38 protein-coding genes and 1 tRNA gene (2 of these 39 cut by a window edge) are annotated in these 57,671 nt (G+C 49.7%); 26 read left to right on the top strand and 13 right to left on the bottom strand.

Annotation, left to right across the window (positions count from 1 at the left end):
• On the bottom strand, nucleotides 1-2,862 hold the 5' portion of the coding sequence (dnaE, locus tag GWG06_RS22150) for a DNA polymerase III subunit alpha (RefSeq protein WP_160716056.1). It extends 780 nt beyond the left edge of the window; only the first 2,862 of its 3,642 coding nucleotides appear in the window; the start codon lies at nucleotides 2,860-2,862; the stop codon falls past the left edge of the window.
• A 346-nt stretch (nucleotides 2,863-3,208) separates the two neighbouring features.
• On the opposite strand from dnaE, the gene GWG06_RS22145 reads away from it, so the two are divergent.
• Entirely contained in the window at nucleotides 3,209-3,799 is a 591-nt protein-coding gene (locus GWG06_RS22145; protein WP_160716054.1) for a C40 family peptidase, read from the top strand.
• 3 nt (nucleotides 3,800-3,802) lie between these two features.
• On the opposite strand, the gene GWG06_RS22140 is transcribed toward GWG06_RS22145, so the two are convergent.
• Nucleotides 3,803-5,320 (bottom strand): lipopolysaccharide biosynthesis protein, encoded by a 1,518-nt coding sequence (locus GWG06_RS22140; protein ID WP_160716052.1) that lies wholly within the window; start codon nucleotides 5,318-5,320, stop codon nucleotides 3,803-3,805.
• Nucleotides 5,321-5,568: 248 nt separating this feature from the next.
• On the opposite strand from GWG06_RS22140, the gene GWG06_RS22135 reads away from it, so the two are divergent.
• The 6 genes from GWG06_RS22135 to GWG06_RS22110 are packed head-to-tail and all read left to right on the top strand — an operon-like array spanning nucleotide 5,569 to nucleotide 10,396.
• Nucleotides 5,569-6,477, top strand: a complete 909-nt coding sequence (locus GWG06_RS22135) for a glycosyltransferase (protein WP_127036282.1) — start codon at nucleotides 5,569-5,571, stop codon at nucleotides 6,475-6,477.
• Nucleotides 6,478-6,495: 18 nt separating this feature from the next.
• Nucleotides 6,496-7,140, top strand: coding sequence for a methionine biosynthesis protein MetW (locus GWG06_RS22130; RefSeq protein WP_127036280.1), 645 nt, complete (start codon nucleotides 6,496-6,498; stop codon nucleotides 7,138-7,140).
• 16 nt (nucleotides 7,141-7,156) lie between these two features.
• Complete coding sequence (locus GWG06_RS22125; RefSeq protein ID WP_127036278.1) at nucleotides 7,157-8,164, top strand: glycosyl transferase; 1,008 nt, start codon at nucleotides 7,157-7,159, stop codon at nucleotides 8,162-8,164.
• A 2-nt stretch (nucleotides 8,165-8,166) separates the two neighbouring features.
• Entirely contained in the window at nucleotides 8,167-8,535 is a 369-nt protein-coding gene (locus tag GWG06_RS22120) for a sugar 3,4-ketoisomerase (RefSeq protein ID WP_127036276.1), read from the top strand.
• Between the two features lie 6 nt (nucleotides 8,536-8,541).
• The gene (locus tag GWG06_RS22115; protein WP_160716050.1) at nucleotides 8,542-9,627 is read left to right on the top strand and encodes a DegT/DnrJ/EryC1/StrS family aminotransferase; all 1,086 of its coding nucleotides are present in this window, start codon (nucleotides 8,542-8,544) and stop codon (nucleotides 9,625-9,627) included.
• Between the two features lie 10 nt (nucleotides 9,628-9,637).
• Nucleotides 9,638-10,396, top strand: a complete 759-nt coding sequence (locus tag GWG06_RS22110; protein ID WP_160716048.1) for a glycosyltransferase family 2 protein — start codon at nucleotides 9,638-9,640, stop codon at nucleotides 10,394-10,396.
• A gap of 233 nt (nucleotides 10,397-10,629) precedes the next feature.
• Here the strand turns inward: GWG06_RS22110 and GWG06_RS22105 are convergent, their stop codons facing one another.
• Nucleotides 10,630-13,125 carry a YfhO family protein gene (locus GWG06_RS22105; protein WP_160716046.1) on the bottom strand — a complete coding sequence of 832 codons (2,496 nt, stop codon included), beginning with the start codon at nucleotides 13,123-13,125 and terminating at the stop codon, nucleotides 10,630-10,632.
• 343 nt (nucleotides 13,126-13,468) lie between these two features.
• Between GWG06_RS22105 and GWG06_RS22100 the strand changes: the two genes are divergently transcribed.
• Nucleotides 13,469-14,248, top strand: a complete 780-nt coding sequence (locus GWG06_RS22100) for a queuosine precursor transporter (RefSeq protein WP_127036268.1) — start codon at nucleotides 13,469-13,471, stop codon at nucleotides 14,246-14,248.
• A gap of 148 nt (nucleotides 14,249-14,396) precedes the next feature.
• Here GWG06_RS22100 and GWG06_RS22095 read toward each other — a convergent pair whose 3' ends face one another.
• From GWG06_RS22095 to GWG06_RS22075, 5 genes are all read right to left on the bottom strand, one after another.
• Complete coding sequence (locus GWG06_RS22095) at nucleotides 14,397-14,849, bottom strand: NUDIX domain-containing protein (protein WP_127036266.1); 453 nt, start codon at nucleotides 14,847-14,849, stop codon at nucleotides 14,397-14,399.
• Between the two features lie 4 nt (nucleotides 14,850-14,853).
• A complete protein-coding gene (locus GWG06_RS22090) occupies nucleotides 14,854-15,498 on the bottom strand; it encodes a class I SAM-dependent methyltransferase (RefSeq protein ID WP_202183090.1) in 645 nt (214 codons plus the stop codon).
• Nucleotides 15,499-15,537: 39 nt separating this feature from the next.
• The gene (locus GWG06_RS22085) at nucleotides 15,538-16,476 is read right to left on the bottom strand and encodes a magnesium transporter CorA family protein (RefSeq protein ID WP_127036264.1); all 939 of its coding nucleotides are present in this window, start codon (nucleotides 16,474-16,476) and stop codon (nucleotides 15,538-15,540) included.
• A gap of 23 nt (nucleotides 16,477-16,499) precedes the next feature.
• Nucleotides 16,500-17,285, bottom strand: a complete 786-nt coding sequence (dapF, locus tag GWG06_RS22080) for a diaminopimelate epimerase (RefSeq protein ID WP_127036262.1) — start codon at nucleotides 17,283-17,285, stop codon at nucleotides 16,500-16,502.
• Nucleotides 17,286-17,431: 146 nt separating this feature from the next.
• On the bottom strand, nucleotides 17,432-18,310 hold the full coding sequence (locus GWG06_RS22075; protein WP_160716044.1) for a nucleoside phosphorylase: 879 nt from the start codon (nucleotides 18,308-18,310) through the stop codon (nucleotides 17,432-17,434).
• A 207-nt stretch (nucleotides 18,311-18,517) separates the two neighbouring features.
• Here GWG06_RS22075 and GWG06_RS22070 point away from each other — a divergent pair.
• Nucleotides 18,518-18,588 (top strand) — tRNA-Cys (locus GWG06_RS22070).
• Between the two features lie 50 nt (nucleotides 18,589-18,638).
• Here the strand turns inward: GWG06_RS22070 and GWG06_RS22065 are convergent.
• Together GWG06_RS22065 and GWG06_RS22060 are read right to left on the bottom strand one after the other, a co-directional pair.
• On the bottom strand, nucleotides 18,639-19,991 hold the full coding sequence (locus GWG06_RS22065; RefSeq protein WP_160716042.1) for an HlyD family efflux transporter periplasmic adaptor subunit: 1,353 nt from the start codon (nucleotides 19,989-19,991) through the stop codon (nucleotides 18,639-18,641).
• 54 nt (nucleotides 19,992-20,045) lie between these two features.
• Nucleotides 20,046-22,256, bottom strand: a complete 2,211-nt coding sequence (locus GWG06_RS22060) for a peptidase domain-containing ABC transporter (protein WP_127036256.1) — start codon at nucleotides 22,254-22,256, stop codon at nucleotides 20,046-20,048.
• 213 nt (nucleotides 22,257-22,469) lie between these two features.
• Between GWG06_RS22060 and GWG06_RS22055 the strand changes: the two genes are divergently transcribed.
• The 9 genes from GWG06_RS22055 (at nucleotide 22,470) to GWG06_RS22015 (ending at nucleotide 31,936) form a co-directional block, all read left to right on the top strand.
• Complete coding sequence (locus GWG06_RS22055; protein ID WP_160716040.1) at nucleotides 22,470-22,784, top strand: winged helix-turn-helix transcriptional regulator; 315 nt, start codon at nucleotides 22,470-22,472, stop codon at nucleotides 22,782-22,784.
• An 83-nt stretch (nucleotides 22,785-22,867) separates the two neighbouring features.
• Complete coding sequence (locus GWG06_RS22050; RefSeq protein WP_160716038.1) at nucleotides 22,868-24,502, top strand: vitamin K epoxide reductase family protein; 1,635 nt, start codon at nucleotides 22,868-22,870, stop codon at nucleotides 24,500-24,502.
• Between the two features lie 118 nt (nucleotides 24,503-24,620).
• Complete coding sequence (locus GWG06_RS22045; RefSeq protein WP_127036250.1) at nucleotides 24,621-24,914, top strand: hypothetical protein; 294 nt, start codon at nucleotides 24,621-24,623, stop codon at nucleotides 24,912-24,914.
• 95 nt (nucleotides 24,915-25,009) lie between these two features.
• Complete coding sequence (locus tag GWG06_RS22040) at nucleotides 25,010-26,152, top strand: TlpA disulfide reductase family protein (RefSeq protein WP_160716036.1); 1,143 nt, start codon at nucleotides 25,010-25,012, stop codon at nucleotides 26,150-26,152.
• Nucleotides 26,153-26,182: 30 nt separating this feature from the next.
• Nucleotides 26,183-27,529: a glycosyltransferase family 25 protein gene (locus tag GWG06_RS30625; RefSeq protein WP_235938484.1), complete on the top strand. Its 1,347-nt coding sequence runs from the start codon at nucleotides 26,183-26,185 to the stop codon at nucleotides 27,527-27,529.
• A 5-nt stretch (nucleotides 27,530-27,534) separates the two neighbouring features.
• On the top strand, nucleotides 27,535-29,181 hold the full coding sequence (locus GWG06_RS22030; protein ID WP_160716034.1) for a glycosyltransferase family 32 protein: 1,647 nt from the start codon (nucleotides 27,535-27,537) through the stop codon (nucleotides 29,179-29,181).
• 10 nt (nucleotides 29,182-29,191) lie between these two features.
• Nucleotides 29,192-30,319: an alpha-mannosyltransferase gene (locus GWG06_RS22025; protein WP_160716032.1), complete on the top strand. Its 1,128-nt coding sequence runs from the start codon at nucleotides 29,192-29,194 to the stop codon at nucleotides 30,317-30,319.
• A gap of 15 nt (nucleotides 30,320-30,334) precedes the next feature.
• Entirely contained in the window at nucleotides 30,335-31,279 is a 945-nt protein-coding gene (locus tag GWG06_RS22020) for an FkbM family methyltransferase (RefSeq protein WP_160716030.1), read from the top strand.
• 174 nt (nucleotides 31,280-31,453) lie between these two features.
• On the top strand, nucleotides 31,454-31,936 hold the full coding sequence (locus GWG06_RS22015) for a GNAT family N-acetyltransferase (protein ID WP_127036240.1): 483 nt from the start codon (nucleotides 31,454-31,456) through the stop codon (nucleotides 31,934-31,936).
• Nucleotides 31,937-32,033: 97 nt separating this feature from the next.
• Here GWG06_RS22015 and GWG06_RS22010 read toward each other — a convergent pair whose 3' ends face one another.
• Nucleotides 32,034-33,548, bottom strand: coding sequence for a sigma 54-interacting transcriptional regulator (locus GWG06_RS22010; protein WP_127036238.1), 1,515 nt, complete (start codon nucleotides 33,546-33,548; stop codon nucleotides 32,034-32,036).
• Nucleotides 33,549-33,569: 21 nt separating this feature from the next.
• On the bottom strand, nucleotides 33,570-34,664 hold the full coding sequence (locus tag GWG06_RS22005) for a vWA domain-containing protein (RefSeq protein WP_127036236.1): 1,095 nt from the start codon (nucleotides 34,662-34,664) through the stop codon (nucleotides 33,570-33,572).
• Between the two features lie 166 nt (nucleotides 34,665-34,830).
• On the opposite strand from GWG06_RS22005, the gene GWG06_RS22000 reads away from it, so the two are divergent.
• The 8 genes from GWG06_RS22000 (at nucleotide 34,831) to GWG06_RS21965 (ending at nucleotide 55,084) form a co-directional block, all read left to right on the top strand.
• Nucleotides 34,831-35,676: a sugar phosphate isomerase/epimerase family protein gene (locus GWG06_RS22000; protein ID WP_127036234.1), complete on the top strand. Its 846-nt coding sequence runs from the start codon at nucleotides 34,831-34,833 to the stop codon at nucleotides 35,674-35,676.
• Nucleotides 35,677-36,076: 400 nt separating this feature from the next.
• On the top strand, nucleotides 36,077-40,225 hold the full coding sequence (locus tag GWG06_RS21995; protein WP_160716028.1) for a SprB repeat-containing protein: 4,149 nt from the start codon (nucleotides 36,077-36,079) through the stop codon (nucleotides 40,223-40,225).
• A gap of 8 nt (nucleotides 40,226-40,233) precedes the next feature.
• The gene (locus GWG06_RS21990) at nucleotides 40,234-41,982 is read left to right on the top strand and encodes a hypothetical protein (RefSeq protein WP_160716026.1); all 1,749 of its coding nucleotides are present in this window, start codon (nucleotides 40,234-40,236) and stop codon (nucleotides 41,980-41,982) included.
• 11 nt (nucleotides 41,983-41,993) lie between these two features.
• The gene (locus tag GWG06_RS21985; RefSeq protein ID WP_160716024.1) at nucleotides 41,994-44,291 is read left to right on the top strand and encodes a fibronectin type III domain-containing protein; all 2,298 of its coding nucleotides are present in this window, start codon (nucleotides 41,994-41,996) and stop codon (nucleotides 44,289-44,291) included.
• On the top strand, nucleotides 44,291-47,557 hold the full coding sequence (locus GWG06_RS21980; protein ID WP_160716022.1) for a hypothetical protein: 3,267 nt from the start codon (nucleotides 44,291-44,293) through the stop codon (nucleotides 47,555-47,557). Before GWG06_RS21985 ends, GWG06_RS21980 begins: the two co-directional genes overlap by 1 nt.
• Nucleotides 47,558-47,567: 10 nt before the next feature.
• Complete coding sequence (locus GWG06_RS21975) at nucleotides 47,568-48,515, top strand: PQQ-binding-like beta-propeller repeat protein (protein ID WP_160716020.1); 948 nt, start codon at nucleotides 47,568-47,570, stop codon at nucleotides 48,513-48,515.
• 78 nt (nucleotides 48,516-48,593) lie between these two features.
• Complete coding sequence (locus GWG06_RS21970) at nucleotides 48,594-53,000, top strand: hypothetical protein (RefSeq protein ID WP_160716018.1); 4,407 nt, start codon at nucleotides 48,594-48,596, stop codon at nucleotides 52,998-53,000.
• A gap of 17 nt (nucleotides 53,001-53,017) precedes the next feature.
• On the top strand, nucleotides 53,018-55,084 hold the full coding sequence (locus tag GWG06_RS21965) for a hypothetical protein (RefSeq protein ID WP_235938482.1): 2,067 nt from the start codon (nucleotides 53,018-53,020) through the stop codon (nucleotides 55,082-55,084).
• 175 nt (nucleotides 55,085-55,259) lie between these two features.
• Here GWG06_RS21965 and GWG06_RS21960 read toward each other — a convergent pair whose 3' ends face one another.
• On the bottom strand, nucleotides 55,260-57,671 hold the 3' portion of the coding sequence (locus GWG06_RS21960) for a glycosyltransferase family 117 protein (RefSeq protein WP_160716014.1). It continues 816 nt past the right edge of the window; only the last 2,412 of its 3,228 coding nucleotides appear in the window; its start codon lies beyond the right edge, outside the window — the gene reads right to left on this strand; the stop codon is at nucleotides 55,260-55,262.

Below are 57,671 nucleotides of genomic sequence, written 5' to 3'. Positions count from 1 at the left end.
GCTCACCTGCTGACCGAATTTCACGATCTTATCGAGGCCGGTCAGCTGTTCGCCTTCCGGTTTATGGAAATACTGGGCGCGGTGGAATTCCGGGAAACCGTCGAACGCACCGGACATCACCAGGGCTTCCAGTGATTTTTTATTGACTGCGCGCTGATTTACGCGTTTGATAAAGTCGAAAACATTTTTGAAGGCCCCTTCCTTCTTTCTTTCTTCCAGCAGGTTCTCAATAGCTGCTTCGCCAACGCCTTTCAGTCCGCCGAGGCCGAAACGTACGTGGCCCTGTTTGTTTACGGCAAAACCTTTCAGCGACTCGTTCACATCCGGCGGCAATACTTCGATGCCCATACGCTTGGATTCCTCCATGAAGAAGGTGATCTTTTCAATATTGCTGGCGCAGTTGAGTACGGCAGCCATATATTCTGACGGGTAGTGGGCTTTGAGATAGGCAGTCTGGTAGGCTACGAAGGCATAGCAGGTAGAGTGCGACTTGTTGAACGCATAGGAGGCGAATGCTTCCCAGTCTGTCCACACCTTATCGCAGACTTTCGGATCATGGCCGTTGGCAGCGCAACCTTCCATGAACTGGGCCTTCATCTTGTTCAGTACGGCAATCTGTTTCTTACCCATGGCTTTACGGAGGATATCCGCATCTCCGCGGGAGAAGTTAGCCAGCTTCTGGCTGAGCAACATCACCTGCTCCTGGTATACGGTAATACCGTAGGTATCCTTGAGGTATTCCTCCATTTCCGGAATATCGTAGGTAACAGGCTCCAGCCCATGTTTACGGCGGATAAAGGAAGGTATGTACTCGAGCGGACCGGGACGATACAAGGCGTTCATGGCGATGAGATCGTCGAATCTGTCCGGCTTCAGTTCACGGAGATATTTCTGCATACCGGGCGACTCGAACTGGAACGTTGCGTTGGTTTCGCCTTTCTGGTAGAGTTCATATGTTTTGGCATCATCCAGGGGGATGTTGTCTATTTCAATTTCCACGCCGTGGTTCATGCGGATCAGTTCCAGCGCGCCTTTGATGATGGTGAGGGTCTTCAGCCCCAGGAAGTCCATCTTGATTACGCCGGCAGATTCGATGATGCTTCCTTCAAACTGGGTGACCAGCAGGTCGGAGTCTTTGGCGGTAGAAACGGGAATGAGGTCGTAGAGGTCCTGTGGTGCGATGATGATACCGGCGGCATGTATACCGGTGTTACGTACGGAACCTTCCAGTACGCAGGCTTCGCGGAGTACTTCTCCCTGCAGGTCTTCTCCCTTGATGAGTTCGCGTAGTTTCTTTACATTCTCGATATCTTCACCGGCGAGGCCTTCTTTGTCTGACAGGCCTTTCTCGCCATCCAGCGGCGCATTAAAGATGCGGTCCAGCTGAATACCGGGTTTATCGGGTACCAGTTTGGCCAGTGCGTTGGAGTCCTGCAGGGGCAGGTCCATTACGCGGGCAACGTCCTTGATACTCATTTTGGCGGCCATGGTACCGTAGGTGATGATCTGTGCCACCTGGTTGCGGCCGTATTTCTGTACCACGTAGTCAATTACCTTCTGACGGCCTTCATCATCGAAGTCCGTATCAATATCGGGCATGCTCTTACGGTCCGGGTTGAGGAAACGCTCAAACAGCAGGTTGTATTTGATCGGGTCGATATTGGTGATGCCGATACAGTACGCCACTGCAGATCCGGCGGCGGAACCACGGCCGGGGCCGATGAATACGCCCAGATCGCGGCCCGCCTTGATGAAGTCGGCTACAATCAGGAAGTACCCGGCAAATCCCATATTTTCGATTACCTGCAGTTCAAAATTGATACGTTCTTCCACATCGGCGGTCATCTCGGTATAGCGGGTGCGGGCGCCTTCGTAGGTGATGTGGCGCAGGTACTGGTCCTGCGTGATAAATTCTTTCGGGATGGGGAAGTTAGGCAGCAGGATATCGCGTTTGAGATCCAGCAGCTGTACCTTGTCAACAATCTCGTTGGTATTGTCGATGGCCTGTGGCAGGTCGTGGAACAGCGCGCTCATTTCTTCCGTGGTCTTGAAATAGAACTGATCGTTATAAAAAGCGAAACGTCTGTTCTTCATCGACACGTCATCGTCCGAAAACTCTTTATTGGTGGGAGTTGATTTTTTTTCTCCCGTATTTATACAGAGCAGGATATCGTGTGCGTTGGCATCTGCCTGATCTACATAGTGAGAATCGTTGGATGCGATAATCTTTACGTTGTATTTGGCAGCGAATTTCAGCAGTACTGCATTTACCTGGTCCTGTTCAGGGATGCCATGGCGCTGCATTTCCACGTAGAAGTCATCGCCGAAAATATCCAGCCACCATTTGAATTCCTGTTCACCGGCATCTTCCCCGTGGCGCAGAATCGTTTTGGGGACAGAAGCGCCAAGGCAGCAGGTCGTGGCAATAAGTCCCTTGTGGTACTGCAGAATTAATTCCTTATCAATACGCGGATATTTACCATACAGCCCTTCCATATATCCCAGCGAGCACAGCTTAATAAGGTTCCGGTAGCCTTCCTCATCTTTTGCCAGCAGCACCTGGTGATAGCGTATATCTTTTTCTTCGCGTGTAAACGCACGTTTGAAGCGGTTTTCCACGAGATAGAACTCACAGCCGACAATCGGTTTTACTTTCAGCCGTTTATCTTTCGGGTCAGCCGGATTCAGTTTATTATTATAAGCTTCCGCCACAAACTGAAACGCACCAAACATATTACCATGGTCAGTAATTGCCAGCGCCGGCTGATTGGAAGCCATCGCCTTTTTGTACAGTGACTTGATATCCGCTGCACCATCCAGTAATGAAAATTGTGTATGTACGTGTAAATGGGAAAAGACCATAATTGATAAGCTGTTTCGTCGTCAAGGGCCAAAATTAGGATTTTAATTACGAATTGCGAATTACGAATTACGAATGTGGAGGCGAAGATCTGTACGAAGATGAAAGAATATATTATATAGTTATCTCCCTTCATCTTCGTACAGATCTTCGCCTCCACATTCGTAATTCGTAATTCGCAATTCGTAATTATATTGTCGTCAACCTCAATTTCAATGGGTTCATTCCACATAACTTTGTATTTTAGCGAAAATTTAACCGGTAACTATGATGAGAAGAAAGGAACATTTGTATGTAGGATTTTGTATTTGTGTAATGGCATTCAGTTCCTGTTCGACATCTAGGAAAGTGACGGTTAAGCGTCCGGAACCTGCGCCGGTACAGCAAAGCAGGAAGACGACCTTCATTGAGGGAATTACTACTCCGCGTTATAATCATCATACTGCTGCAGATGTTGGCAGCAGGAATGTGAACATCTCCCGTAATATTACCCGCAGCAGTGCCAATCTGGAAAATGCACAGAGCTGGCAGTTCAAGTATGCCCAGTTACTGGATGTGCCGGTAGAGGATGTGCTGAATCACAAGCTGTATAATTTTATAGAAGAATGGTGGGGTACTCCCTACCGGATGGGAGGCAAAACCCGTGATGGTATTGATTGTTCCGGTTTTGTGAATATGCTGGTGAATACCGTTTTCCAGCTGAGTCTTGCCGGTAATTCCGTACAGTTGTACAATGCGGTACAGAAAAGAGTGAGTGCCCGTGATCTGCATGAAGGCGACCTGGTCTTCTTTAAAATACACCACAGGCGTATATCCCACGTGGGCATCTACCTGGAGAATGACAAATTTGTTCATGCTTCCACCAGTGCAGGCGTTATGATCAGTGATCTGAAAGAGCCTTACTGGAAAAGATATTTCGCCGGCGGCGGCAGGCTGTAAGGCTTACGGCTTCCACACTTTGGCTTTCATCATCCGCCACATATTGTTTACATCTTCAGACAGGCGCGTCAGAATAACGGCAGCGCCGAAAAGTGTTATGTACAGCATGGTACGTATGATGGTGTCTGCATAAATATTCCAGATAAACGGCAGCTGCTGTACCAGCAGGATGCCCGCAATGCCCAGCAGCAGCGCCCCTGCGGTTTTGAGGTTAAGTGGTTGTATTTTGAACCGTATCAGTATAAAGAGATATCTGATCAGGTTGAACAGTGCAACGGTGATAAGATCCGCATACGCCGCGCCTATGGTGCCGATGCGCTTCTGCATGATATAGTTCAGCACCACCGAGATGATGACTACGAGTATAGAGCAGACGAAGTCAAACCGCCAGAAGTTGGAGGTTTGAATAATCTGGTTATTCACGCCGGTGATAAGATCGATCATTTTGGCGATACCAAGGATCAGGATGATATTGGAGATCGAGGTCCATTCCGGGCCGAGGAATGTCACCAGGTTGTTATGCGAAAGCCAGATAGCGCCGAAGATACCCATGCCTGCGATAGACAGGGTGATGGAGCTTTTGGTGTACAGCTCCTGTATTTTGGCCATATCCCGGTTGCGCCAGGCAGTAGCCAGAATGGGCGTGGTAATGGCGTACATACTGCGTTGCGGTACTTCCATGAAGCTGATGACAAAGGTGGCGTAGGAGAACAGGCCGGCCTGTTCCAGCCCCTGGAGACTGGAAATAATGAGTATATCATTGGTTTTGCGCAGCAGCGAAAATACATTCGAAGAAAAAACGTAGGAGCTGAAAACGAACATCCGCCGGCCCAGCCGCCGGGTAACGTTGCTGATACCACCTGTCAGCCGCAGTTCACCGGTACGGCGTACTATCAGGAACAGGGCTATGGCGGCAATGGCATATGGGAGCCAGAAGAAATTGATATACTGGGTGAAGCTGATACCTGAAAAGGCAAACAGCAGCAGGATAATCGTAGAGGCAATGCGGATACCTGTTTCCTTCAGGAAATTGGAAGCGATGGTTTTATGCAGCCCCCATGCAAAGGCCTCCAGCATATTATAGGCCAGTATAAAGAAGGTGAGGGGATAGATCGCATAAAAATATTCAATAAACAGGGGGGAGTTACCGCTGAATTTGCGGACAATCAGGTCCTTAAAGATAACGGTGAAGAGAAAAAACAGGATATACCCCACCAGGGATACCAGCAGCGTAAGTTTGGGGAGGTCGTTGTGGTCCGGCTTCAGGTAATAGTTATAGAAGGTAAAGAACTTGTTGATCACCGGCACGGCCCCCAGGGATGCTACCGTAGCCAGCAGCGTACATACATCTATCAATACCCTTGTTAAACCAATCTGTTCCTGTGAAAAGATTTTGGGCATTAACAACATGAGGTTCAATGCACCGAAGGCAAACCCGATATAGATAGATATAGATGAATAAAGACTCTGCTTCCTGACGATACCCATGTGTAATAGCTGCTGAACCAGCAAATATAGCAAGAATTGCGAATTACGAATTGCGAATTACGAATGTAGAAGCGAAGAGCTAATCGTAGATTAAAGGTGATATTTAATACTTATCCCTAATAATCTACGATTAGCTCTTCGCTTCTACATTCGTAATTCGTAATTCGTAATTCGCAATTCGTAATTAAAACCCAATTCTTTTCTCCTGTTGATTTTTTATCATATTTTTTGCACATACGCTAATTATAGAGTTAATTTGCGGTATTTAAAAAGGACCAAGGATGGGAACACTGGCGCCAATCATATTTATGGCCTATAAACGGCCGGAAGTGGCGAGGCAGGCATTGGAAAGCCTGGCTGCCAATCCGGAAGCTGCAGAGAGCGAGCTGTATGTATTTGCAGATGGTCCGAAAGCGGACGCCACTGAAGCCGATCTGGAGAATATTGCCGCTACCCGCGCGGTAATCCGCAGCCGCAACTGGTGCGGAAAGGTGCATATCGCCGAAAGGGTGCAGAATATGGGACTGGCCAATTCAGTCATTGCAGCGGTGACAGACGTGGTCGCAAAACATGGAAAAGTTATCGTGATGGAAGACGACCTGGTACTGGCGCCTTTCTTCCTGAAATATATGAACGAAGCACTGGATATGTACGAAGATGAACCGCTGGTAGCCAGCATTCACGGGTACATCTATCCGGTAAAGGAAAAACTGCCGGATACCTTCTTCATCCGGGGGGCAGACTGCTGGGGATGGGCTACGTGGAGCCGCGCCTGGAAACAGTTTGAGCCTGATGGTAAAAAACTGTACGACAGCATCCGCCTGAAAGGGGAAAGCAGCGCTTTCAATTTCGGGGATACCTTCGATTATATGAAGATGCTCCGTAAACAGATTGCCGGGAAAAACGACTCCTGGGCTATCCGCTGGAATGCCTCCGCTTTCCTGAAAAATATGGTGACCCTCTACCCGGGAACATCCCTGGTACAGAACATCGGCGCCGTGAGCGATGCCACCCATATGGATGTAGCTGACGGAGAACTGTATGAAGTGAAAGTGGCCACCACGCCGGTGAAGCTCGTGAAACAGCCCCCGGTAGCCAGTCAGCAGGGAACGGAAGCCTTTGCCGCCTATTTCCGTACCATCAGGAAAGGCTTCTTTGAGAAACTGATAAAAGTTATCAAAAGAAAATAACAGCAACACCACTAACCTATGGCAAACGACAACAGAAGTTACAAGTACAACAGCACCTCGGAAAGCAAGCGGGAAGAATTTACCAAAATTATGGCCATGATAGACCCTGGCAGTAAAGTGGTAGACCTGGGCTGCGGAGACGGCACCCTGCTGCGCATGCTGAAAGAGGATAAACAATGCAGCTGTAAAGGAATGGAACTGGTGGCCAGTGGGGTGGAAGTGTGCCGGGAAAGAGGCCTCGATGTGGTGCAGGGCCGTATTGATGAACGGTTGCCGTATGCTGATAATGAATTTGATGTGGCCATATGCAACGTAACCATCCAGATGGTGATGTACCCGGAAGTGCTGTTATCTGAAATGAAACGCATTTCCAAAAGGCAGATCATCACCTTCCCTAATTTTGCGTACTTTCGGAACCGCCTGGAGATGCTGTTCTCCGGCCGTATGCCCAAAAAAATGCTGTTTGGTTACTACTGGTACAGCACCGGGCATATTCATCAGCTGTCACTCAGGGATTTTAAAGAGCTGGTGACCAATGTAGGCGGACTGAAAATAAACAGGATGCGGTTTATGAAAGTTAGGGTGAAGGTCATCGATAAACTGGGATTCTTATTCCCTAACCTGTTCCGCAAACTCGTGATTTTTGAAACGGAACGTGTTTAAGCGTCTTTATTGAATTATGAAGGAAAGAGATACTACATTATATTATTGTACACTGTTTGACAGTAACTATTTATCAAGGGGCTTAGCCATGTATCAGTCGCTGGCCGCGGTTTGCCAGACGTTTCACCTGTACGTGTTTGCCTTTGATGAAAAATGTCTGCAGGTGTTGAAGAAAATGCAATTGCCCGGTATGACGGTGATATCACTGGAAGAATTTGAAGACCCGGAACTGCTGGCGGTTAAACCCGGCCGCAACCGTGCCGAATACTGCTGGACATGTTCTTCTTCCACTATTCTCTATTGCATTAAACAGTTCGACCTGCCGCACTGTACCTATATCGACGCAGACCTGTATTTTTATAATGATCCCCGCGTACTCATGGATGAAATGGGCAACCACGGCGTTATGATTACGGAACACCGCTATACACCCATGTACGACAAGAGTAAGCTGAGCGGCAAATACTGCGTGCAGTACATCACCTTCCGCAATAACCGCTGGGGGATGGAAGCATTGCAGTGGTGGCGTAACGCCTGCCTGGAATGGTGTTACGACCGTCATGAAGATGGTAAGTTCGGAGATCAGAAATACCTGGACGACTGGCCTACGCGTTTCACCAACGTCTGGGTGCTGGAGAATCTGGGTGGTGGACTTGCCCTCTGGAATATACAGCAGTACGACGTATTTATGCAGAACGGAAAACTGCGCTGCCGCGAAATCAGTACCGGTAAAGAGTTTGATCCGATATTCTACCATTTCCACTATCTGAAGTATTTTACGGATAATACGGTAGAACTGGGCCGGCGACTCATCGCACCGGCTGTAAAGCAGCTGTTTTACCTGCCTTACCTGCAGGCGCTGGAAGCTGCCAGAAGACAGATACAGGCTATAGACAACACCTTCGATCCGCATGGGGCCAGACCCAAGCCGGCAGGACTAAAACCTTTACTGGTGACCATATGGCGTAAACTGCGGAACGTATATCATATTTATTCATTGAAAGAGCTGGGTATTAAACAATAACGATGGCGCATATCATTAACTTAACAACGCATAGCGATAAAAGAGGTAATCTCACTGTAATAGAAAAACAAATTCCTTTTGATATAAAAAGGATCTTTTACATCTATGGCGTAGACGATTCCGTCAGAGGCGGACATCGCCATCATAAAACCATACAGGCAGCCATCTGCGTGCACGGCAGCTGCATTGTATCCAATAATAACGGTCAGGGACAAACGGAGGACTTCGTGATGGATCATCCCAACAAATGCCTGATCCTGGAACCGCAGGACTGGCATACCATGCACCATTTCACCCCCGATGCCGTACTGCTGGTAATGGCATCTACTCCCTTTGATGCGGCAGATTATATTTACGAACCTTACGAATAACGGGCTATGATAGATTACGAAAACCTGGGCTTGCTGAATAAGCCATTTTTTGAAGAGTTTAAAGCAGCTTTCAATGAAACACTGGAAAGCGGCTGGTATATACTCGGTAATAAAGTGAAGGAATTTGAAACTGCCTATGCGCAATACCATGGCAGTAAGCATTGCCTGGGACTGGCCAACGGCCTCGATGCCCTCACGCTCAGTCTGCGCGCTTTCAACTTTGCGCCCGGCGATGAGGTTATCGTACCTTCCAACACCTATATCGCCACGATACTCTCTATCGCACAATGTGGCCTGAAACCCGTGCTGGTGGAACCGGATATCCGCACCTACAATATTGATGCAGATAAAATTGAGGCCGCTATCACTCCCCGCACCAAAGCCATCATGGTGGTGCATCTCTATGGTAAAAGCTGCGAGATGGACAAAATTGTGGCCATCAAACAAAAGCATAACCTGGTGCTGATAGAAGACTGCGCACAATCTCATGCCGCCGCTTTCAAAGGACAGCTGACAGGTACTTTCGGGGAATATGGCGCTTTCAGCTTTTACCCTACCAAAAACCTGGGTGCACTGGGCGATGCCGGCGCTGTCATCTGCAATGACGACAACCTGGCTACTGCTATGCGCCGCCTGCGTAACTATGGCTCCGATGTAAAATATTACAACGAAGTAGTAGGCATCAACTCCAGGCTGGATGAAGTACAGGCCGCCTTCCTGCTCGTGAAGTTCAAATACCTTGCACAGATCACGGAACACAAACGCAAACTGGCACAGGTGTATCACGACGGTATCAAAAATGATTTTATCAAACCGGTTGTACATCCGGATTATTTCGATGTATACCACATCTATAACATCCGCCATGAGCGCCGCGATGAGCTGAAGCAATTCCTGCTGGACAACGGCGTGAAAACGGATATTCACTACCCGCTGCCTCCGCATAAGCAGAAGGCAATGGAAGGTATCATTGACGGTACTTCCTATCCTATCTCGGAAGAAATTCACCGCACTACTTTAAGTCTGCCCTGCTCTTATTACCATACTACGGCAGATATTGAGAAAGTGGTGGAAGTATTGAATAAATTCTAAAGTAATAACTGTGACGGATAAACGCTCTTCTCCGGTAATCAGCATTATAACCGTGTGTTATAATGCTGAAAAATTTATTGAAAGCACTATTCAGAGCGTGCTGGCGCAATCCTATCCGCATATTGAATATATTATTGTTGACGGGGCTTCCCGTGACAATACCATGCAGGTGGTAGAGAAATATGGTTCCCGTATTGCAAAGGTGGTATCTGAAAAGGACAAAGGGCTGTATGATGCCATGAACAAAGGTATGCAGCTGGCCACCGGGGATTATCTGTTATTTTTAAATGCGGATGATGTGCTTGCCGGCAATACCGTGCTGGAAGATATGCTGCAGGTATGCCCGGATGCAGATGTGTATTACGGAGAAGCAATGTTTATGGACGAAAACGGCGCTGACCTGGGACTGCGTTCCACGCAGACGCCCCACAAGGTGCCGGAGCAGCTTACCTGGAAAAGCCTGAAACACGGTATGGTGGTATCACACCAGGCATATATTATCCGTCGCAGACTAAGCCCGCTTTACGACCTGCAATACAAGGTCTGCGCCGACATCGACTGGATGATCCGTACCCTGAAGGCTTCCCGTCAGATCTGTAATACGCATCAGGTAGTTGCAAAATTCAGGGTAGGCGGCACCTCCAAACAGCGCCAGCAGCTGGCCTGGAAAGAACGCTACCGGATCCTCAGCCATTACTACGGCCACCTGCCCAACTTCACCCACCATTTATTCATCGCCCTCCGCTATATCTTCTCCAAAAAATACTGACTATTTGGTTATTTGAGATTTGGCTATTTGAGATTTTCATAAATCAGGATGCCCCCTGAAGGATTTTTGGGTTTTGAGATTTTTGGATGTTGGAATTTTTTAATGCTGCAAAGATCTACGCGAGTATCTCCGCTGCATTAAAAAATTCCAACATCCAAAAATCTCAAAATCCAAAAATCCCCAGGGGGCATCATTATCAGAACAAAATCTCAAATAACCAAATAACCAAATAATTAGGTTCCCTGGTTTTTGCGGGCCGCAATGATTTCCCAGATAAAGGCTGCTATTACCAGGATCAGCAGGATGCTGGAGGAGATAGCAGATATTTTCTGGCCTTTGAAGAAGGTGGTTGGTTCGAACTTCAGGGTGATCTGGTGCTGACCGGCAGGTATTTTCACACCACGGAGGGCGTAGTCAACGCGAACGATGTCGGTTTTCTTTCCATCGATGTAGGCGTTCCAGCCGGCAGGGTAGTAGATCTCAGAGAATACGCCCAGGCCTTCCCGGCTGTTGCTGGAAGTATACTCCAGTGCATTAAGTCCGTATTTGGTCAGCTTAATATTGGCGGCGCTGTCTTTTCCTGGTTTGAAACCGTTGCCCAGCACGCTTTCGAAGCGTTTATCGATAACGGCGGAGTCTTTGGTGTTGAGATGATCCAGCGTAGTCATTTCTGTATTGGCATCCGGGGCCCATACGATATCATTTACAAACCATGCGTTACCGTTAGCGTCAGGGTTGCGTTGCGCTACTGGTTGTCCGCCTTTCTGATCGGGTACGATAAAGTATTTGGTGTTGAGCATGTTCAGCACCTGCATGTTGTTTTTGGATATCTGGTGGGTGATGAGGTCCTGATAAATCCACAGTTTGGCGGGGCTGTAGCCGCCTACGTTTTTGTGGAAGTAGGAAGGCATGGCATCATCAAACGGAGAGGTGGCTACGTTGAGTATGCGGTAGTACGGATCCGGGTCCTGTTTGATCTGCAGATCGGCCTGGGTAGGGGTGAGCTGTGATTCCAGTACGGATTCATCCACGAAGCTGTCTTTACCGAGATAGTTTCTGTCTACCTGAATGAGGTCGATGGCTACAGCTGCTACCAGTACCAGGGCTGCCGTCTGCCATTTCAGTTTATCCGTGAGGTATGCCCAGATAGCGCCGCCGGCGATGGCGATGAATATCAGGGAGCGGATGCTGTCTTTCAGCAGGAGGCTGCTGCGGTCTTTTTCCAGTGCACGGACCAGGAGTTTTCCATTTTCTTCGCCGCCCATCATCTGCGCAAAATAATTCAGCATGGTAGCATCGCTGTGGCCGCTGAAGTTAAAGAAGAGGCTACCGCCGATACCGATGATGACCACGAGTCCGCCGGTGATGAGAAATGCCTGTTTCAGTTTTTTCAGCAGTGCGTCTTTGGTATGTTTACCGTTGGCCACTTCCTGCAAAGCCCAGCAGCCCAGTATCACGAAGGTGAGTGAGGGGAGTACCAGCGCCTGTGCCGGCGCCCTGAACTTGTTATATAAAGGCAGGTGATAGAAGAGGAAATCGTTGATAAAGGCGAGGTTTTTACCCCATGCCAGTATAAAACCGATGATGGTGATGGCCAGCAGCCACCATTTCTGCCAGCTGGTCACTAACAGTAACGATAATACGAAAAGGAAGCAGATGATGGCGCCTACATATACAGGGCCGGAGGTGCCTCTTTCCTGGGCGCCGTAGTACAGCGGGAACTTCATCTGTTCCATAAACTGTTCCACCTGTGCAGGGGGAGCGCCGAGGCTGACCATTTGTTCGTATACATGGGAGCCGGTGCCGAGTTTCTGCGCAGAAGAGTTACCGGCAAATCCGGGGATGAGGAATGTGAAGGATTCCATCGGGCCGTAGCTCCATTCAAATGCATAATCTATTTCGAGTCCGGTTGACTTTTTCAGGTCTACATCCTTTTTATCCAGCGTCAACTCTGATTTGCTGCCACGCATGGTATAATCAGTGTATTCGCGGGTGATGAGGAGGTTATCCATGGCGGGCAGTACAGCCAGCACGCCGGCGATGGCCAGCAGCACGGAGGCTTTGAAGAACTGTGGCAGGCCTTTTTCGCGGAGTGCGTGAACAAAGGCGGCAGCCACCAGGCAGAGCACCATGATAAGGGTGTAGTAGATCATCTGCAGGTGGTTGTTGTAGATGAGTACCCCGGTAGCTACTGCGGTGAGGGCAGCGCCACCGATCAGGCGGCCGCGGTAGGTGAGGATGATACCTGCCAGTACGGCGGGCATCAGGGCAATATCATACATTTTGGTGATGTGCCCTACATCCATCAGAATAACATTATAGGAGCAGAAAGCAAAAGCGACAGCGCCCAGCACCCGGATCCAGTATTTGAAATCCAGCACACAGGCCAGCAGGTACATGCAGGCCATCGCGAGGAATAACATGTTAACAGGGGTAGGCAGGTTCAGGGTAATCAGCTTGTTGACATATACCAGCTTGTTGACACTGGGACCGTTGTAAGTCACATATGTAGGCATCCCGGAGAACATGCTGTTAGACCATAGGGGGCGCTCGCCGGTAGCTTCATAAAAGTCCTTCGCCTCTTTGACCATTCCTTTTACGTTCATCATATCGCTCTGGTTTACTACCTTGCCTTCTAAAACAGGTGAGCAATAAACCGTTGCCAGCAACAGGAAGATGCCGATTGCTGCCAGATGCGGAAGAATGGCTTTAAGCCAGTTTTGCTTCATCGGATAATTTGGATTTAGTTTTAAAGAAACAAAAATAACTGTAATTTATCCGAAATTTCAATATGCGTTGGATTCGATTTGTGTTAAAATTTGCATTTATATGCAATCTGTGCTTTATTTTTGGTCAGATACTGCGCATTACCACCTATGATCATTCCCTGGATATGATGGTGAATCATATTGTGGTGCTTGGGCTGGGGGTGGCATTCCCTTTAAATTTCCTGATATGCGCCGTTACAGGAATCCTGTTGCTGCTGAAGAAGATTGAATGGAAACCTTTACCTCCCTGGCTTTTTTTATGCAACATGGCAGTTTTAATCTTTCAACTCATAGTTAATTACTGATGGTTAAGTCTATACTGAATGATAAACCCACTAAGTTGTTTGTCATATTCGCCAGTTTCTTTGTGGCCAATGCCCTGATAGCAGAGTGCATCGGAGGCAAGCTCTTTTCCCTGGAAAGCCTGCTGGGGCTCCCGGTACATAAGTTTTCCCTGTTTGGCCAGGATGGCCTTTCATATACGCTGACAGCCGGCGTTATGTTATGGCCGCTGGAATTTGTGATGACGGATATTGTGAATGAGTTTTACGGCCCGAAAGCTGTGCGCCGTATTTCCTATATCGCCGTAGCGCTGATATCCTATGCTTTTATTATGTTCATGGTTGCTATCAACATACCGGCAGACAGCTGGTGGATAGGCAGCAGCGCTGCAGAGGGCGTACCTGATATGCAGAAGGCGTTCACCGGTATCTTCGGGCAGGGCATGTGGATTATCCTGGGTAGCCTTACCGCTTTCCTGGTAAGCCAGATAGTAGATGTGACCGTATTTCATCACATTAAAAAGCGAACCGGCGAAAAGCACGTCTGGCTGAGGGCAACAGGTTCCACTGTGGTGTCTCAGTTCATCGACAGCTTTATTGTACTTTTCATTGCCTTCAAGGTCGGAAAGGACTGGAGCTGGCAACGTGTGCTGGCCATCTGTATGGTCAACTACAGCTATAAATTTGTCATCGCTGTAGCGCTTACTCCTTTGATATACCTCCTGGAAAACAGGATTATCAGGTACCTGGGGCATGATACGGCAGCGAAGATGAAGGCGGCGGCAATGGGAAAGGAGGATTGATCGGGAATTACGAATTACGAATTGCGAATTACGAATGTAAAAGCGAAGAGCTAATCGTAGATTAAAGGTGATAACTATAAAATATCCACTTTAATCTACGATTAGCTCTTCGCTTTTACATTCGTAATTCGCAATTCGCAATTCGTAATTAATATTTAAGCTTCACCAAATCCGCCACCACCTTATCAATCGGTAATGTTACCGCCGCAGCGGAGAAGTCTTCCCAGTTGATCCAGCGGGCGTGTTCTACTTCCTGGGCGCCTTCGGGCACGGTGAAGTCGAACGGTTTGGTGATGACTTTGGCAGTGAAGGGAGACAGGGGAGTGACCAGATAATAGATAGAGATGATCTGTGTTTCGTTATCGAAGGCAGAGATCTGGAAGAAGTCGGTCGTGTAGATGTGTTCCACTACTTTGATGTCCTGGCCCAGTTCTTCCTGCCATTCGCGTACCATGCAATCGAGGGTGCCTTCTCCGAATTCGAGGCCGCCGCCGGGAAACTTGGTGTAATAGCCTCCGCGTATATATTCATCTGTAACCAGTACCTGTTTATGTTCATTGATCATGATACCATAAACTCTGACGTTGAATCCTGTCTGCATATCATTATTTAACGGCGTCTACGATAATGGAGGTGTAGTTGAGTTTACCGTCCACGTTACGTTCATCATAGCGTTTGGAGCGATGTACCATCCCGTCTTCTTTTTTCCATTCGTTAAAATGGAATTGTCCCTGTTCATCAAAATATTCCAGGAGTTTCACTTCCCGGAAGCCTGCATTTTCCAGCAGGGTGGTGAGGAGGCGGTAGTTGTACAACAGTTTGTGATCGTCAGCGCCCCAGCCGGTGCCGCCTGGCTTTACGATATTGATATAGGCGGGGTCTGAGTGGAAGCCATCGGGGATGGCTATACGCAGATAACCACCTGGTTTCAGGTAGCGGTGGCAGGTTTTGGCGGCGGTGAGGCCCTCTTCGTAGGTGAGGTGTTCCCAGACGTGTTCTGCCAGGAATGCGGATACCGAGTTGTCCGGAATATATTTATTCCAGGTGTCCGGAAGCAGCAGGTTAAAATGTTGTACTTCAGTGGGTATCCAGCCGGATTCAAACACTTTACTGGCGCCGATGACCAGCTTCCAGTCGGAGCTGTCTTTCAGAGACTGAATCAGTTTCTTTTCCGTTGCCCGCAATACCATTGCATTGTAGCCGGTTACTTCTTTGGTTATCCGGAAGATACTTTTTAAAACTTTTAGCATGTTACTGCATGGATTGATGATGTCTGTAAATATAATGGACTAAAACCATTTCTTTTTCATGAAATACATACTGATGACTACTGAGATCAGGATGGACAGGATGATGGGTATATAAAAGGCATGTACGGTATGCTGGTAGGGGATATCTACGTTCATACCATAGATACTGGCCACCAGCATGGGAAAGGTCAGGATAATGGTGATGGATGTAAGCCTTTTCATCACCACGTTGAGGTTGTTGGAAATGATGCTGGCAAAGGCATCCATCGTACTGCTGAGTATGTTGGTGTAGATGTTGGCCATTTCAAGCGCCTGTGAAGTATCTACGATCAGGTCGTTGAGGAATTCCTTTTCATCTTCGTTCAGACCGAGGAAGTTGGTACGTTCCAGTTTCATGAGCAGCAGTTCGTTGCTGCGGAGGGCGGTGACCAGGTATACGAGGCTTTTCTGTATACGCATGATGGCCAGCAGCTCTTCATTACGGTTGGAGTCGTAGAGTTTGGCTTCGAGGATATTCCGGCGCTGGTTGATTTCCTTCAGGTAATCGAGGAAGTTCACCACCACTTTTTCGAATATTTTCAGCACCATCATATTCCTTTTTTCCGGGGAGCGGTTGTGGAAAGTATCCAGGAAGCGCTTGATGGCGGCGTTATCGAATGAGTTAACGGTGATGATCTGGTTGTGGGTGAGAATAATTACAATCGGGATGGTGATATAGAAGGCATCACTTTCGTTGATGGAATTATTTTCTGTAGGTGTTTTGATGACAATGAGCTTTACATTGTCTTCCAGTTCGAACCTGGCTCTTTCATCGATATCGAGGGAGTCCGTGAGGAAGTCCAGGGGAATATCCAGTTCTTCAGACAGCTGTTCGAATTCGGATTGTTTCAGTGGGGGCGTAATGTTCACCCAGGCGCCGTTTTCCGGCTCCTGGATAGCCACTGTTTTTGAATCTATATTTTTGAAGTATTGGATCATCAGATGCGGGGGTGAAATATGTGTTAGCCGATAGTAATCTGTCCTTCAAATACAAGTGTAGCAGGCCCGCAGAGCCATATGTTGTTAAACGATCGTTCACCTGTTTTGTGGAAGCGTACTTCCAGCTGTCCGCCCAGTGTCTGTACGGGGATCACATATTCTTTTTCTTCTTTACCGGCGAAGGTGAGGGCGGCGGCAGTTACACCGGTACCGCAGGAGTAGGTTTCGTCTTCCACGCCTCTTTCGTAGGTACGTACAAATATGCCGTTTTCGTAGGGCTGTACGAAGTTCACGTTGGTGCCTTCTGTAGCAAAGCGTTCATTGTAGCGGATCTGGCGGCCTTCGGTGAATACTTCGGTAGCCTGTACATCTTCTACATATTTAACGAAGTGGGGGGAGCCGGTATTCAGGTAATAATACAGGGGGCCTTGTTCCACAAAGTCTACATCCTGCATTTTCAGGTTTACCCAGTTGTTGCCGTCGAGGGTTGCTTCATGTTCGCCATCTACAGCAATGAAGTAGAGGTTGCCGTCGCCCACGCCCATTTTGTGGGCAAAGGCTGCCAGGCATCTGCCTCCGTTTCCGCACATGGTACCTTCCCGGCCGTCGGCATTATAATACTTCATGGCGAAGTCATAGTCTTCGCTTTTGTTGAGCAGCATCAATCCATCTGCGCCGATACCGAAACGGCGGTCGCATAATTCGTTCACCTGCTCATTTGTGAGCCAGTTGTACTGGCCTTCCCGGTTGTCCATGATTACAAAATCATTGCCGGTACCCTGGTATTTATAAAAGTGGATCTGCTGCATAATGCACAAAGATAATTACGAATTACGAATTGCGGATTACGAATTAAAATGCAGCGAAAATAAAAGCGAATGTTTATGTTTTGTTAACATACGAGGAGTTCTCCGCTGCATTTCATTCGTAATCCGCCATTCGTAATTCGTAATTACTATAAGGTAGAAATAATTTCAAGTCCTTTCTTAATCAGTGCAGCTACAGCAGCGCCGCCGTCCTTACTGAATTCTTTGCGGATGCGGTTGGCAACGATGGCGCTGATAGAGAGGCATTCGTGGCCGAGCACGCGTCCCATGCCGTAAATGGCGGATGTTTCCATTTCGAAGTTGCTGATACGGTGTCCTTCATAGGAGAATCCGGTGAGGTTGTCGATCAGGTTAGGATTGGCGAGCGTGCCGCGGAGTACGCGTCCCTGCGGGGCATAGAAGCCAGGGCAGGTAACGGTAATGCCTGTATGAAAACCGGTGGTAAAGTGCTGGTGCAGGCTGGCGGCAGCGGCAAACAGGCAGGGGTTGGCGCCGCCGGGTTGCAGGAATACCTGTCCGCGGAAGGCTTCCAGCAGCTGTTTTTCTGCAGTGGTGTTCTCAAAGGCGTAATAGGGCATGAGGTTGTCGAGGCCCAGGCCATGGGAAGATACCACGAAGCTGTCTACCGGGATGCTCTCCTGCAGCGCGCCGGAGGTACCCAGGCGGATAATCTGCAGGGATGTCAGTGCCGGCTTAACCAGGCGGGTATTAAAGTCGATATTTACCAGGGCATCCAGCTCATTCAGTACAATGTCTATATTATCTGTTCCGATGCCGGTAGATACGACAGACACGCGTTTGCTGCCGATATAGCCGGTATGCGTTACAAATTCGCGGTGCTGAGACTGATGTTCTATTTTATCAAAATGCTTGCTGACGGCCGCTACACGGTCGGGGTCGCCCACGGTAATAATGGTGTGCGCCAGTTCTTCCGGTCTTACATCCAGGTGGTACACTGCCCCCCGGCTGTTAATAATCAGTTCTGATTCAGCAATACGTTTATCCATAGTATTAATTTTTATTTTCACAAATGCACAATCCTTTTTTCTCTTTGTGCCTCAATATTCCTACCTTCCGGAATATTATCAAAATATTTTTTCAGATATTTTTTAAATAATATTTGGTGGTTATCAGAAATTTACTACTTTTGCAATCCCACAAAACGACGGGACGCCCGCTCTGGGCAAGCAAAGAGGGATCCTGTTGACTGAAATGGTACCGTGGCCGAGTGGCTAGGCAGAGGTCTGCAAAACCTCGTACAGCGGTTCGAATCCGCTCGGTACCTCCGCAATAAAAAAGCCGCTGACAACAGCGGCTTTTTTTATTACTGCCCGGCTATCTGTTTCCTGCAGATGTAGCCTTCACTATATCATAATAAAACCGCTCCAGCAGCCGCATATCCCGTGTGATAATCAGGCCCTGCGCCTTCAGCCCGTTTTTATAGGCTACCGCCTTGCGCTGATCTGTCTGCAGCCCGCTATCCAGACGTATGGTAGCCATAAACCCGCTGTCCGTAGCTACATGCGAAATATAATCTATCGTGCCCGGCACATAACCGAATTCCTGATAGGGATAAGCCTCGAAACGCAGCTGTACCCGGAAACCGGTGTCTATCTTCCCCAGATTACGCTGCGAGAGATAGGTTTCTGCAAAGAAACGGCTGTCAGGCGGATTGATATACCCCACCAGGCGGCCTGCCGGCAGAAACTGATTTTCCTGCAGGGAGATGGTGAAGGTGATTTTTCCATCAATGGGCGATTGCAGCAGGAATTTTTTCATCCACTCATCTACTGCGCTTTTCAGGGATTGGGTAGCCTGCAGGAAAATAATTTCCTGCTGACTGATATCATGATCCACCTGCTGGATAGCCTTCAGCTTGTCGCGCTGCTGGTACCTGTTGTTGAGAATAGCGGCCTCCATCTGCGGCAATGATGATTGTTTGCCGAGGAACTTACTCTTCTCATTACGGAAGTCCTGCGGCGAAATGACCCTGTCTTTCAGCAGTGAGTCATTCATTTTGAATGTCTCTGCGGCCAGCGTAATATCTTCTGCCGTATATATTTTCTGTTGTTCTGCCGTTTGCTGCAGCAGTTCGAGGTCTGTTATATCATGCTGCAGTAATTTCTTTCGTTTCAGATAGAATCCGTCCGGTATATAGTCGTTGTACTGCTGCCAGGCGGTGATGAACTGCTGGTAGGCAGCTTGCAGCTCTCCCAGCGTTTTAAACCGCTGCCGGAAAAGACGTGCCGCCTGTTCCGGGTGGCCTGCTTCCTGCAGGGCAATGCTCTGATCCAGCCGTGCCGCCAGCTGCAGCACGGCTGCGTGTGAGGCGGTACTTTCTATCCAGCCGATAACTGTGCCGGCACTGACGGCAGTATTATTCTGCGCCAGCAGCTTTACCAGTCTGCCGTCGGTACGCATCACTATTTCCTTGGGCGCATTGGCGGCGGTGAGTGTAGCGCGGCTGTTAACAATATCCGGGTAGCTGATAAACCAGGAGCAGGCAAAAACCGAGACCAGTATGCCACCGAAAATGAAGAGCGCCCAGCGTTCCAGGAGGTCGGGTTTGCGGGTAATAATTTCCTGGGCTATTTCAGAGCGCAGCTGTAATCTGTTGTCATCTTTTCCTGTGGGCAGGGTCGTGGAATCTTCCCTGATTACAACAGGGAGTGGTGTGTGAACGGGCATAATAAACAATTTAGAATAGTGGAATTTCTACGGTAATCTAACAGTCAGTATATATCAGGCTCCCAGCTCCAGCTGGTTTTTTACCAGCTCATAATATCTTCCTTTCAGCAGGGTGAGTTGCTGATGCGTGCCTTCTTCTGCAATACGGCCTTCATGCAGCACTACAATTTTATCGGCATTTTTCACGGTGCTCAGGCGGTGTGCTACTACAATAACGGTGCGGCCTTCAAAGAATTCTTCCAGCTTGTCAACGATCTCTCTTTCGTTGTTGGCATCCAGGGCGTTGGTAGCTTCATCGAAGAACAGGTATTGCGGGTCCTTGTAGATGGCGCGTGCTATGAGCAGGCGTTGCCGCTGTCCCTGGCTTACGCCGATGCCATCGGCGCCCAGCTGTGTGTTGAAGCTGTTGGGCAGCGACTCAATGAAGGGTAGTATGTTGGCGATATTACAGCTGTGCAGCAATCTTTCATGATCGATGAATTCATCGCCGACGGCGATGTTGCGGGCAATGGTATCATTGAAGATATAGCCGTCCTGCAGTACCGCGCCGCATTGCCTGCGCCAGTAGGAGGGGCTTACATATCTGAAATGTACGCCTTCACCGTTGGTCTGCTGATGTTTTCCTATTTTTATTTCTCCGTCGTACTGTTCATATATTTTCAGCAGCAGTTTGAGTAGCGTGGTTTTGCCGCTGCCGCTTACACCTACGATGGCAGTAACCTTACCTTCTGGAATATGCAGGTCTATATTTTCCAGCACGGGATCATTGCCGGCGCCGGGATAGGCAAATGTCAGGTTGCTGATGCTGATGTTTTTGCTGCCGGAGAGATGATTGACAAAAGTTTTATCTGCCGGTTCTTCATCTTCCAGCATATGTATTTCGTTTAGCCTTTCCATACTGATACGCGCATCCTGAAAGGATTGCACCAGGCTGATGAAATCATTGACAGGCCCGCCCAGTTGTCCGATAATATATTGTACGGCCAGCATGGCGCCGAAGGTGAGCTGCCCGTCTACCACCATCCTGGCTACCATAAAGCTGATAAGAATATCTTTGCCCTGGTTGATGAATAAGGCGCCGGCTGCCTGTACCTGCCCGTAGTTCAGCCCCTTGAAATTAATTTTGAAAATGGTGGCCTGTATGTTTTCCCATTCCCAGCGTTTTAATTTCTCTGCGTTGTTCAGCCTTATTTCCTGCATACCCTGTATCAGCTGCAGGGTGGCATTGTTTTCTTTGGAGGCCACGTGGAAGACTGCATAATTCAGCTTGCGCCGGAAGCGGAGAAAGAGGCGTATCCAGCAGAAGTAGAGCAGGTTGCCTGCACAGAAAAGCAGGAACAGCTGCACATTGAAATAACTGAGTATGATGGCGTATACAAAAAAGTTCAGCAGCGAGAACAACGTACTGATGGCCGATCCGGTCAGGAAGCCCTGTATCTGTTTGTTGTCTCCGATTCGTTGCAGGATATCGCCGGTATGATGCCGGTCAAAATAGGATACCGGCAACCTTGTCAGCTTTATCCAGAAATCAGACAGTATGGAGATGTTCATATGGTTCGATATCCTGAGTTGCAGGCGGCTTCTGATAAAGCCAACAACCGTATTGCTGAAGGTCAGCATCAGCTGTGCAAACAATACGATGGTGATGTATTCAAGGTTACCGGTGTTGATACCGGTGTCAACCATACTCTGTGAAAGGAAGGGAAAGATGAGTGACAGCACGGAGGTGACGAAGAGGGAAAGAAATACCTGCGACAGCTTGCCTGAATTGGGGCGGAGGTATTGCGTAACTACGCTCCAGCTGAGTTTCTCTTCTTTTTCTCCTGCCTGTGCAAAGAAGGTGGGCGTAGGTTCAAGCAGAAGCGCCGTACCGGTATCTTCACGTTGCGCGTTTTTGCTGGAAGCCCAGAAATGCAGGAATTCAGCGGGTGTATAAGACACGATGCCGCGCGCAGGGTCTGCAATTTTTACACCTTTGCTGCTGCAGCTGACCAATACAACAAAATGATTCTGATCCCAGTGCAGGATGGCCGGGGCAGGCGCCTGTTGCAGTTTGTGGTAGCTGAGGTGAACCCCTCTTGTTCTGAATCCTATTTTTTCTGCTGTTTCACTGATGCCCAGCAGTGAAACACCCTGCTTGCCGTAACCTGTTTTTTGTCTCAATGTATCTGTAGTATAATGTCTGCCATAATATTTGGCAACCATTCTAAGGCAGGTCGGGCCACAGTCCATTGCATTCAACTGTTGGTAAAAGGGGAAAGGCATATAACAATAATAAGTTCTGAGGAAGTACAGGAAGTTTCATTTCTATCATTAGAAAATTAAAAAAATTATTCTCTATTGTTTCTTTTTTTTTAAGAAAAAAATTATCATCTTTATTTGAGTTGAAGCAGCACAGAAATTTCTTACCTGTAAACCGCGATTATTACTTTCAGCTGCAGTATTTATGATTGTTAATCTTAACCAATACCTGATACTATGTCATTACGCCGTTATCTGGAGCGACTACACCTGATCGATAACCTTATCCGCAAAAAGCAGGCTGGCAGCCAGCAACAGCTGGCCAGTAAGGTGGGTGTGAGCCGGAGTTCCCTCAATGAATTTTTAAAGGAAATGAAAGAAGAAGGGTTCCCTATTAAGTATTGTAAAAAGTCAAACACTTATTATTATGAAGAAGACGGTAATATGGTAAGCTCACTTTTTGAACTGAGTAAAGAAGACCTGAATAAACATCACGGCGGGATATCATTCTTCGGAAACCATTGGTATAACAGTGTTTTCGTGAATTGTTAACAGAATGTCATAATGAGATAGCAAAGCAAAGTCCACTTATAATAGACTCAGGTCTCCGAACTTTGTGAATATATCTCATTGGCATGTTAGCACAAGTTATCAAGTTAGCGAAACCACCCGCATTCATCGATATTTCCAAACGGTTTGCGGACCTATTAAAAGTACCTGTTACACAAACGGCATTAGCAGTATCCCTGGAAGATCATCCCGATTATCCCAGCCTGTTAAGCATGAGCGATGTACTGCTCAGCTTCGGCATCAGCAACATAGCGCTGACAGTGACCATGAACAAACTGGCGGAACTACCACTGCCTTTTATTGCGCAGATAAAAGACCGGGAAACAGGGAAGGATTCCCTGGCCATTATCCGGGAAGTGAAGCGTGATTCGGTCAGCTGGTATACTGCAGAAAATCCACGTTGGGAAGAAGTGCCGCTGACCGCTTTTGCGGCGCAATGGCCCTCAGGAACAGTACTCATTGCCGATGCAGAAGATGCTGCCGGCGAAAAGGATTACAGGCAGCACAGAAGAACAGAGCAACGTCTGCAACTGGCTAAGACAGCCGGTTATATGGCTTTGCCCGTAGCTGCGCTGGTAACCGCTGCTACCACCGTGCTGCGCGGCGGCGCCGCCGGATGGTGGCCGGCGGCATTGCTCCTGCTGATGCTGACAGGCGCCTTACTCACCGTATTGTTGCTATGGTATGAACTGGATCAGTATAACCCGGTGTTGCAAAAAATATGCAGCAGTGGCAAGAAGGTGAACTGTGGCGCTGTACTGCATTCCAAAGCATCGAAGATAGCCGGCATCAGCTGGAGTAATATAGGATTCACCTGGTTCGCAGGCGGACTGCTACTGCTGTTGTTTACGGGAGTGACATCGCCGCCGGCGCTGCTGCTGACAGGTATGTTCAGTGTGGTTAGTATTCCTTACATATTTTTCTCTGTATATTATCAGTGGCGCATTGCCCGGCAATGGTGTGTGCTGTGTATGGGCGTACAGTCTGTATTGCTGCTGCAGTTCCTTGTAACCCTTGCCGGCGGCTGGCTGCAGCCGGTTCATTTCGACGCCGGCATACTGCTGACAGCCGCCATCGCTTATCTGCTGCCATTTGCGGTGGTGAGTATACTGGTGCCGGCGCTCCGTCAGGCCAAGGACGGCCGGCGATCCCGGCATGAGCTGCAGCGCCTGAAGCATAATACACAGATTTTTGAAGCGCTGATGGGCAGACAGAAAGCGGTAACCACAACTACAGATGGCATCGGTATTGTATTAGGCAACCCGGCAGCGAAGCACCGGCTGGTGAAAGTATGTAACCCCTATTGCGGCCCCTGCGCGGATGCACACAAACCTATTGAAGAGCTGCTGGAGAATAATCCGGATGTACAGCTGCAGATCATTTTCACGGCTACCAATCAGACAGACGACCGGCGGGCATTGCCGGCCCGGCACCTGCTGGCTATAGCTGAGAAGAATGATGAAGCGCTTACCCGGCAGGCGCTGGACGACTGGTATACCGCGGCGGAGAAAGACTATGCCTCCTTCGCTGCGAAATATCCCATGAACGGAGAACTGAAGCAGCAGGACGAAAAAATTACCGCGATGATGCAATGGTGTGAAGCACTGAAAATTTCCTTTACACCTACCATTTTCGTAGATGGGTACCAGTTACCTGGTATCTACAGTGTGGAAGACCTGAAATATTTCCTGGCCGTATAATCCATTTTCTTGCCAGCGGGCTGTAACCGGTAAGTAGCGCTGCTTCCGGAAGGACTGCCTGTTGTATATATCCCTGCCTGTGCAAGCAGGCCGAGTATTAACTATTAAAGCTTAAAGCATGAAAAAATTAAAATTAAAAGCGCTGGAACTCGGCGCAAAGGAAGTGCTTTCCCGCGATCAGCTGAAAAAAGTACTGGGCGGATTTACTGCTGCCGGCTGTTCTGTAACCATTACCTGCAGCAACGGTGAAAATAAATCCTGCTCCTGCCAGTCCGGCACCTGCTCTTCTTCTTCCACCGGCGTGAGCTGCGATTGCGATCTGCCGGGCGGTTCCAACGGTTCCGGTCCGGGCGTTATTGTCAGCCTCAGCTGCGGCAGCGGTTCTGGCGGCAGCAGCACCGGCTCCAACTAATGATGATGTATGTACCCGCAGTTTTGATTATATTATGATGTAATTGAGTCTGACGGACATCCGGCAGATGCTGCCGGCATTAAATGTTAACTGATATGTTTGTACCTTTCTCATCTTCCCGCAAATATATACTCACAGGCTTTCTGCTCTGCGCGTTACATTTAGTGGCCGGCAGTATAACTGCCCAGTACCGCTATGTTGCCGGCGGTAAACTCACCGGCGGCGCCGGGCATACCCTGTATCTCTCCCCCGATACCTATATACCGAATACGGCTAAACGATTATTGGATTCTGTGGTCATCGGGAATGATGAACAGTTCCGCTTTGCGGGCAACAGCCGCTACGCCGGACTGTACAGCATCTTTATCCGCGGACAGCAGCCGTTCCTGGTTTTTTTCCTGGATACGGTACCTGTTTCCATTGCCGGCGATGCAGCAGCCGTTTACCGCAGTAAGGTCAGCGGCGGAGAAGACCAGCAGCTGATTTACCATTTTGCTGCCATGGACGAAGGCATACAGCAGCAGCTGGAAAACAGCCTGCTCCAGGCGCAAAGGGCACAGCGGAAAAATGATAGTATCGCATTGCGGAGATATACCGCAGTCATAGATTCCCTGAACAGGATCAGGGCCAGGCAGACCACCACTTTCATGGTGCAACACCCGGCAGCGTTTCAGACATTTCAGAGCATAGAATTGTTCCTGGGCAACCTGGTACCGTATGATACCGCCGGTAAATACCTGGCGGCCATGCCGGCCAGATTCGCCGCCAATCCGGTTTTTGAGCGGCTGGCACGCCAGGTGGCCGGCCATATGAAAATGGTGCCAGGTGTTGTTATACCGGAAATTATGCTGCCGGATACCAGCGCCAGGCTCGTCAGCTTTAAGAAGCTGCGAGCTGCCAGTAAGTATATCCTGATTGATTTCTGGGCCAGCTGGTGCGCGCCGTGCCGCGCCAATAGCCCTGCCCTGCAGGCTTTGTACCGTCAGTATAAACCACTGCAGCTGGAGATAGCAGGTATCTCCCTGGATGAAAATAAAAACAGCTGGAAGGAAATCATACAGCAGGAGCAGATGCCCGGTGTACAGCTCTCAGACCTCAAAGGTATGAATGGCCGCTATCCGCAGCTGTTCGGTATACGGAGCATTCCGGCGTATCTGCTGATAGATGCCTCCGGAAGGCTGCTGCTGAAAACAAATAAACTGCAGGATGTATCAGAGAAACTCCGGCAGCTCTATTGATTCTTTTTACTAATCTTCTAAACCCGGAATATGAATACCGTTTGTGAAACAGCGACTATACCTGTTTATGTGATTAACCTGCCGGAAAGAACAGACCGGAAGGCGCATATCCTGGAACAGTTTGCTCCCTACCGGGAGTTTGCGCCGGTGATTACAGCTGCCTGCCGCCATGAAAGAGGCGCCACCGGCCTGTGGAACAGCATCTGTAACATAGTGGCCACCGCCGTTGAAAAGGAGGAAGACGTAATCATTATTTGTGAAGATGATCATCAGTTTACAGAACATTATACAGCCGGCAGCATAACAGCGGCTATTGCAGAAGCCCGGAAGCTCAATGCAGATGTACTGCTTGGCGGAGCCAGCTGGTTTTATGATATCCTGCAGGTAAATGAACGCTTCTTCTGGACCAAAAACTTTACCGGCACACAATTCGTTGTTTTATTCAGGGAAACGTTTACGCCTATACTGGAAGCTGATTTAACAGAACAGGAAACGGCCGACAAGAAATTATGCCAGCTGTTTGATAATATCCTGCTCATGTATCCCTTTATTTCCATACAGCAGGAATTCGGTTACTCTGATGCCACAGATGCCAACAACAAAGAGGGCCGCGTATTAGAGCTTTTCCGGAATGCCATGGAAGGTATCGATCGCCTGCGCAGCATCGGTGCGCATTATAGAAATCTGCCGCCCCCGGAAGACGAGCTGCCCGACCTGTATAGTATCACCATTCCTACCTATGTGATCAATCTGCCGGAAAGAACGGAAAGACTCGCGCACATCACGCAACAATTTGAAAACCGGCCTGAGTTCGATGTGACCATTATAGAAGCCTGTCGCCATGAAGTAGGCGCGCTGGGATTGTTTCAGAGCATGCGTAAAATAATTGAACTCGCCATGGAGCGGGATGATGATGTGATTATCATTTGTGAAGATGACCATGAATTTACTCCGGACTACTCACGGGAATATTTACTGAAGAATATCATCGAAGCCCATTACCAGGGCGTGGATATACTATCCGGCGGCAGCGGTAAGATAGACCAGGCAGTGCCGGTAACTGAAAACCGTTACTGGGTGGCGTTATGCCTTTCTACGCAGTTCATTGTTGTTTACCGCAGCTTTTTTCAACGGATCCTGGATGAACCATTCGACCGTACCGTTATTGCAGATCAGCTGTTTTCCACGATGACGGGCAATAAGATGGTCTTGTATCCCTTTGTATCTCAGCAGAAGGATTTCGGCTACTCTGATGTGACCCCGGTGCATAATGAGCGCCAGGGGCTGGTGCAGCGCATGTTTGCAGAAACTGCCGCCCGGCTGGATGTTATCCGGCAGGTGTACACGCATTATCAATCCGGCGCCCACCTCATCTGAAGCCTATGTATGAACAACTGATTACATTGCTCGAGGCTGCGCGGCAACGGCAGGAAGAAAGCTATCCCGGCTTATCCTGCGGCGATATGGGCATCTCCCTGGTATATGCGTTGCTGGCAAAAGGCACGGGACGGGATACCTGGAGCAACAACAGCAGCCGGTTGCTGCATCACGTGCTGGAACAGGCTGCCGCCCTGGAAGATATTTCCTTTGATACCGGCTTGTCCGGCATCGGCTGGGGAGTGGCGTGGCTGGCACAACAGGGGCAATCGCCATTTACAGATACAGATACGCTGTTAGCGGATGTGGACGAATACCTGCTACTGCAGCCGGAAGGAGAAACTACCGTTTCAGACATCCGGCGGCATCTTTATTTCCTGCAGCGTTTAACCGGGCAGCATCCGGAGAACAGCCGGCTGATGGCAGCTATGGCAGCACAGTCGGTACAGCTGATGCTACGTGCAGAGGAGCAGCTGGCAGGCGGCAGACCGCTGCAGCTGCAGGAGCTGGCGGCCTTCCTGCAATGCCTGACACAGCTTCCTGAAGACCTGCGTGCCAGCCTGCCGGCAGATAGTATGCATCGTATATCCGATGCCGTTATATCCACCATCAGTATCACCTCAGATCCCTGGCGGAAAGCTTATCTCGCCCTGTTGTTACATGCAGCCGGGGAACGCGTGGAGCAGTCTTCCCGGCTGCCTCAATACCGCGTGTATGTTGCCGCCTGTCTGGAAGCCACCGGTCACAGCCTGGCGGAGGCCGATAATGCCCGGCTGCTGCTGCAGCTGAAAGTGAGTGCCCTGTTATATGCGGCGGCGCCACAACCCGCCTTACGCGTATATGCGTTGACGATAGTACACGAATTATCCGGAAGGACGCTGCGCGCAGGGTTGTACGACGGCTATGCCGGCGTGCTGGCAGCTTATACCTGCCTGGAACAGCCTTCGCTGCTGCGTAACTGGCATTCCCTGATATGGGCAGACATTACCGTGAGCCACGTGCCGGCGGTGATCCACCTGATTGTAGGACCGGGCACCAATGCCCTGATTGACCGTTGTCTCCAATCATGGCGCCGGTTGCAGGAACACGGCTACACGGTAAGGATATGGAATGATGCGCTGATAGCAGCTTTCCTGGAGGAATACTACCCCTTCGCCACCGCAGCGTTTAGCCATGCCCGTAACCACGGCGAAGCATCAGACATAGCCCGGTATCTTATCGTACATGCTTTTGGCGGCTGCTATATGGACTGGGACATAGAGCTGTTGCTGCCTGATGCTTTCCGGGACCTGACAGGCCGTTATCCGTATGGTTTTCTCATTATAGATCCTGTCAACGATACGCTGGCCTCGGAAGCCTTTGCCGCCGGTAAGGGAGAGCCTTACCTGTTAAGCCTGGCAGAAGATATAGTCGCTATCTATAACAGTGGCCGGCGCGATACCATGCTGACACCGCAGTACTCCGGTCCCTACCGGATGCGCGATTCCCTGCAGCTGCACCGCAACTCCCGGCAGACGCAGGTACCGGTGAAGGAAATGTTTGTATACGATTACGCAGAGATCAGGACCATGCCGGAACGTACCGTCACCGTACCACTCATTCACTACTGGCTGCACACCTGGATGAAACCAGCATCGCCGCAGCCGGTATAAGATTTATGCCATGAGTAATTTTGAACAGAACGGATTCAGGACTATCCGCTATGACGTATCCGCTTCGCTGATAAAGGACCTGCGCAGCGATCTGAAAGCATTTACAGCGGATATTCCGCCCTGTCCCGGCACTTTTGAAGGCCGTGGTATTGTAATGTGTATCGGCGGTTTCAGCTACTATACCTGCGGGCTTATCGCCATACGGATGCTGCGGCAATCAGGCTGTATGCTGCCGGTGGAGGTATGGTACAAGGGGAATGAGTTGTCTGCAGAGGTGATGGCAGAGCTCAGCAGTTATGAGGTGCGCTGCTGTGATTTCAATAGCATTCCGCATACCGGCTTGTCCGGTGTGGCGCTGAAGCCGCTGGCAATCCTGCATAGCCGTTTCCGGGAGGTCTTCTTCCTGGATGCAGATAACATCTGCCTGAAAGATCCGGCAGCATTTTTTTTATGGCCTGCCTATCAGGAGCATGGCGCGGTGTTCTGGCCTGACTACTGGAAAACGCCGGCAGATAACCCCATCTGGAAAATCATCCGGCGGCCGTATGCCGACCAGCATGAACAGGAGAGCGGGCAGCTGCTGGTGGACAAGGAGCGTTGCTGGAGAGAGCTGCAGGTATGTGTATACCTGAACCGGCTGGGCCATATCTATCACAAGCTGTTGTTTGGTGATAAGGATACCTTCCGGTTTGCGTGGATGGCGCTGAAGTCGCCGTTTTATATGATCCCGTCGCCCGTTATTCCCTGCGGATATATGGATGACGGCTGTTTCCTGGGAACCACCATGGTACAGCATGATCCGGAGGGAGGGATGCTGCTGCTGCACCGCAACCTGCTGAAATGGGATATTACCACGCCGCAGGAGCGCTCCTGGATGGTGCTGAAACGTTTCAGGGATGGGGCGCAGCAACGGAGGTATGTACTGGGGCGGTCCGCGAAAGGACATCAGTACATAGACCTGGAAGGGGATGTATATACGGAGGATACGCCACCGGTCTTCCGGGAAGCGGAAGAGAGCTGTCTGACGCATCTGGCAGATATCCGCAGTTCTCCCGCCTATATCCGCTTTGCCATGCATACCTATTTCGCTTCAAAAAGATATGCCGGGGGAGAAGCATTCAGTCTTGTTTCCTGGTGATAAAAAACAAATCAGATGTCAGCAGAACATATCATAGAGCACCCCGGAGGGCTGGCTGCAGAAGATGCGGCTGTAATAGAAAATGTATTGAACTATTACCTGTCCTGTAACGAAGAGCTGAAGGAAGTCCTGCGCCGCCATGCGGCTGATCCGCTGCAACGTATGGCAGGCATTGGTTTCCTGACAAGGAAATTATTAGGGCCGCTGACGAAGGCCGTGGTTACCGCAACGGCGGAGGGATTGTTTGCCAGCGATCCGGAAGATTACGGCGTAGGGTGGGAGCTGCGGGAAAACGGGGCTTTCGGTACTGCGCAGCTGGAAACCTATTCCGCTTTACTGCCACCGGCGGCGAAGGTGCTGGTAATAGGCGCGCACATCGGTACGCTGGCCATACCGCTGTCGCACAGATGTGCTTATGTAGCAGCCATAGAAGCCAATCCGGACACGTATTCCCTGCTGGAGATGAATGTACGGCTGAATAATGTTCAAAACTGTGATACTTTTCACATCGCCGCCAACGATAAGGCAGAAGCATTACCGTTTCTGCTCAGCAGGGCCAATTCAGGCGGCAGTAAGCGCCGGCCGCAGCATAGCCGTTCCGAGTATGATTACGATGATCCGGAAGAGATAACGGTAACGGGTATACCACTGGATGATTTCTTTACCCGGCGTGATTTTGACCTGATACTGATGGATATAGAAGGGTCGGAATATTTTGCCCTGAAAGGCATGCAGGACATCCTGCAGCATGCGCGTACGCTGGTCACTGAATTTTTGCCGCATCACCTGCGGCATGTGAGTGCGGTGGGTGTAGATGAGCTGCTGGCGCAGATTCCGGATTTCCGTACGCTGACGGTGCCATCGCTGCAGCGGCAGGTCACTGCAGCGGAATTCGCTCCGCTGCTGCACTATATGTATGATAATAACCTGGGAGATGAAGGGATCATTTTTGAGCGGTAAAAAAGAGGGAATGTTACCTTTAAAATAATATTTGTACGGTGTCTGCAGTATGAAGTAAATATCGTAAATTGCTTATCCCGCAAAAGTTTGGGGCGTGCCCGGCAGTCAGAGGAAACTGAGGCATTACCTATTCCGGAAAACTTTTGCGTTCACAGATAATCAAATTAGTGTGGAATGACAGAGATCTTAAAAGTAACCGCAACAGACACCGGAAGCCTTGAACAGGTAAAGCAGCTTTTCAGAGAATACGCCAACTGGTTAAGTGTTGACCTAAGCTTTCAACAGTTTGAAGATGAAATGACACATTTGCCCGGACCTTACGCCGCCCCTGCCGGAGCCTTGTTTCTGGCTAAGGTAGACGGACAGGTGGCAGGTTGTGTGGCTGTCCGCTCTTTCGACAACACCACCGCAGAAATGAAACGCCTGTTTGTAAAGGATGCGTTCAAAGGACACGGTGTTGGCAAAGCCCTGGCGGCAAAAGCTATCGAAGAAAGCAAAGCCTTGGGCTACAGGCGTATTCTGCTGGATACGCTGGCGCATATGAAACCGGCTATCGAGTTATACACTTCCCTGGGATTTGAACCGATAGCGGCGTATTATGACAATCCGCTCAGCAGTGCCGTTTATCTCTCGCTGGTATTAGACGACCGCGAATAATACGGCTGCAGTAAGAAACAGTATTTATAAAACAAATCCGGCATCTGCCTCAACAGATGCCGGATAAATAAAATTGTTGTGTTATCCCCCGTGACCCTTATTCAAAATCTTCCTCTTCTTCCGGCTCATCATTGCCCATACTGAAATTCATCATGGTGCCTAACAGATCGCTGAAACGTGTTTCATTTTCAGCTACCTTTTTACTGATGAGGGAATAGGATGCAAGACCGTGCAGCACAAACTCCATGAGCAGCAGGGCTTCCCGTTTATTGGTCTGCGGAAAGCGGGCTTTCACCAGGTCATTCAGTCCTTCTACTTTGTGGAGGGTGGTTTCGTATTGCTTATCATTGATATCTTGCAGCAACTGCAGGGAGTTGCCCTTGTCGAACCACTGAATAACGCTGCGGTAAGGATTTTCCAGCGGGCCTCCCGGTTGTTTTTTCTTTTTGAAGGAATCAGGATTCGGGAAGTAGGAGGCGAAGAGGGTGCGGATGGATTTATCCAGCAGGTTGTGCGCCACCTGCAGCGGACCTTCCTGTTCGCCTTCGTATACCAGTTCTATTTTACCGGTGATAGCGGGTATGATAGACTGCAGGTCCGCTATGCGTACATGCGTTTCTTTTTCCTTATTGATAATGGCACGACGTTCGCCGGAGCTCACCGCATTTTCATAGGCGGCGATAGTAAGGCGTGCCGACACGCCGCTTTTCTTGTCTACGTATTCGCTGCTGCGCGCTTCAAATGCCACCTGTTCAATCAGGCGCTTCACCATATCAGAGATCGACACTTTGGCCTGTTGTTCTTCGTGGATATCCGCTTCCTGTTCCGTAATGAGCAGGGAGTTTTCCACGCTTTTCGGGTAGTGGGTAATGATCTGGCTTTCTATCCTGTCTTTCAGCGGTGTTACAATAGAGCCGCGGTTCGTATAGTCTTCCGGGTTAGCGGTAAACACGAAGAGAATATCCAGTGGCATTCTTACTTTAAAGCCCCTGATCTGGATATCGCCTTCCTGCAGGATATTGAACAGCGCCACCTGGATACGCGCCTGCAGATCAGGAAGTTCATTGATGACGAAGATACCGCGGTTGGAGCGGGGGATGATACCAAAGTGAATGGCTCTTTCATCGGCGTAGCTGAGTTTCATGTTGGCTGCCTTGATGGGATCTATATCTCCCACGAGATCGGCTACCGATACATCCGGCGTTGCCAGTTTCTCGCCATAGCGTTCCGTGCGGTGCAGCCAGGCGATAGGTGTTTTGTCGCCCTTCTCTGCGATGAGGTCGCGGGCGTAGCGGGACAGCGGATTAAACGGATCATCGTTTACTTCCGAGCCTTCCACCACGGGGATGTATTCATCCAGCAGGTCCGTCATCTGGCGGGCCATGCGCGTTTTAGCCTGTCCGCGTAATCCGAGGAAGAGTATGTTGTGTCTTGACAGCAGGGCTCTTTCCGTATCCGGAATAACGGTGTCTTCATAACCAACGATACCGGGAAAGGTTGCTTCTTTCTGTTGTAATTTTCTGACCAGGTTACGTCTGATTTCTTCTTTTACAGAAACGGGTGTATAGCCGCTTTTTTTCAGCTCGCCTAATGTTTTTATGCTTGTATCCATGAGTAATATGCTAGTTGCGGATTAAAAGAGTTTTCTCTTGCCATTTTCGAAATCGTAGAAAAGGAATTGTCCGAGTTTGTCGGTGCCGGAGAAGAAGGCTTTCCCGTTATTGGTTTCGGTAAATTCCGTTACAAACTTCTGCAGCCACGGATCGGAGGCGACCATGAAGGTGGTGATCGGTATTTTCAGTTTTTTACACTGCGCCGCGAGGTTGAGGGTGCGGTTCAGTATTTTTCTGTCCAGTCCGAAACTGTTTTTATAGTAGTCCTTTCCTATCTTGAGGCAGGTTGGTTTCCCGTCGGTAATCATGAAAATCTGCTTGTTGGGATTGCGTCTGCGCCGCAGCAGGTCCATCGCCAGTTCCAGGCCGGCAACGGTATTGGTATGATAAGGCCCGACCTGCAGGTAGGGCAGGTCTTTGATCTCTATCTGCCAGGCGTCGTTACCGAAAACGATGATGTCCAGCGTATCCTTCGGATACCGGGTAATGATGAGTTCACTCAGCGCCATGGCCACTTTTTTGGCGGGTGTGATCCTGTCTTCCCCATATAAAATCATGGAATGGGAGATATCAATCATCAGCGCGGTAGAGGTCTGGGTTTTATAGTCCGTTTCCTTGATTTCCAGGTCATCCTGGCTGATGGAGAAGCTGTCAATACCATGATTGATCTGGGCATTGCGGATGGAAGCGGTAATATCCAGCTGGTCCACGCCATCGCCGAATTCGAAGGGACGTGTTTCTGCATTCAGCTCATCACCGATGCCTGATTTACGGATATTATGGTTACCGGTGGCCGATTTTTTCAGTTTCCCGAATATCTCTTCCAGCGCACTCTTGCGGATGGTCTGCTCCGTTTTGGAGGTCATCTCTGTCTTGCCGCTCTCTTCGTTATCCCGCAGGTATCCTTTTTCTTTCATCTCCCGTATAAAATCTCCCACGCCATAATCGTTACTGGTAAGGCCAAATTCCTTATCCAGCTCAGTGAGCCATTGCAGGGCTTCTGTAACATCTCCACTGGTGTAGGTGAGTAGTTGGGTGAAAAGGTCCAGCAGTTTCTTGAAGGGCGGCTTAGTGTTTTCATCCGGATTGAACCGGGAAAATATTATTCCTCTCATAGCACATGTTCTGAAATAAAATTAAGCAAAAACCGGGATTAATGTAATTATATAAAAGAGCAGCCCGTTTATACAATGTTTCCGGGGCTTTCTGCGTTGTTTTTTACAAATTATCTTGCATTTTAACCTGAAAGCTATTACTTTCAATCATCAAAAAAATATCTATATGAAAAAACTGAGAAATGCATTTATGCTGGCTGGCGGTTTGGCAGTTGCCTTATTTGCAACTTCTGCCCGTGGCCAGGCCAGAGCAGATGCATTGGGCTGGAAACTGGGCGCACAGGCATGGACCTTTAACCACTTTACGCTGGCGGAAGCCCTGGACAAAATGGACAGCTGCGGCATCCAGTACGTGGAAGCATATCCCGGTCAGGTTATTGGTGGTGGTATCGAAGGTAAATTCGATTATCATATGTCGCCCGATAAACAGGAACAGGTGAAAGGGCTGTTTAAAAAGAAACACAAAGTGCTGATGGCATTCGGCGTAGTAGTGCCGGGGTCTGAAGCGGAATGGAGAATGCTGTTCGATTTCGCCAACCGCATGGGTATCCAGAGCATCACCAGCGAACCACAACCGCAGTACCTGGACCTGATCTCTTCCCTGTGCGATAAATACAATATCAGACTCGCTATCCACGATCATCCGAAACCAAGCCCTTACTGGCACCCCGACAGCGTGCTGAAAGCAATCCAGGGCAGAAGTAAACTGATGGGCGCCTGCGCTGATATCGGCCACTGGGTACGTTCCGGCCTCGATCCCATTGCCTGCATCAAACAGCTGAACGGCCGCATCGTAAGTCTGCACTTCAAGGACCTGAATGATAAATCCATGGACTCCCACGACGTAGTATGGGGTAACGGGGTTTGCCAGATCCCGCAGGTGCTGGAAACGCTGAAAGAGCAGAAATTCAAGGGGCTGTTCTCTGCAGAATATGAACACAACTGGGATTTCAACGTTCCGGAAGTAAAAGAAAGCGCGAAGTTCTGGAAACAGATGGTGAGCAACCTGTAATCATTTGGTTATTTGGTTATTTGGTTATTTGGTTATTTGAGATTTGGTTATTTAAATGCAGCGGAGACGGACTTTGTGTGGATGAGCGTTAAATACTGAAGATACTGACGTGCATGCACGTTTATAGGCGGTGGAAATTTACGTGTAGGGATACACGTGAGTTTCCACCGCTTTTTTATTGGAAATATCCGTATTGATTATCAAAGGTTGGCAAGCTCCGCCTTTTCTTGATATATAATTGTTAATTATTATTTAAAATTTATAATATATATTGCAACTGGTTTTGCGATGACTGTTAATTACCGAAAGAGAAGCTTAGGACGATCCCGATACACATACAAGTAACGCTCTATTATACCCTGTACCCTATATGCCTATGAATGCATTTTACAACCGTAATTTGTTGAGAAGAACCGTGTTGTTTACCCTGATCCTTTTCTGTACCGCTGTTGCGCAGCTGAAAGCCCAGACGGTAGTGGTACGTATGAAGGTGACTACGCTGGATATCAATTATGAGATTGACGGAGGGAGAAGTTATGGCGCCCGCTTTGAATTCTACCGGTTTACCGGCGCAGGATTACAAAACATAGTGGTGGGAGATAACTGTGTTAAAACGGCCTGGCATGTCAAAAAAGCGGTTTCCGGACCCGCCAATGTAAGCGGGGATCTCACGACCATGTATGTGGATATTAATACCCCCATTACAATTAAGATGCTATCTCACCACGAGCGGGAGCCGGGGCATAGCGGTAACGATGAATGTACTTCACAGGGCGACGACTCCTGGTATTATTATACGGATAATACCATTAACCTTACCAGCTATCAGCCGGGAACGGTGAATCAGCTGGTTTGGTCGCACTACGGCCCCCAGACGCATGCCATTGCCTACATTGAACTTTATTATACCATACTGCCGCCGGCAGCGCCTACAGGCGTAGGTACCACCTTCAATAATATTTGTCCCAACGAAGACCTGACCCTGACAACAAGCATCCCCGGTAATCCCTGGGGCCTGCAGTATGACTGGGAGTATTATATTGAAGGGGATGATGTATGGATACCTAATCCCAATTATTGTTCACCCCAGGACTGTGCTGCCCAGACCGAGTATGATGACTGGGGCAATATTATTTACCAGCCGGGTTGCTGTAATGAAGATCCTGAAATACTGGTGCCTAACTGGAGATCGCTCAGGCGGGATGCAGGGTCCCAGATTACGGTCAACATGCAATCCATCATCGGGCCGAGGAATGACCTGATGAATATCCGCTACCGCGTCATGGCACGGAATCCTTCCGGGCCTGCGGGAGACTGGAACCGTCCTAATTACAGCAGCTGGTCGCAGTCCAGTATTCCATTTTACTTCAAGATATCACCGCCGCAGTCTGCCGGCGCTGAAACCACGCCTTCCTGTCCGCAGACGCCGAACGGAAAAATTACCCTGAAGAATGTTACCGGCAAAAGCGATGGGGAATACCTGCTGATTATCCGCAGGGGTCTTAATAATATGGCCAAATGTAATCCGGATAAGCCCACGGGGCAGCCCGGCGAAACCGCCTGTCTGCGCGATGTATACGATTATGCCGTATTTCCCCGTGACAGCGCCAAATACATCCGTAACGGCAATGATATTACCCTTATCAATATTCCCAAAGGAGATTATACTGTATTGCTTGCCAATCCCGGCGATGCAACCGGCCTGTGTTACACCGGTTACAATGCCTCCGTGGGCGAGTTGCCGGTACTGCATGCATCGCTCAGCGCTGTCAGCAATGTCAGCTGTTATCATGCAGGCGATGGCAGCGTTACCGCTGTGTCAAACGGCGGCAGCGGAGCCGTTACTTTTACGCTGCAGCAGCAGGGCAACACCGTAGGTACCAATACCACAGGCACTTTTGAGCACCTCGCTCCCGGCGATTATACCCTGACCGCCACCGACGAGTGCCGGCAGGAGATAGCACCGATGCCTTTCACCATCACGCAGCCGGCAGCCATTTCCTTTACTGTCAGCGCCAACCAGCCTGTCTGCAATCAGCCGGGCAATGGTGTAATCAATGTTACTGACATTACGCACAGTAAAGGCGCGTATGACCGCTTCAGCGGCAATTATCGTTTTGTACTGCGGAAAGACGGGCAGCCGGTGAAGGAAGAAGCCGCCACTACAGCCGTTCAGTGGCAGATTCCGGACCTGGGCCACGGCAACTACGACATTGTGCTGACAGATGCTGCGGTTACTACCTGTAATGCCTATACGCAACATGTGACACTGACGCCGGCGCCTGACTTTATGCTGGGTACTCCGGTAACTACACCTGTAAGTTGTCATGGCGGCGCTAACGGCGCCATTACCCTGTCTGCCTCCGGAAGGCCGGGTGGTTATATTTACTATCTGAGCGACGGTGGTTTACCTGCGCCGATCAGTAACAGCACTGGTCAGTTTCCCGGCCTGGCAGCCGGTTCCTACGCTGCTGCCGTGACCAGCGCCCTGGCAGGATGCGCCGACCGCTATCAGCTACCCGCGCCGGTAGTGATTACACAACCGGATGCCATCAACATCCGGGTAACGGCAACGGATATGTCCTGTTTCAACGCGGCAGATGGCGCCATCGCCGGGGTGGTAACCGGCGGCATCACACCCTATGAATACCAGTGGGAGTGGCTGACCGGCACTGACTGGAACCCGCTGGGCCCTCCCGGCACCGATAAGGTTACTATTGCTGCGGCGGGTAGTTACCGCCTGCACATTTACGATAAAAAAGGATGTGACAATATTTCTACAGCCGTCACCGTCAAAGAACCTGCTTTACTGCAGATTACAAAGGCCGTAGCCGGCTTTATTACCTGCTACGGAGAAAAGGTAGCTTTCAGTGTGGAGGCTGCCGGCGGTAACGGACAATATACCTGGCTGGCGCATGATAACGGAAATGGGTATACGCCATTTACAGCGGCAGACAGATTTGGTCCTGGCAGCTGGATGGTAAAGGTGACGGATCAGAAGAACTGCGCGGCCGAGGTAACACAGCCCCTCCAGATTACCGCGCCGCCTGCGCCGCTGGCATTTACTGCCGCACTTACGGACTACAATGGATTCAACATTTCCTGTCATGGCGGCAATGACGCCCGGATTACTCTTACCGCCACCGGCGGCAACGGACAGCAATATAACGGTTACGCCTACTCGTTGGCCAATGATATTTACCAGTCGTCGAATCTGTTATCGCTGGTGTCTGCCGGGAATTATACCCTGAAGGTAAAGGACGGCCGCGGCTGCGTGGTCAGCAGGCCGGTAACGGTAACAGAACCTGCTGCTTTTGTAGGACTGAAAGTATCGGACAATGCCGGCGTTATCTGCGCTTCAGACAGAAACGGCACTTTCACGATCACGGCGGAGGGGGGCGTATCTCCTTACCGCTACAGCATCGGCGGCGGATCATATCAGTCTTCCCCTGTCTTTTCAAACCGGGCTCCCGGCCGTTATCACATCATGGTGAAGGATGCAAATACCTGCGGCAATGAAACAGATGTAACGGTAGCAAGCAAGTACACACCACTGCTCACCACCGTCAGCACCCGTGATGTCAGCTGCTTTGGCGGCAGCGATGGCAGCGTAACGCTGGATGTCAGCGGCAGCGCAGCGCCGTATTCGTTTGTCTGGTCGCCGGGACCTGCCGCAGGAAAGGATCTGGTGTCGGTGAAAGCCGGCAGCTACCAGGTAGCCATTACAGATATGGCAGGGTGCACCGGTACTGCCAGCGCGGTGATCAATGAACCGGCAGCGCCGCTGACAGCCGTGGTAACAGCCAGGCCGGTATGCTACGGCGCTCCGGACGGCATCATTCAAATCACCGCCGCCGGAGGTACCATGCCCTATAGTTATAGTCTGGGTGGTAGCTGGCAGCAACAGCCTCTTTTCCACAAAGGCCCTGGCGAGCATACGGTGACCATCAAAGACAGCAAGGGTTGCACCACTACGGGCAAAGCGCTTATCACGCTGCAGAACAGCCGGGTGGATCCGAACTTCCTGGTGTCTACCCTGCAGAATGCGATGGATACACTGGTTGTATCCGATGTGAGCCTGCCTAAGCCCGACTCGCTGCAATGGAGCTTCGATCCCCGTGCAGTTATCCTGCGTGGTGGGAATACGCCGCTGATAAGGTTCTCCCGGGAAGATACCTACTGGCTGCAGCTGACCGCATGGTATAACGGTTGCGACTATACGGTGAAAAAGGAAATCCGGGTGAAACCCTATGATCCGGATGCCACACCGGCCACCAGCACCGACGATGGCACCATCATATCCGCGGGTCTGTCGCCCAACCCCAACAATGGCCAGTTCAGGGCCGTCGTGAAACTGAAGAAGCGGCAGCGGGTGGCGCTGTTCATCAATGATATACGCGGCAGAGAGTGGTATCGGCTCACCATCCAGGATGTGAAGGATATGGATCAGGCCATACAGCTGCCGGGAGATGCCGCCTCCGGCATGTACATCCTCCGGGTAGTGGCTGAATCAGACATACGTGAAATACCATTTGTTATCCAACAATAATTCCGCATATGCCAGTAAGTAAAAGTAAATGGTTATGGTCCGGTATATGCCTGTTGTGCGCTTTTGCCAACATCTCCACCGCGCAGAATCTGGAACAGCTGGGCTGGAAGAAGGGCGTAAAAGTATCCGGATCTGTCAGCGCCAATACCATCCTGTACAGCGCTTCAGAGATGAAGGGACGCCGCGATCCGTTCAACTGGTCAGTGAACGGAAATCTGAATATCAGTCTGTTTGGCTATGATGCACCGTTTTCATTCAGCTACAGTAACCAGCAGCGCAGCTTTTCGCAGCCTTTCAATACGTTGAGTTTCACTCCGCAATACAAGTGGGTGAAGGCGTACCTGGGATATACGGCTATGTCCTTCTCCAACTATACGCTGGCAGGACATATGTTCCTGGGAGCGGGAGTAGAGCTGACGCCAGGCAAATGGCGGCTGGCAGCCATGTATGGCCGCCTGAAGAAAGAAGTGCCGTTTAACGTTTCAGACAGCCAGCAGCAGGCTGAACCCGCCTTCCGGAGAATGGGGTATGGCGTAAAAGCCGGCTATGGCGATGAAAGAGGCAGTATTGATATCAGCGTTTTTGCTGCCAAAGATGATAAAAACAGCCTGCTTTACATTCCCAAAGATGCGTTGCTGTACCCGCAGGAAAATGTGGCGGTGAGCATAGCCGGGAAGAAAACTTTTCTCCGTCACTTTTTTGTCGATGTAGAATATGCAGTATCCATGCTGAACAAGGATATACGTGCCGATACCGGCAAGCCTGCTACCGGCGGAGCCAACCTGTTCAAAGGGCTGCTGAAGGGATCGCCGGGAACCCGCTATTATGATGCGGTCAATGCCGGCATCGGGTATAACGGCGCGTTTTACTCCCTGCAGCTGCGCTATGAACGGATAGCGCCGGATTACCAGACGCTGGGCGCCTATTATTTCAACAACGATATGCGTAATATAACGATAGCGCCTACACTGAGACTGATGCACGGGCGTTTGTCGCTGGCAGGTAACATTGGTATGCAGACCAACAACCTGGACAGCTCCAAAGCCCATACCAATAAACGTTTTGTCGGATCAGCCAACGCCACCTTTGTGCCTTCCGACAGCTGGAATTTCAATCTTAACTATTCCAACTTTACTTCGCACACCAGGGCAAGACCCCTGAATGATCCCTTCTTCCAGAATCCCTATGATACGCTGAACTTTTACCAGGTCAACAATAATGTTACCGGCATGGTGAATTACCTGTTCGGCTCCAGGGAGCGCCGCCACAGTATTATGATGAATGTTTCCTATCAGCGTGCCAGCGATAACAGCGCCGGGAATGATAAGATACAATTATCCGATTACTATACCGGCAACCTGGGATACAATTATATGCTGACGCCGCTGGACCTGACGCTGGGCACATCTTTCAACTATTACGATACCCGCATTTCCGGCGTAAAGAGCATATACTGGGGGCCCGGAATAACAGCGGGAAAGCTCTGGTGGCATAAAACCATCAATACTTCTTTTGTGACAACCTATAACCAGACGAAGAGCAGCGGAGAGCAGACGGTTTCCAGCAAGGTATCCAGCACACGGCTTTCCATCGGCTATATGCCGAAACCCAGGCCGAAGGACAAGGACAGCCGGAAAATTACCGGCAGGCATAATCTGGGCATGAGTGTCAGCTACCTGAAGCAGTTTGGCACGCTGCAGTTGCCTGCAGGATTTTCGGAGTTGACTACCACCATGAACTATACATTATCATTCTAAGGAAAGAAATAATGCGGCAGCAAAAAAATATTCAACCATCACGTTTCCGGCGCTACCTGATACCGGTCTTGTTAGGCATCAGCTGTATGCTGCATCTGTCAAAGGTTTCAGCGCAGGTGTTCGCAGTCAATGCAGCCACTCAGCTGTCACCGCCCTATTCTGTTTACCTGCCCGATTATGCCTCGCCGGGTAATGAGAAACTACGGGTGATTCTTATCCTGCGCGATCTTACCCAGCCTGTATACCAGGTGCGCCTGCGGATGAGCATCTCGCTGAACGGCAAGGAAATCATGCGTTCATCACCGTTGTATAATCCGGCTCCGGTCAGCATTTACCCAGGTACGCCGGTAGTGGTATCCGGTGCAGACCTGGCGCCGTATCTCGACAGCAGGAATATAGATTTCTCCGGCTACAGCCGCGAGCAGTATGAACGGAATAAAGCGCTGCCGGAAGGTAGCTACCAGATCTGTTTCACCGCCTTTGACTATAACCGGAAAGATGTGCAGCTGAGTAATACCGGTTGCAGCTTTTATTTTCTGTATAAACATGAACCGCCGTTTATTATTCTTCCGGCAGATAAAAGTAATGTGCTGGCCTTGCAGCCACAGCTGGTAAACTTCAGCTGGATCACCCGGAATGTAGTGCCGCCGGGCATTGGGGGCATGTCTGATATTGAGTACCGGTTCAGCCTGTACGAAAATCAGAACAAGGTAGACCCTAACTTCCTCGTACAAAGTATTAAACCCATCTATACCACCTCCACTTCGCAGAAGAACCTTATTTACGGCATGGCCGAACCGCCGCTCACAGAAGGAATGCAATACGCAGTGCGGATACAGGCAGTAGATAAATCCGGTAAGGATGCTTTCCAGAATAATGGTTTCAGCCAGGTAATCTCTTTTGTATACGGACAGCTGAAGCCCGGAGAACGGCCGCTGCCTGCTATTACAGACTTCCGCGCTGCTGCCGCAGGAGAAAGAGCCGGCCGCATGTGGTGGACGCCGCCCTTCGACGCCGGTTTCGACAGCTACAGGCTGCAATACAAAAAAGCCGGAAGAGGATGGGAGTGGTTTGAAAAGATAGTGACCGGCACAGATGCCAAGGCATTTGACCTCGAACCGGATGTAAGTTATGAAACAAGATTACAGGGGATTAAAGACGGTCGCTATGGAGCCTTTTCGGACATCGCTGTATTCAGGACAGATAAGCCCCGTGTGTTTGCCTGTGGCGACGAATTACCCTATCTGCGCTATGAACAGCTGCGGCCGCTGGACGCCGCCATTCCCGGCATGATCTGGAAGGTAGGCCAGTTTGATATGCAGATTAACGAAGTAAACGGCGGTAATGGTACCTTCTCCGGTAAGGGCAGTATCACGGTACCCTATATCGGGATGAACCTGAATGTGCGCTTTGATAATGTGGAGGTGAATGAAAACAGGGTATTATACCGGGGAGAAGTGATAGCACTCTCCAAGCCACTGAAACAGTATATCGAAGAACAGCTGGAACAGCAAAAGGAGAGAACAGTTGAACGACAGCAGAAAGCCAACCGGGAGAAATACAAAGACCTCGAACTCTTTGCCTTCACACTTTCCTTCAAGGATTACGACATAGAAGGAGTTGCCTATGATAAGGTCACACAGGAAATCATCATCACGCATGACGGTGGTAAAGTGGAACGCAGAAAGATAAAACCTGAAGAAGGCGATAAAGACCTGCTGGTACAGGGCAAAGGAAAGGATCAATGGGTAGTGAAAAAGGATGGCACTGTAGAGAAGGTGACCGGTGGCGGATTGTATCCGGGTATGAACACCATAGTGGATAAGGAGGTGGAAGACCTGCTGAAGAAAGCGCTGGCCGCCTTGAACCGGGAGATGACGGCGGAGCATATTGCGTCGCTGAAAGCGGAGATGAAAGCAGGCGAAAGTAAACTGGACCAATTGCTGGCGAAGCCGGAAAACAAGGATGCAGCGCGTATGCACTTCATTATTGTATCACGTGCAACTATCAGCGCCAGCAGCGCCGGTATCAGCGGTAAAACGGAAGATGCAGCTGCCAACCTGGAATACAAGCGGAGCGAATATAAATACAATACGGCCATAGTTACCCGTATGATTACAAGCGAACGTAATACAAAAGAAGTCATCAGAATGCTGGCACTGGAACTTAAACCTGAAGGGCAGCCGGTTACGCAGTGGATCAGGTCAGCCAGACAGCGTCAGGAAGGCGACGATACTATTATTTCCAGGCTGAAGCCGCTCATCATCCTTCACATTGAAGGCATTGTGACTAAATACATATACAAGTAATGAAAAAGATGTACCGTATATACCGTGTATGCTGTTTACTGCTATTGTCTATGATGGTGTTGCAGCCACTGGCTGCAAGACAGCAACAGACAGATGATGCAGGGCTGGCCGCTGAAATCCGCGATGCATTTGTAAAGCAGGAGGCACTGAATCAACACTATGAGCGTACCGGGGAGGATAATCTTAAAAATTATATTATCCCGATTGTAATAGACCGGAACGGATCGGTGAGGGTAGAAGAAGCAACTTACCTGAAACAGATCGGTACCCAAAAGCTGCTGACAGATGAACAATGGGCGGGTATCAACAAAGATCTGATTAATTATAATGAGAAGACAGCAGGGAAGCCTGACATCAGTATGTATACTTTTCTGCTGGCAGACTGGAGTCTTAAAGTTCCCCGGCAGCTGGACGAGCGGGTGGGAGATGAAAGTTTTGAGAAAATTGAGCTGATAGGCGATAATACAGACCGGTCGCTGGAAGAGAAGGAAAAAGATATCTACGGCGCTATCTATAATGCAGTATTTAAGTGGAAGGATTTTACAATTGGTAAAAGGTCTCTCGCATATGTTTATTACACCCGCCTGGGCTATATGTCTCCGGACCAGGATACCCTGTTGTTCCGCAAGGTGTCATCCTATATGCTGGACAAGGATAACTGGCAGGAGGCAGAGCTGAAAGGGCTTGAAAGAGCATTGTCCTATGGTGGTGATTTTATTGATAACGGAAAACGTTTGTCTGTTGCCGGTATCCACGATTATATAGCTGAAAGCCTGAAGAAGGAGGTAGCGGACATGATCCGCAACCTCACCAATATCAAGACAGAAAAATGTGACGGTAATCCCTATTACCTGCAGCATACCCTTGCTGTGAGCGGGGCCGACGGTACTACCAATCTGGGAGAGAAGGTGGTACTGAACCTGAATGAAGCCATCAGGATAAATAAAACCAGGAACAGGTTTGGTGACGATCCGCTGAAAGCTAACCTGGATGGGCTACAGTATATTACTGCTGCTTCAGCCTATGATATCGGACCTGTTTTCCAGAACTCGCTGATGGCTGATATCAACGATAAGATGGCTTACCTGGAAATCGTAAAGGGATACCAGTTTTATATACACTTCCTTCCGGTAACCTGCCCTTATGATCAGAAACAGGTAAATGATTTTGCACAGGAAGTATTCAATAATAGTAAGATAGATAAAGACAGAGGTATACTGGTGCTGGTCACCTACTATACCGGAAGGGATATAAAAGAACTCAAAGCCTATCGTGTCGGAGTTGCCATGGGAAGCGGTGTCAGAGAGGCGTCGAAGATGAAGGAAGATATTGATCCGGCATTTGACCACACAAGGAGTATTAATGACCTGGCAGTAAATATTATTAATGCCTACAAGCATATTCCCAAAAAGAAGTACGTAGTAGAATATTACATATCAGAAGTCCCCAAAAGCAATAACCGCCTGTGGAGAGAAGGAACAATTTATAGATCACCCGGCGTATGGCTGCCCAGGGAAGAACCGGGGAATGTAATTGAATCCAGTTTCTTCCTGTATGCAAGAACTAATGGCGCTATCGGCAAACCCAGAGGCGTAAACAGAATACTGCGTCTGAAGGAACGTTATGTGCTGACAGAGAGTAATAGTTATGCCAGAATGGTAGGTAAAGAGATGGGTAACTGGCAATTTAAGACGCTGGTTTTTATCACGACCAATGTGAGTGGCAACGGGGGGTATATTACTGAAAAGGATCTGACTAAGGAAATTGATGGTTGCAAATTTGAATGGAGTGGCGAATGTGAAAGTGTTGTAGATAAAATAGTGGACATAGGGCTGATCGTAACAGGCGTGCCGTTGAGCTTCATTGGCATGGACTGGATTACGGACGGTATCGGTACCGTTTATTTTGCCAGCCGCGGAAAATGGGAGCAGGCGCGCGTTTACAGTGCCTGTATGGTACTGCCCTTTGTTGCTTCCCCGTTAGTGGAAGGAAGCCGCCTGATGGTAACCGGATTAAGATTGGAAATGTCTTCAGCCTGGAAACTGATCGATAGAAAGCTGATCTCCCTGGTTATAAAACCAGAACTGAATATTGCAAAAGAAACCATTGAGAACCTCCTGAAATCAAATGGCGCTGAATACCTGATTCCGCATGAATTATACGCAAGCATTTTTGCGAAGATCTCAGAAGATGGAAAAGTAGTATACGGCGTTGTTGTGCCCAACGGAGCTGATGGAGCTGTGATGGAGATCTGGGCGGTTGCGGAGAATAAGCGCTGGATAGGCGCCGGTGGAAAGACGGCCACAGAGAAGGAAATTATTGAACATTTCGAAGAAGCTCTTGCCAAAGGCATCGCAGACGATATTCCTACGATCCTGGGAAGACTTACCGGTAAACTGAATCGTACAGAATACGCTGCCTTTGAAAAATGTTTCGGCGGTGATATTAATCTCCTGCACCGGTTTGATACAGAGGACGAACTGCTGGAAGCCTGGAGAGGATTGCATAATGCCGGCAGGAATAACCTGAAAAAAGAAATAGGAAATGTAGAGAAGCTGATGGAGGTGCGCCGTAACAGCGAAAACCTGACACACTTCGGCATAACAGATGATATGCTCGTTAACCTGAGAGGTTCTATCGACCACTCTTACGTTGACGCACTGGAAGAACTGAATAAAGCCGTGAACAACCTGCCTAAAGGGGAGGGACAGGTAGAGAAATTCAGCGAAGTGATCAGAAGCGGTAATAACCGTGGTCTTACTGCTCCTGATCCTGCATCATTTGATCCGTTGCATTCCTATGTGATCCTGAAGAAAATCAATGAAAACGCTGCACTGATCAGCCAGGCAGATAAAGTGATCTTTGAAACAAAACTCACGGCCATGGCAGGAGTGGAAAATGCTGTGCCGGATGTGCTGATACGCGTAAACAACGGTTCCAAAAAAATCATCTTTGAAATCAAAACCGGAGAAGGTATCACCAAAAACTTCAATACCCAGTGCAGAAGATATTTTTATGAACTGGCCAGCATAGGCGATCTGCGTATATACTCACAGGTGAGTAATAAAATAGATAAGGCAGAAGTGATTGCCGCCTGGAAACGCGGCGGGCTGCTGGAGGATGCCAGGATCAGAGGTATGTTCAGCGACTTTATTGAAGAACGCGGCATGACTTACCAGATCACCAATAAGGATACCTTTGAACAGTTCCTGAAAGCGGATAATGACTGGTATAATTTAATTTTTAATTCTAATTTCACCAGATAACGACATTACTATGAATCTGAGCAATAAATGGCAGCATATTACTTCCATCTTCACCCATGAACAACGGTTATACGTTACCGTAAATGACCAGCTGCAAACGCTGGACGGTTCCGGGTTCAGCATGGTGCTGGAAGCACCTGTCATTGCCGTGAGGAGCATGCTCAACGGTATCTATTACCAGACCATTGATGATACCATACTGAGAAAACTGGGCGCTTCACAGGAGTTCAGCGTACCCGGGTGTACTGTCGGACTGGCGGCGGTTTTACCGGCAGATAACCGTATGCTGGCCACTGCTGCCAAAGGTATGAACAGGCACGAATCCTGGTGGCTTTCCCCCGAACTGCAGCCGCAGGGTACCAGCAAAAGATTCTATAACCGGGCATTACCGGGCGGCTTGTTTTTCTTTTCCGGCAGAACCCTGAACTGTTATGATGAAAACGAGCTGCCCCGCTGGGAACATACGCCGGAGAACCTGCACGTAACGGGCATTTTCAAACCTGGAAAAGGCATTGACAGTTATGCGGACCTGCTGTTTATTGCAACCGACAGCGCGGAGATGATTGCCCTGCGCCTGGATGACGGGCAGCCGGTATGGCGGAAACAGGAAGCCGGCGGGAAATTCACCCGCTATGAAAACAATATCTATTCCCTGTTTCATCACCTGGAAGAAACAGACGCCCGCACCGGTGAAACACTGCGCACCACTTCGCTGGAATACCTGGATAAACAGTATAAATTCTATCCTTCCAACGAAATGATGATCTATGACGACTATATCCTGCTGCAGGGCACCAGCGAAGCCATGGTAGCGGTACTGGACCGTAGCACTTTTGAGCTGAAGGATATAATCCGCACAGATGAAATGATTCCTTACGGAAAAACAAACCTGATCCGGCTGGATAACAGGATCTACCTCCTGGACTATGCCGGCACCCTGTATGAATTTGAACTGTAACCGCAGCATAAACAGATACACCGGCATATATCCCGGTGGTATCATCAGCATAAAATTACCCTAATCCTATACCTGCCTATGCAAATCTTATCCCGGCATTTCGGCCGTTACCTGAAATGGTACCTGTGCTTCCTCATGGCAGCCGGTATGATGCAGGCCGCGCTTGCCCAGAACCAGGGAGAATACGCCACTCCCATGGATATGAAAGTGCAGCGAGCCCTCTCGGTTATTAAAACAGTCAAGGACGAAAACCGTATCAAAGGCAGCATTGCCAATGAAGATATCCAGGATCTGCCCGTTGGTATTGTGCGTGAAATCAGTGGCAACCAGTACATCATCGTTATTGACTCTGCCCGTGTAACCCCGCAGGGTGGCTTTTTCTCTGCGTACGCTTCCGTCACTATTCCGGGAACTGAAAAGCAACTGGTATTTGCCGGGAAGGATATCAAGTTTCATCCCGGTGGTATTGCGGCTTCTGTGAGCACCCGTCTGGAACTGCTGACCGATTTTCATATACCCGTCAGCGATATGGTATCGCTGGATATACCCGCGGATGGGAGCAACTACCTGGAGTGGGATTGTAACGGTTTTAAATCCGTTAACCTGAAGGGTAATTTTGTGTTTTCGAAAGATATGCTGCAGCCGCTCAACGGCGTGGGTAATGTCACCGCCTCCTTTGCAGTCAATCTGACGGACCTGCACAACTTCCTCGTTGATGTCAATATCACGCCATTCAGAATGACCAACCTGAAGGACCTCTCCTTCGAAGTGAAGCACGCGGTAGTGGATATGAGCGATCTTAAAAATCCGGATGCCTTCACTTTTCCAAGGGACTACAATGCTGCCTTCGGAGGTGATGTACGCCTCTGGCGCGGATTCTATCTGCAGGAGCTGATGGTATTCCTGCCACCGGAACTGGGTACCCGCAACGGACCCGCCACCATAAAGGCCGCTAATGTGCTGATTGACGATGCCGGCGTCAGCGGGCTGTTTGCCGGAGATAACCTCTTTGATATGAATATGGGCAGTGCCGACGGCTGGTCCTTTTCCATCAATCATATTGAAGTACAGCTCCTGCGCAACCGCCTGGTAGGCGGCGGTTTCAACGGAGATATCCGCGTGCCCTTCCTCGGCAGCGACTCGCTGGCATATAGTGCGCGTATGTCGCAGAACGGAGATGAAACGGATTATCTCTTTGCCCTCGCTACCAATACCGACAAGGAATACCAGACTCCCTTCGGCGGTACGCTGCTGCTGGCTAAAGGAAGTACAATACAACTGGAGAAATCAAACGGTAAGCTGATACCCTCTGCCATTCTGCATGGTAAACTCACGATCTCACAGAATGTGCTGAAAGTGAAAAACATCGAATTCCAGGATCTGACGCTGAGTACTGCCAAACCCTATCTGCACAAAGGATATTTTGCTGTTAATACAGAAGAGCAGAACACCGCTTCCGGATTCCCGCTCAGCATCAACGAAATCTCGCTGGGGATCTACGAAGGGAAAGCTACGCTGGGTATGCATGTCTGGCTTAACCTCATGGGTAAGGAAGACAAAGGATTCAGTGCAGACGCCAAAGTATTTGTCAGCGCTAAAGTGGAAGAAACCTACGAAGGCGCACAGTTTAAAAAGCAATCCTGGAAGCTGGACGGAGTAAGGTTCGGAGATATCAGTCTGGCTACCAACATTGGTCCCTTCTCCCTGAACGGTACTCTAGGTATCTACCGCGATGATCCTGTTTACGGCAATGGCATTCACGGCTCGCTGCAGTTGCAGATGAGCGCTGTCATCACCAAAAAAATCAAGGTACAGGCTTACTTCGGTACAAAGGATACCTACCGCTACTGGCATGCGGATGCTAACCTGCCTATCCTCATTCCCGTATGCGGCGTGGTGAACATACAAGGTATACTGGGAGGTGTTTCCTACCATATGAAACGCCCTGACCGTATTGTTTTCGATAATAACGGCGACGTGGCAGTGGATGTTAATCCGCAGGAACGTATCGATGACCTGAAATATGTGCCGGATGAAAAAGTAGGTATGGGCTTCCTCGCCGGCGTAACACTGGTGGCTGTCAGCAAGAAACTCATCACAGCAGATGTTATGCTGGAATTTGTATTCAACAGCCGGGAACATGGCGGAGGTATCAATTCCATCAACTTCGACGGATACGGGTATCTCTTCTCCGATGTGGCTAAATACAAGGTAGGCGCTAACGGACAACGTGGCGGCGCACCGGTGACCTGCAATTTCAAGATGAGCTATCAACGAGATATCAATACATTTTATTCCAGTCTGACAGTTTACATGAACCTGGCCGGCGTACTGAAAGGTACGGGGCCGGATGGGCGTATCGGTACAATGGCTATGCTGTTTTCGCCTGATCAGTGGTATGTTAAGGTAGGCACGCCTTCCCAGCCGCTGGGTGTCAGCGTGCTGAATATTGTTAAAGCACAGACTTACTTCATCGCCGGTAATAAACTGACAGATATGATTCCTGACCCGCCGGAGGCAGTCAGGGAAATACTGGGACAGATACAACCGACGGATTTCCGGCGCAACGGTACCATCATGGTACGCGGCGCGGGAATAGGCTTCGGGCTTAGCCTGGAGGCCAGCACTAAAGGTGAACCGCTGATATTTTATTACGCCTTCGGTGTAGGCGCCGGTACCAACATGATGCTGCTGAATATGAAGGATGCTCATTGCGAAGGTAGCAACGGGCCTATAGGAATGGATGGCTGGTACGCCATGGGCGACGCTTATGCCTTCCTCTACGGCCGGGTAGGTATTAAAATCAGGAGCCGCCGTTTTGATATTCTCAGTCTGGGTGCAGCAGCACTGCTGCAGGCTAACCTGCCCAACCCGAGCTGGTTCAGAGGCACCATTGCAGCCAGGTATAAACTGCTGGGCGGGCTTATCAAAGGAAAGATGCATTTTCAGTTTGACGTAGGGCAGCAATGCCAGCTGGTAGGCACCAAAGAAATGGGGGATATAGAAGCCATCAGTGCCATTCAGCCGGATAACGGCGGACAGGAAGTCAATGTGTTCTCTTCTCCGCAGGTAGCCTTTAATCTGCCCGTCAACAAAGAAATTGTGCTGACGGAAAATGCAGAGAAGCCCGAATTCTACCGCATCATGCTGGACGAGTTTTTACTGACCAGGAACGGGCAGTCCATACCAGGCGCTATCTCCTGGAATGAAGGACTGGATGTTGCCATGCTAAAAACGCCGGATGTACTGCCGGAGTTCTCCGACCTGAAAGTAACCGTAAAGGTGCATTGGGAGAAACGTACGCCTAATACCGCATGGGAAAGGCTTTCCGGCGGCGGAAATATAGAGGTGAAGGAAGCGGTGTTTAAGACAGGGCCTGAGCCGGACAGCATTCCGGCGGAGAATATCGTATATAGCTATCCGTTAGACAGGCAGTATAACTTCTACAAAAACGAATACGGCAACGGCTATATTAAACTGAACTACGGACAGCCGAAAGTGTTCCGGAAAACAGATGATGGCATGAAGCTGAAATTTGCCGCGCGTTTCATCGGGCCGGACAAACAGCCGCTGGAAGTACCTTTCGCGTATGATGAAGCTAATACTACCGTCAGTTTCCAGATACCGGAGAAGCTGAAGAACGAATCCATCTATCAGCTGGCGCTGATGAGAACGCCGGAGGGCGGCAGCAATGACGCTAATCTGAAACGGGAACAACAGACCACGCAGCTGAGCGATGACGGCGCCGATATTTCTGTCAGAAGAAATACCCTGACCGGTACGGTAGCCGCATCAGCGGAGAAAGAAGTATTATCACAGTTCTTCCGTACCAGTATGTACAACACGTTTGCCGAAAAACTCACTTCCATCGGGCAGCTGCGCAGTCTTTTCGATATCGCCATCGGCTATACGGGAATTCTTGGCGGAGAATCCGCTCCCATGGAGGCGTTGGACAGGTTTGAGACAGCAGGTAACATAGAAGGTACGGTGAAAAAACTGGTGGCCGCAGAAGCGCTGCCAGACAACCCCTGGTTCAGTAATGAAGTGTATCCGCTGCTGTATCAGCATTATCCGCTGGAATCCGGTCTGACGCTGGATCGCAGCGGCGCTAACAAGGAACTGCAACTGCCGCCGCTGAATGGTATTACCGTTGATAATAAAGATGCCTGGGAAGGACAGTATCTGAATGACAATGAAATCAGGGCCGGGTTTGCCGCCAAACGTACGGACCGGCTGCTGGTACAGTATAAGGTATCTTTCTATGCCAACGCTGACTTCTTTGATCTGCGGCAGAAAATAGCGGCGAAATATGAAACCAGGCTGGGTAACGGTCAGGGTTATACGTTGTCGCCCGGCGTGCAGCAGATCTTTTACGCCAAGGGCGTACCGGCGCTGCGTGCAGGCAATTACCGCGTCAGGTTGAAATATACGCTGCCCGGTATCAATAAAGTAACTACATCCAAAGATTTTACGTTAACACTTTAACAGTTCAGGAGATGGAGATGAGTAAGAAAACAGGAGCAGCTATCGGATTAATGCTTGCATGTGCCGCCACGGCCATGGCGCAGCAGGCCGACAGCGATATCCGGGTGATGGCCAATGGCAGAAAGGATTCCATAGTAATCCGCTGGGCGCCCGCCACTCCGCAGGTATGGGACCTGGGAAACAAATACGGCTACATGGTAGAGCGTACCCGCTTGTTTAAAGATACGCGGCGCGCCGGCGCTGCGGATACTATCCGGGAGATACTCACGCCGCAGCCATTGAAGCCGCTGTCAGAAAAGGACATGGATAAGCTGGCGGATAAAGATGATAAAGTAGGCATCGTCATGGCGGCCATTTATAATAATACCGCCAAAGCCGGCGGAGCGGGGCCGGCAGCCATCATCGCGAAGAACCGGGAAATGGAAAACCGCTTCGGATTCGCCCTCTTCGCCTGTGATCTTTCTCCTGCTGCAGCCAAAGCTGCTGCGCTGATGTTCACCGATAAGAAAATCATTCCCGGCGAATCTTATCTCTACAAAATATATCCGGCGCAGACGCCCAGAGGCATTACTGTAAAACCCGGTATTGAAGTCATTAATACAGATGAAACACTGCTGCTGCCTAAAATAGGCGGTATCAAGGGAGAAGGCGCGGATAAGACCATCCGTCTCTCCTGGCCGCGGGACCTTACTGCCGGTATTTATTCTGCATACATCGTAGAACGTTCAGCAGATAATAAGCACTTTGTGCCTACCAGCAACCTGCCATATGTAAATGCCAACGAGAAAAATGAGCGGACAGACCGCTACTTCTTTACGGACTCCGTAAAAGAGAATAACAGGCGTTATTACTACCGGATCAGGGGAATCAGTCCGTTCGGGGAAGCCGGTCCGGAGTCCGATGTTATCGCGGTAAAGAGCCTGGCGGACCTGCAGCTGATCGTGGCGGTGGACAGCGCAGTAGTAGTAGATAATAAGAAAGTAAGGCTGGTATGGTCTATGGAGGGAAAGGCCGCTCCGCTGATCCGACAGGTTGTCATCAGCAGGTCCGGCGCAGCCGACGGAGCGTATAAGGAGGTAGCTACGCTGCCTGCCGCTGCTGCAGGGGTATATGAAGATGCACATCCCGAAGTGGTCAATTATTATACGGTGAGAGCGGAATCGGACAGCAGCGGCTATGTATTATCCTTTCCTGCTATGGCGCAGCTGGCAGATATAACGCCGCCGGGAATACCTGCGGGGCTTGCAGCTGCCATCGACAGCAACGGTCTGGTGCAGTTACGCTGGAAACCCAATGCTGATGCGGATATTTTCGGATACAGGGTTTTCCGCGCCAACAGCAGAAGTGAAGAGATAGCGGAAGTCACCCGCGACATTCTAAAGCTGCCTGCCTTTGCTGATACCATTAATGTGCGTACCCTGACAGATTCCGTTTACTATACCGTCATTGCGTTGGATAAGGCTTTTAACGCTTCTCCCTACAGTGTGCTGCTGGCGCTGAAGCGCCCGGATAAGGTGCCGCCGGCAAAGCCGCTATTCACAGTAGCGAGGCAGGATGCCGGCGCTATCCGGCTGAGCTGGGAGCCCAGCCATAGCCGGGACGTAATTTCGTACAGGCTTTACCGGTTGTCTGCCGGCAAGCCTCGTGCTCTCGTACTTTTACTGGAAAAGGATAGCCTGCACATCTCCTCCTGGCGTGATTCATTGCTGGCTCCCGGCGTGTCCTACCGTTATCTGCTGGAAGTGGCCGATGGCTCAGGTAACAGCAGTAACGTCCAATCCGGCGATATCTGGTTTGAACCCGGTATTCGTAAGGCCATCCGTCATATTAATACGGAGGTAGACCGTACCAACCACACTGTCCGCCTCTCCTGGAAGTACGATCAGCAGGAAGTCAGCCGGTATATCGTCTATAAAGCTAAAAAGGGAGAGCCATTGCTGATATACCGCACTATTCCAGCCACCCAGCAAACTTTCACGGACGACGCGCTGCTTATCAACAACATTTATCAATACAAGATTCAGGCGGTATTCAAAGGCGGCATTTATTCGGAGTTGGGAGAAGGGACGGAGGTTAAATATTGAGGGAATTATGAATTAAGAATTATGAATTATGAGTTATAAGGAGAAGACCAGAGCGGATATGCTCTGGTCTTTTCTTTTATGATACTTTAATAATGTTTGATAAAAAGAGAAGACCAGAGCATATCCGCTCTGGTCTTCTCCTTATAACTCATAATTCATAATTCATAATTCATAATTATTTTTTACCCGAGTCTGTTTCTGCAGGCATCGAATCCGTACTTACTTGCTGCAGTCCTTCCTTGTTGCGGTTGGTAGCGCCTGAGCCGAAATCTGTTTTCATGTGCTGTAACCAGGCAATGAACTGTTCGGCGGTCTGACCGTCGCGTTGGAGGTCGGAGGTGAGGCGGCTGGCCGGGAGTGATTTGTAGTAGCGGAGCTGTTGTTCGCAATCACGGATGATTTTGTCGCTCAGCTCATCACCTTTTTTAGTGTCGCCGGCCAGGTAGTAAGCGTAAACTGTTTGCAGGGAAGTGTAGTTATGCATATTGCCCGGAGTGGTCATAGCATAAGGGAAGTTCACTTCTTTGATATTCTGGTCCATGTGCTGGAGTACGCGGAGGGCGCTGTCTTTGGACGTTCCGCCCTGTGTCATGGCTACGCTCAGTCTGGTGAATGCCTGGCGCAGGTAGAGCAACATTTTCCTGTTAGGCTCATCGAAGTAGGTGCCTGCCGTCTGGGCGCCACCGAAGGCGAATTTAGTCATCAGGTTATCGTACATCACCCCTACATTGGCGTTGATATCCATGTTGAGCGGATCGGTAGCTGTTGGTTTAGGCAGTGGCACCAGGTGGTAAGCCAGACCGTCGGTCTGCAGGTAATCATTCAGGCCGAGGTCAGTAGGGCTGGTAAAGTAGATAGGTCTTTTCCAGTTATTGGTGGCAATGATGTCATACACGGCGAGGTCATTTTTCAGCAGGTAGCTTTTAGATATTTTGATCGGTACCTGTGGTAAAATGCGGGCGCTGTCTTTGGCGCCTACCACACCGTATTTAACTACTTCGTCCTTATTAACGGGGATGAAGAGCTGACGGGTAGGGAGGAAGTTTTCGGAACCGCCGTCCTGTGTATTTACTTTATTGTTCGGATCATCGCTGCCCATGAAATCCATGATGTCTTTCAGGTTGAAGTATTTATCAGCAGGGATGTTACCCGGATCGAAGAAGCGGATGAAGTTGCGGTTTTCGCCCTGGTATTTGTCGGCGGTCCAGCTCATGGGTACGCCCGGGCTCTGGTTCACCATTCTGCGTTGCTGATCGATGTACCAGTCAACACCGAGGAGGCTGAGGTTGATAACGCGTATATCCGGACGGATACCTTCCACTTCCTGGGCATACCAGAGAGGATAGGTATCGTTATCGCCAACGGTGAACAGGATTGCGTTCGGCTGGCAGGATTCCAGGTAATCTTTTGCGATATCTCTGGCGATGGTTTTGGTAGAGCGGTTGTGGTCATCCCATTCCTGAGCGGCCATGAGTACCGGTACAGCCAGGAGGCAGAGTGCGGTAGCCAGCACAGGGGAGAGGGCGCTTTTCGTTTTCTTCAGCAGGAAGTTATAGACGCCAAGTACGCCAAGACCGATCCAGATAGCGAATGCATAGAAGGAGCCTACGTAGGCGTAGTCACGTTCACGCGGCTGGTTACCGGGTTGGTTCAGGTACAGTACGATGGCGATACCGGTGAAGAAGAAGAGCAGTGATACGATGAGGGTATCTTTCCGGTGATGATTATACTGGAAGAAGAAACCGATGATACCGAGGATGAACGGCAGGAAGAACAGGCGGTTGTGCGCCTTGTTATCTTTCAGACTGTCGGGCATCATGCTCTGGTCACCGTAGATGAAGTTATCAATGAACGGGATACCGGAGATCCAGTTACCGTCGCGTACGTTGCCGTAGCCTTGCGTATCGTTTTGTTTACCGGCGAAGTTCCACATGAAGTAGCGGAAGTACATGAAGTTCATCTGATATTGGAGGAAGAACTTGATATTATCACCGAAAGAAGGTTTTTCGTTTTGTTCGAGGCCCAGCCAGGTGCGGTAGAAATCGGCGTGGCCCTGGTCGTTGCTGGCATCCCAGACGCGGGGGAAGAGCATCATGTCTTCTTTGGCGTAAACGGGTTCCATTTTTTTACCGGCCACTTCGTATTTTTTGGCTCCGCGGGCGTAGATGTTGCCGCCTTCATTATATTTTTCCGGGCGGGCAGTGAAAACCTGACCATAAACCAGCGGGAAGTCACCGTATTGTTCACGGCCGAGGTACCCTACCAGGGAGATCGGGTTATCTACGTTGTACATATCTACAGATGGGTTGGCAGTGGAGCGTACCATGGTAGTGATGTAGGTAGAGTATCCCAGGAGGGTGAAGAGTACAAAGAGGATGGTGAGTCTGCTGAAGTGCAGCGTTTTTCCCGGATTGAGCTTGACCCCCAGTGTTTTCAGGATGGTGGGGATGAGCAGGAAGAAGCCGGCCAGCAGTATTTTCACGAATACGGTACCGCCGCTGGCGTCATTGTAGGCGGGAACGAGTATAACGGACGCGATGACGATCAGCGGCGCGTATAAACCCAGTTTGGGTTTTCTGTAGCCGAG

Source organism: Chitinophaga solisilvae, assembly GCF_009928525.1.
GTDB lineage: Bacteria > Bacteroidota > Bacteroidia > Chitinophagales > Chitinophagaceae > Chitinophaga > Chitinophaga solisilvae.
Note: the sequence above shows the minus strand (reverse complement) of the source record. Positions and strands in the feature narration are given on the sequence as shown.

What these genes read in the sequence shown, in the direction of transcription:
- GWG06_RS22135 (WP_127036282.1), top strand. Translation starts at nt 5,569, where the DNA reads ATGGGAACACTGGCGCCAATCATATTTATGGCCTATAAACGGCCGGAA.
- GWG06_RS22130 (WP_127036280.1), top strand. Translation starts at nt 6,496, where the DNA reads ATGGCAAACGACAACAGAAGTTACAAGTACAACAGCACCTCGGAAAGC.
- GWG06_RS22125 (WP_127036278.1), top strand. Translation starts at nt 7,157, where the DNA reads ATGAAGGAAAGAGATACTACATTATATTATTGTACACTGTTTGACAGT.
- GWG06_RS22120 (WP_127036276.1), top strand. Translation starts at nt 8,167, where the DNA reads ATGGCGCATATCATTAACTTAACAACGCATAGCGATAAAAGAGGTAAT.
- GWG06_RS22115 (WP_160716050.1), top strand. Translation starts at nt 8,542, where the DNA reads ATGATAGATTACGAAAACCTGGGCTTGCTGAATAAGCCATTTTTTGAA.
- GWG06_RS22105 (WP_160716046.1), bottom strand. Translation starts at nt 13,125, where the DNA reads ATGAAGCAAAACTGGCTTAAAGCCATTCTTCCGCATCTGGCAGCAATC.
- GWG06_RS22100 (WP_127036268.1), top strand. Translation starts at nt 13,469, where the DNA reads ATGGTTAAGTCTATACTGAATGATAAACCCACTAAGTTGTTTGTCATA.
- GWG06_RS22095 (WP_127036266.1), bottom strand. Translation starts at nt 14,849, where the DNA reads ATGCAGACAGGATTCAACGTCAGAGTTTATGGTATCATGATCAATGAA.
- GWG06_RS22090 (WP_202183090.1), bottom strand. Translation starts at nt 15,498, where the DNA reads ATGCTAAAAGTTTTAAAAAGTATCTTCCGGATAACCAAAGAAGTAACC.
- GWG06_RS22085 (WP_127036264.1), bottom strand. Translation starts at nt 16,476, where the DNA reads ATGATCCAATACTTCAAAAATATAGATTCAAAAACAGTGGCTATCCAG.
- dapF (WP_127036262.1), bottom strand. Translation starts at nt 17,285, where the DNA reads ATGCAGCAGATCCACTTTTATAAATACCAGGGTACCGGCAATGATTTT.
- GWG06_RS22075 (WP_160716044.1), bottom strand. Translation starts at nt 18,310, where the DNA reads ATGGATAAACGTATTGCTGAATCAGAACTGATTATTAACAGCCGGGGG.
- GWG06_RS22065 (WP_160716042.1), bottom strand. Translation starts at nt 19,991, where the DNA reads ATGCCCGTTCACACACCACTCCCTGTTGTAATCAGGGAAGATTCCACG.
- GWG06_RS22060 (WP_127036256.1), bottom strand. Translation starts at nt 22,256, where the DNA reads ATGCCTTTCCCCTTTTACCAACAGTTGAATGCAATGGACTGTGGCCCG.
- GWG06_RS22055 (WP_160716040.1), top strand. Translation starts at nt 22,470, where the DNA reads ATGTCATTACGCCGTTATCTGGAGCGACTACACCTGATCGATAACCTT.
- GWG06_RS22050 (WP_160716038.1), top strand. Translation starts at nt 22,868, where the DNA reads ATGTTAGCACAAGTTATCAAGTTAGCGAAACCACCCGCATTCATCGAT.
- GWG06_RS22045 (WP_127036250.1), top strand. Translation starts at nt 24,621, where the DNA reads ATGAAAAAATTAAAATTAAAAGCGCTGGAACTCGGCGCAAAGGAAGTG.
- GWG06_RS22040 (WP_160716036.1), top strand. Translation starts at nt 25,010, where the DNA reads ATGTTTGTACCTTTCTCATCTTCCCGCAAATATATACTCACAGGCTTT.
- GWG06_RS30625 (WP_235938484.1), top strand. Translation starts at nt 26,183, where the DNA reads ATGAATACCGTTTGTGAAACAGCGACTATACCTGTTTATGTGATTAAC.
- GWG06_RS22030 (WP_160716034.1), top strand. Translation starts at nt 27,535, where the DNA reads ATGTATGAACAACTGATTACATTGCTCGAGGCTGCGCGGCAACGGCAG.
- GWG06_RS22025 (WP_160716032.1), top strand. Translation starts at nt 29,192, where the DNA reads ATGAGTAATTTTGAACAGAACGGATTCAGGACTATCCGCTATGACGTA.
- GWG06_RS22020 (WP_160716030.1), top strand. Translation starts at nt 30,335, where the DNA reads ATGTCAGCAGAACATATCATAGAGCACCCCGGAGGGCTGGCTGCAGAA.
- GWG06_RS22015 (WP_127036240.1), top strand. Translation starts at nt 31,454, where the DNA reads ATGACAGAGATCTTAAAAGTAACCGCAACAGACACCGGAAGCCTTGAA.
- GWG06_RS22010 (WP_127036238.1), bottom strand. Translation starts at nt 33,548, where the DNA reads ATGGATACAAGCATAAAAACATTAGGCGAGCTGAAAAAAAGCGGCTAT.
- GWG06_RS22005 (WP_127036236.1), bottom strand. Translation starts at nt 34,664, where the DNA reads ATGAGAGGAATAATATTTTCCCGGTTCAATCCGGATGAAAACACTAAG.
- GWG06_RS22000 (WP_127036234.1), top strand. Translation starts at nt 34,831, where the DNA reads ATGAAAAAACTGAGAAATGCATTTATGCTGGCTGGCGGTTTGGCAGTT.
- GWG06_RS21990 (WP_160716026.1), top strand. Translation starts at nt 40,234, where the DNA reads ATGCCAGTAAGTAAAAGTAAATGGTTATGGTCCGGTATATGCCTGTTG.
- GWG06_RS21985 (WP_160716024.1), top strand. Translation starts at nt 41,994, where the DNA reads ATGCGGCAGCAAAAAAATATTCAACCATCACGTTTCCGGCGCTACCTG.
- GWG06_RS21980 (WP_160716022.1), top strand. Translation starts at nt 44,291, where the DNA reads ATGAAAAAGATGTACCGTATATACCGTGTATGCTGTTTACTGCTATTG.
- GWG06_RS21975 (WP_160716020.1), top strand. Translation starts at nt 47,568, where the DNA reads ATGAATCTGAGCAATAAATGGCAGCATATTACTTCCATCTTCACCCAT.
- GWG06_RS21970 (WP_160716018.1), top strand. Translation starts at nt 48,594, where the DNA reads ATGCAAATCTTATCCCGGCATTTCGGCCGTTACCTGAAATGGTACCTG.
- GWG06_RS21965 (WP_235938482.1), top strand. Translation starts at nt 53,018, where the DNA reads ATGAGTAAGAAAACAGGAGCAGCTATCGGATTAATGCTTGCATGTGCC.